The organism is Burkholderia anthinoferrum (assembly GCF_002925705.1).
In the GTDB taxonomy this organism is placed as follows: domain Bacteria; phylum Pseudomonadota; class Gammaproteobacteria; order Burkholderiales; family Burkholderiaceae; genus Burkholderia; species Burkholderia semiarida.
In genome coordinates this window covers 284984-342654 of sequence record NZ_LFZP01000051.1, presented here as the reverse complement: position 1 = coordinate 342654, position 57671 = coordinate 284984, and the positions used below count along the sequence as shown (strand labels likewise).

At 68.1% G+C, this 57671-nt stretch carries 44 protein-coding genes and 1 pseudogene (2 of these 45 running past the window's edge); 26 read left to right on the top strand and 19 right to left on the bottom strand.

Annotated features, from left to right (window positions below; genetic code table 11):
• Window positions 1-455 carry the start of a LysR family transcriptional regulator gene (locus tag C5F75_RS22010; RefSeq protein WP_059585023.1) on the bottom strand. It extends 514 nt beyond the left edge of the window, so the window shows 455 of its 969 coding nt (coding positions 1-455); the start codon lies at window positions 453-455; its stop codon lies off the left edge, out of view.
• Window positions 456-819: 364 nt separating this feature from the next.
• Between C5F75_RS22010 and C5F75_RS22005 the strand changes: the two genes are divergently transcribed.
• From C5F75_RS22005 to C5F75_RS21990, 4 genes are all read left to right on the top strand, one after another.
• The gene (locus C5F75_RS22005; RefSeq protein ID WP_060009364.1) at window positions 820-1995 is read left to right on the top strand and encodes an HPP family protein; all 1176 of its coding nucleotides are present in this window, start codon (window positions 820-822) and stop codon (window positions 1993-1995) included.
• A gap of 125 nt (window positions 1996-2120) precedes the next feature.
• Complete coding sequence (locus tag C5F75_RS22000; protein ID WP_059585021.1) at window positions 2121-2534, top strand: MarR family winged helix-turn-helix transcriptional regulator; 414 nt, start codon at window positions 2121-2123, stop codon at window positions 2532-2534.
• 14 nt (window positions 2535-2548) lie between these two features.
• Window positions 2549-4336 carry a chloride channel protein gene (locus C5F75_RS21995; RefSeq protein WP_060009361.1) on the top strand — a complete coding sequence of 596 codons (1788 nt, stop codon included), beginning with the start codon at window positions 2549-2551 and terminating at the stop codon, window positions 4334-4336.
• Between the two features lie 485 nt (window positions 4337-4821).
• On the top strand, window positions 4822-5154 hold the full coding sequence (locus tag C5F75_RS21990; protein ID WP_179231799.1) for a hypothetical protein: 333 nt from the start codon (window positions 4822-4824) through the stop codon (window positions 5152-5154).
• A gap of 90 nt (window positions 5155-5244) precedes the next feature.
• Here C5F75_RS21990 and ppnP read toward each other — a convergent pair whose 3' ends face one another.
• A complete protein-coding gene (gene ppnP / locus C5F75_RS21985; protein WP_040140021.1) occupies window positions 5245-5565 on the bottom strand; it encodes a pyrimidine/purine nucleoside phosphorylase in 321 nt (106 codons plus the stop codon).
• A 173-nt stretch (window positions 5566-5738) separates the two neighbouring features.
• Window positions 5739-6641: a LysR substrate-binding domain-containing protein gene (locus C5F75_RS21980; RefSeq protein ID WP_060009358.1), complete on the bottom strand. Its 903-nt coding sequence runs from the start codon at window positions 6639-6641 to the stop codon at window positions 5739-5741.
• Window positions 6642-6823: 182 nt separating this feature from the next.
• On the opposite strand from C5F75_RS21980, the gene C5F75_RS21975 reads away from it, so the two are divergent.
• The 3 genes and pseudogenes from C5F75_RS21975 to C5F75_RS21965 form a co-directional block, all read left to right on the top strand.
• Entirely contained in the window at window positions 6824-8008 is a 1185-nt protein-coding gene (locus tag C5F75_RS21975; protein WP_059585017.1) for a M20 aminoacylase family protein, read from the top strand.
• A 42-nt stretch (window positions 8009-8050) separates the two neighbouring features.
• Entirely contained in the window at window positions 8051-9379 is a 1329-nt protein-coding gene (locus tag C5F75_RS21970) for an MFS transporter (RefSeq protein WP_059585016.1), read from the top strand.
• Window positions 9380-9618: 239 nt separating this feature from the next.
• Window positions 9619-9744 (top strand): annotated as a pseudogene (locus C5F75_RS21965) (cysteine hydrolase); the annotation flags it as partial.
• Between the two features lie 225 nt (window positions 9745-9969).
• On the opposite strand, the gene C5F75_RS21960 reads toward C5F75_RS21965, so the two are convergent.
• The 5 genes from C5F75_RS21960 to C5F75_RS21940 form a co-directional block, all read right to left on the bottom strand.
• Window positions 9970-11076: a porin gene (locus C5F75_RS21960; protein WP_059639570.1), complete on the bottom strand. Its 1107-nt coding sequence runs from the start codon at window positions 11074-11076 to the stop codon at window positions 9970-9972.
• A 63-nt stretch (window positions 11077-11139) separates the two neighbouring features.
• The gene (locus C5F75_RS21955; RefSeq protein ID WP_060310849.1) at window positions 11140-11559 is read right to left on the bottom strand and encodes a DoxX family protein; all 420 of its coding nucleotides are present in this window, start codon (window positions 11557-11559) and stop codon (window positions 11140-11142) included.
• A 173-nt stretch (window positions 11560-11732) separates the two neighbouring features.
• Window positions 11733-13010, bottom strand: coding sequence for a cytochrome c (locus C5F75_RS21950; protein WP_059585013.1), 1278 nt, complete (start codon window positions 13008-13010; stop codon window positions 11733-11735).
• 2 nt (window positions 13011-13012) lie between these two features.
• The gene (locus C5F75_RS21945; protein ID WP_059585012.1) at window positions 13013-14632 is read right to left on the bottom strand and encodes a GMC family oxidoreductase; all 1620 of its coding nucleotides are present in this window, start codon (window positions 14630-14632) and stop codon (window positions 13013-13015) included.
• The gene (locus tag C5F75_RS21940) at window positions 14632-15135 is read right to left on the bottom strand and encodes a sugar dehydrogenase complex small subunit (RefSeq protein WP_059639572.1); all 504 of its coding nucleotides are present in this window, start codon (window positions 15133-15135) and stop codon (window positions 14632-14634) included. The genes C5F75_RS21945 and C5F75_RS21940 overlap by 1 nt, the downstream gene beginning before the upstream one ends.
• Window positions 15136-15445: 310 nt before the next feature.
• Here C5F75_RS21940 and C5F75_RS21930 point away from each other — a divergent pair, with 310 nt between their 5' ends.
• The 3 genes from C5F75_RS21930 to C5F75_RS21920 all read left to right on the top strand — a co-directional run bounded on the left by C5F75_RS21930 (window position 15446) and on the right by C5F75_RS21920 (window position 24560).
• Window positions 15446-21493: an alpha-2-macroglobulin family protein gene (locus C5F75_RS21930; protein WP_104012739.1), complete on the top strand. Its 6048-nt coding sequence runs from the start codon at window positions 15446-15448 to the stop codon at window positions 21491-21493.
• Between the two features lie 10 nt (window positions 21494-21503).
• Window positions 21504-23747, top strand: a complete 2244-nt coding sequence (gene pbpC, locus C5F75_RS21925; RefSeq protein ID WP_089465592.1) for a penicillin-binding protein 1C — start codon at window positions 21504-21506, stop codon at window positions 23745-23747.
• Window positions 23748-23870: 123 nt separating this feature from the next.
• A complete protein-coding gene (locus C5F75_RS21920; RefSeq protein ID WP_104012738.1) occupies window positions 23871-24560 on the top strand; it encodes a hypothetical protein in 690 nt (229 codons plus the stop codon).
• Window positions 24561-24589: 29 nt separating this feature from the next.
• On the opposite strand, the gene C5F75_RS21915 is transcribed toward C5F75_RS21920, so the two are convergent.
• Together C5F75_RS21915 and C5F75_RS21910 are read right to left on the bottom strand one after the other, a co-directional pair.
• A complete protein-coding gene (locus tag C5F75_RS21915) occupies window positions 24590-25111 on the bottom strand; it encodes a GNAT family N-acetyltransferase (protein ID WP_060009342.1) in 522 nt (173 codons plus the stop codon).
• A gap of 21 nt (window positions 25112-25132) precedes the next feature.
• Entirely contained in the window at window positions 25133-26380 is a 1248-nt protein-coding gene (locus C5F75_RS21910) for a multidrug effflux MFS transporter (protein ID WP_060009339.1), read from the bottom strand.
• A gap of 294 nt (window positions 26381-26674) precedes the next feature.
• On the opposite strand from C5F75_RS21910, the gene C5F75_RS21900 reads away from it, so the two are divergent.
• Window positions 26675-27217, top strand: coding sequence for a hypothetical protein (locus C5F75_RS21900; protein WP_060009336.1), 543 nt, complete (start codon window positions 26675-26677; stop codon window positions 27215-27217).
• A gap of 75 nt (window positions 27218-27292) precedes the next feature.
• On the opposite strand, the gene C5F75_RS21895 is transcribed toward C5F75_RS21900, so the two are convergent.
• A complete protein-coding gene (locus C5F75_RS21895; protein ID WP_059585004.1) occupies window positions 27293-28189 on the bottom strand; it encodes a glutamate/aspartate ABC transporter substrate-binding protein in 897 nt (298 codons plus the stop codon).
• Between the two features lie 418 nt (window positions 28190-28607).
• On the opposite strand from C5F75_RS21895, the gene C5F75_RS21890 reads away from it, so the two are divergent.
• Window positions 28608-30278 (top strand): S8 family peptidase, encoded by a 1671-nt coding sequence (locus C5F75_RS21890; RefSeq protein ID WP_059585003.1) that lies wholly within the window; start codon window positions 28608-28610, stop codon window positions 30276-30278.
• Window positions 30279-30993: 715 nt separating this feature from the next.
• On the top strand, window positions 30994-33759 hold the full coding sequence (gene mgtA / locus C5F75_RS21875) for a magnesium-translocating P-type ATPase (protein ID WP_059585002.1): 2766 nt from the start codon (window positions 30994-30996) through the stop codon (window positions 33757-33759).
• Between the two features lie 109 nt (window positions 33760-33868).
• Here the strand turns inward: mgtA and C5F75_RS21870 are convergent, their stop codons facing one another.
• Window positions 33869-34153, bottom strand: coding sequence for a transcriptional regulator (locus tag C5F75_RS21870; protein WP_089465790.1), 285 nt, complete (start codon window positions 34151-34153; stop codon window positions 33869-33871).
• A gap of 71 nt (window positions 34154-34224) precedes the next feature.
• Window positions 34225-35100, bottom strand: a complete 876-nt coding sequence (locus C5F75_RS21865; protein WP_059585000.1) for a LysR family transcriptional regulator — start codon at window positions 35098-35100, stop codon at window positions 34225-34227.
• 51 nt (window positions 35101-35151) lie between these two features.
• Here C5F75_RS21865 and C5F75_RS21860 point away from each other — a divergent pair, with 51 nt between their 5' ends.
• From C5F75_RS21860 to C5F75_RS21835, 6 genes are all read left to right on the top strand, one after another.
• Window positions 35152-35430, top strand: coding sequence for a hypothetical protein (locus C5F75_RS21860; protein WP_059584999.1), 279 nt, complete (start codon window positions 35152-35154; stop codon window positions 35428-35430).
• Between the two features lie 207 nt (window positions 35431-35637).
• Entirely contained in the window at window positions 35638-36720 is a 1083-nt protein-coding gene (locus tag C5F75_RS21855) for a serine hydrolase (RefSeq protein WP_059584998.1), read from the top strand.
• A gap of 44 nt (window positions 36721-36764) precedes the next feature.
• On the top strand, window positions 36765-36998 hold the full coding sequence (locus tag C5F75_RS21850; RefSeq protein ID WP_059584997.1) for a DUF7661 family protein: 234 nt from the start codon (window positions 36765-36767) through the stop codon (window positions 36996-36998).
• An 84-nt stretch (window positions 36999-37082) separates the two neighbouring features.
• A complete protein-coding gene (locus C5F75_RS21845; RefSeq protein ID WP_059584996.1) occupies window positions 37083-37526 on the top strand; it encodes a MarR family winged helix-turn-helix transcriptional regulator in 444 nt (147 codons plus the stop codon).
• A gap of 67 nt (window positions 37527-37593) precedes the next feature.
• Complete coding sequence (locus tag C5F75_RS21840; protein ID WP_059584995.1) at window positions 37594-38157, top strand: isochorismatase family protein; 564 nt, start codon at window positions 37594-37596, stop codon at window positions 38155-38157.
• On the top strand, window positions 38154-39614 hold the full coding sequence (locus tag C5F75_RS21835) for a DHA2 family efflux MFS transporter permease subunit (RefSeq protein ID WP_059584994.1): 1461 nt from the start codon (window positions 38154-38156) through the stop codon (window positions 39612-39614). The genes C5F75_RS21840 and C5F75_RS21835 overlap by 4 nt, the downstream gene beginning before the upstream one ends.
• A 31-nt stretch (window positions 39615-39645) precedes the next feature.
• Here C5F75_RS21835 and C5F75_RS21830 read toward each other — a convergent pair whose 3' ends face one another.
• Entirely contained in the window at window positions 39646-40245 is a 600-nt protein-coding gene (locus C5F75_RS21830) for a LysE family translocator (protein WP_059584993.1), read from the bottom strand.
• Between the two features lie 96 nt (window positions 40246-40341).
• On the opposite strand from C5F75_RS21830, the gene C5F75_RS21825 reads away from it, so the two are divergent.
• Window positions 40342-41217, top strand: coding sequence for a LysR substrate-binding domain-containing protein (locus C5F75_RS21825; RefSeq protein ID WP_059584992.1), 876 nt, complete (start codon window positions 40342-40344; stop codon window positions 41215-41217).
• Window positions 41218-41266: 49 nt separating this feature from the next.
• Here the strand turns inward: C5F75_RS21825 and C5F75_RS21820 are convergent, their stop codons facing one another.
• Complete coding sequence (locus C5F75_RS21820; protein ID WP_059584991.1) at window positions 41267-42985, bottom strand: SulP family inorganic anion transporter; 1719 nt, start codon at window positions 42983-42985, stop codon at window positions 41267-41269.
• A gap of 452 nt (window positions 42986-43437) precedes the next feature.
• Between C5F75_RS21820 and C5F75_RS21815 the strand changes: the two genes are divergently transcribed.
• Complete coding sequence (locus C5F75_RS21815) at window positions 43438-44679, top strand: mechanosensitive ion channel family protein (RefSeq protein WP_059584990.1); 1242 nt, start codon at window positions 43438-43440, stop codon at window positions 44677-44679.
• A gap of 36 nt (window positions 44680-44715) precedes the next feature.
• Here C5F75_RS21815 and C5F75_RS21810 read toward each other — a convergent pair whose 3' ends face one another.
• Window positions 44716-46137, bottom strand: a complete 1422-nt coding sequence (locus C5F75_RS21810) for an aminotransferase-like domain-containing protein (protein ID WP_059584989.1) — start codon at window positions 46135-46137, stop codon at window positions 44716-44718.
• Window positions 46138-46290: 153 nt separating this feature from the next.
• On the opposite strand from C5F75_RS21810, the gene C5F75_RS21800 reads away from it, so the two are divergent.
• A complete protein-coding gene (locus tag C5F75_RS21800) occupies window positions 46291-48615 on the top strand; it encodes an FdhF/YdeP family oxidoreductase (protein ID WP_059584988.1) in 2325 nt (774 codons plus the stop codon).
• Between the two features lie 109 nt (window positions 48616-48724).
• Here C5F75_RS21800 and C5F75_RS21795 read toward each other — a convergent pair whose 3' ends face one another.
• The gene (locus C5F75_RS21795; RefSeq protein WP_059609060.1) at window positions 48725-50773 is read right to left on the bottom strand and encodes an FUSC family protein; all 2049 of its coding nucleotides are present in this window, start codon (window positions 50771-50773) and stop codon (window positions 48725-48727) included.
• A gap of 155 nt (window positions 50774-50928) precedes the next feature.
• Between C5F75_RS21795 and C5F75_RS21790 the strand changes: the two genes are divergently transcribed.
• The 4 genes from C5F75_RS21790 (at window position 50929) to C5F75_RS21765 (ending at window position 56122) form a co-directional block, all read left to right on the top strand.
• Complete coding sequence (locus C5F75_RS21790) at window positions 50929-51831, top strand: LysR family transcriptional regulator (RefSeq protein ID WP_059584986.1); 903 nt, start codon at window positions 50929-50931, stop codon at window positions 51829-51831.
• 401 nt (window positions 51832-52232) lie between these two features.
• A complete protein-coding gene (locus tag C5F75_RS21780; protein ID WP_059584984.1) occupies window positions 52233-53792 on the top strand; it encodes a DHA2 family efflux MFS transporter permease subunit in 1560 nt (519 codons plus the stop codon).
• A 281-nt stretch (window positions 53793-54073) separates the two neighbouring features.
• Window positions 54074-54406 carry a hypothetical protein gene (locus C5F75_RS21770; protein WP_059584983.1) on the top strand — a complete coding sequence of 111 codons (333 nt, stop codon included), beginning with the start codon at window positions 54074-54076 and terminating at the stop codon, window positions 54404-54406.
• 126 nt (window positions 54407-54532) lie between these two features.
• Window positions 54533-56122 (top strand): ABC transporter substrate-binding protein, encoded by a 1590-nt coding sequence (locus C5F75_RS21765; RefSeq protein ID WP_059584982.1) that lies wholly within the window; start codon window positions 54533-54535, stop codon window positions 56120-56122.
• 111 nt (window positions 56123-56233) lie between these two features.
• Here C5F75_RS21765 and C5F75_RS21760 read toward each other — a convergent pair whose 3' ends face one another.
• Together C5F75_RS21760 and C5F75_RS21755 are read right to left on the bottom strand one after the other, a co-directional pair.
• On the bottom strand, window positions 56234-57541 hold the full coding sequence (locus tag C5F75_RS21760; protein ID WP_059584981.1) for an Nramp family divalent metal transporter: 1308 nt from the start codon (window positions 57539-57541) through the stop codon (window positions 56234-56236).
• 97 nt (window positions 57542-57638) lie between these two features.
• On the bottom strand, window positions 57639-57671 hold the 3' end of the coding sequence (locus C5F75_RS21755; RefSeq protein WP_059584980.1) for an oxalate decarboxylase family bicupin. 1224 nt of this gene lie beyond the right edge of the window; 33 of the gene's 1257 nt are visible here — the last part of the coding sequence; its start codon lies off the right edge, out of view — the gene reads right to left on this strand; the stop codon is at window positions 57639-57641.

Below are 57671 nucleotides of genomic sequence, written 5' to 3'. Positions count from 1 at the left end.
GAATCGGGCAACTGCGACGCCGTCACGATCGACACGTCGTAGCCCTCCTCGACCAGATTCGGCATCCGCTGCGCCAGCGTCAGCTCGACCGACACGTCGGGGTTGTCCTCCTGGTACCGGACGATCGACGACACGACATGACTCTTCCCGAGCCCCGTCATCGCATGAATGCGCATCTTGCCGCTCGGCCGCAGCAGTGCGTTGCGCGCCTCCGCGTTCGCGTAGTCGAGCTCCGCGAGGATCGATTTCGCGCGCTCGAAATAGCGCTCGCCGCTTTCGGTCAGGCCGAGATGGCGGGTCGTGCGATGCAGCAGGCGTGTCTGTACGTGGGCTTCGAGATTCGAGACCGCGCGCGACACCTGGGCGGTGGTCGCGTCGATTTCCTTCGCGACCGCGGTAAAACTGCCGGCTTCGACAACGCGCACGAACAGACGCATGTTTTCGAGCATGTCCATTGAATTGGCTTGGGGAGAGTCAGTGGGGAGACGTCGGCGGCGCTCGCGTCAGGTGGGTAACGGAACGCGAGCGCGAAGAGCCACGTCGAATCGAGCGCCGTGCCGGGGAGAAGGCGGGAGAGCGGGCATCGAGGACAGGGTTCTGGCATGACGGGGGAATCGAGTGCGCCGAATTGTACGCCGCTGCGGACAAATTTGCGCGGTTACGCGGGCACAAGCTCCCATCCGATGAAAGGTTTTTGCAAGATTCGTGCATCACGCGCGGCCAACGCGCCTGATGCGGCGCGACAATTTGTATCACAACGCGATATAATCCCGCGCTTGTCGCCGCGCCTCAACGTTGCCGTTTTTACCGCTTACCCCCATGTCGCCAGGCTCCTCCCCGTCGCGCCGCACGTTGCGGCAATGGCTGCACAGCTTCATTCCCCATCCGATGGCACTCGGCTGGCGCGAGCGCCTGCGCTCGTGCACCGGCGCGCTCGTGGGCATTGCGACGGTCGGCGTCACGATGCGGCTATTGCCCGGCGTGCCGGGCCTCGTGCCGCTGCTCGTCGCGCCGATGGGCGCGTCGGCCGTACTGCTGTTCGCGGTGCCGGCGAGCCCGCTCGCGCAGCCGTGGTCGATCATCGGCGGCAATCTCGTCGCGGCGACGGTCGGCGTCGCGTGCGCGCAATGGATCGCCGATCCGATCACGGCCGCCGCGGTCGCGATCGCCTGCGCGATCGGCGGGATGTTCGCGCTGCGCTGCGTGCACCCGCCGTCGGGCGCCGTCGCGCTCACGGCCGTGGTGGGCGGCCCCGCGATCCATGCGCTCGGCTTCGGCTTCGTCCTGCAGCCGATCGCGCTGCAGTCGGCGATCCTGCTGTCGGCCGCGCTCGTCTATCACGCGCTGACCGGGCACCGCTACCCGCACGGCGGCGTGCGCGCCGAAGCGAAACCGCAGGCCGGCGGCGCCGCGCCGACGCGCGGCGGCTTCACGCGCGGCGACCTCGACGCGGTGCTCAAGCGCCGCGGCGAATGGCTCGACGTCGATCCGGACGATCTCGAAACGCTGCTGCGCGAAACCGAAATGCAGGCTTATGCGCGCACGTTCGGCCAGTTGAAGTGCGCCGACCTGATGACGAAGAACGCGATCGAGGTCGCGCCGTCCACGTCGATCACGGCCGCGCTCGCGCTGCTCGACCGCCACCGCGTGAAGGCGCTGCCCGTGGTCGACGGCGAAGGCCGACTGACCGGCATCGTCACGCGCGCCGACCTCACGCGCCCGTTGCGCCGTTCGACCCCGCTGTGGCAACGCCTGTCCGCACGGTTGCCGCGATCGTTCGGCGGCCAGCCCGCGAGCGTCGCGTCCGTGATGACGCGCGACGTCGCGGCGGTGCCGGAAACGATGCCGATCACGGCGCTCGTGCCGCTGTTCACGCATTCGGGCCACCACCATATTCCGGTCGTCGATGCGTCGCGCCGGCTCGTCGGCATCATCACGCAGACGGATCTCGTCACGGGCCTTTATCGGCAGACCCAAATGCTCGAGGCCGCGTAGCGCACGCCCCGTCACTGTCCGCGGAACGTGAAACGTGAAATGCGCCCGTTCCGCCCGATTTCATCCATTTATATCACGTTATGATATATTTACCGCCACCGTAACCGAATGCCCGACCGCCCCCGATGAACGATACCCGACGCGCACTGACGAAAAGCGATTTCCAGCAACTGTCCGAGTTCCGCTACCAGATGCGCCGCTTCGAGCGCTTCTCCGAACGTGCCGCGCAAAGCGAAGGCGTGACGCCGCTGCAATACCTGCTGCTGCTGCACATCAAGGGCTATCCGCATCGCGAATGGGCGACCATCGGCGAACTCGCGGAACGCCTGCAGGCGCACCACCACGGCGTCGTGGCGCTGGTGACGCGCTGCGAAGCGCTCGGACTCGTGAAGCGCAAGCCGAGCGAAGCCGACCGCCGCCAGGTCGAAGTCCACCTCGAAGCGGCCGGCGAAACGCTGCTCGCCCGTCTCGCGGCCATGCATCGTGCCGAGTTGAAGTCGCTCAAGGGCACGTTTCAGGTCCCCCAAATCGATTACTGACCCCTGCCACTCCGATGAACGCACCGCACAAACGCGATTTCTCGACCAACGAACGCCTGCCCAGGATCGCGTTGCTTGCCGCCGGGATCGGCCTGCTCAGCACGCTTGCCGCGTTCGTGCTGTTGAGCCTGATCCACCTGTTCACGAACCTGTTCTTCTTCCAGCAACTGTCGTTCGCCGACCGTTCGCCCGCGAACAACACGCTCGGCGCATGGGTGATCGCGGTCCCGGTGATCGGCGGGCTGATCGTCGGGTTGATGGCGCGTTTCGGTTCGGAAAAGATCCGCGGCCACGGCATTCCCGAGGCGATCGAGGCGATCCTGTTCGGCAAGAGCCGGATGTCGCCGAAGGTCGCGATCCTCAAGCCGCTGTCGTCCGGCGTCGTGATCGGCAGCGGCGGCCCGTTCGGCGCCGAAGGCCCGATCATCATGACGGGCGGCGCGCTCGGCTCGCTGATCGCGCAATGCGTGCACGTGACCGCCGCCGAGCGCAAGACGCTGCTCGTCGCCGGTGCGGCCGCCGGCATGACGGCCGTGTTCGGCACGCCGGTGGCCGCCGTGCTGCTCGCGGTCGAACTGCTGCTGTTCGAATGGCGTCCGCGCAGTTTCCTGCCGGTCGCGCTCGCGTGCGCGGTGGCCGGTTTCGCCCGCGCGGTGTTCTTCGGCGTCGATCCGCTGTTTCCGCTGACGACGGCCGCGCCGACGCCCGTCGCGCTGCTGTCGTGCATCGTCGCGGGCGTGCTGTCGGGCCTGCTCGCGTGCGGCTTGTCGGCCGCGCTCTACCGCGTCGAAGATGCCTTCGCGAAGCTGCCCGTGCACTGGATGTGGTGGCCGGCGATCGGCGCGATCGCGATCGGCGTCGGCGGCTGGCTCGAGCCGCGCGCGCTCGGCGTCGGCTACGACGTGATCGGCGACCTGCTGCACCAGCACATCGCGCTGAAGATCGCGCTTGCACTGCTGATCGTGAAGGCCGTGATGTGGGTGATCGCGCTCGGCTCCGGTACGTCGGGCGGCGTGCTTGCCCCGCTGCTGATGCTCGGCGCCGGTCTCGGCACCGTGCTGTCGCCGCTACTGCCCGGTGGCGATCCCGCGCTGTGGCCGCTCGTATGCATGGCCGCGACGCTCGGTGCGACGCTCGGCGCCCCGCTCACCGCGATCGTCTTCGCCTTCGGCCTCACGCACGACACCAACGCGCTGCTGCCGCTGCTCGCGGCGACGCTCGTCGCGCACGGCTTCGCGACCATCGCGATGAAACGCTCGATCATGACGGAAAAGATCGCTCGCCGCGGCTACCACATCTATCGCGAATACGGTGTCGATCCGCTCGAGCGGCACGACATCGGCGAAGTGATGACGTCGGCCGACCGGCTCGTCGCGATCGACGGCGCGGCCACGCTCGATACCGTCGAAGCGCAATACTTCGGCGCGAAACAAACGCACCGTGCGTACCCGGTCGTGCAGCACGGCCGGCTGCTCGGCCTCGTCGATCGCGCGACGCTCGATGCACAGCGCGCGCAGGCCGGCGCCGACACGCCGATCTCGGCCGCGTTCGCCGAGCGCGCACCGGCCGTCGCGTTCGCGCACGAAACCTGCCGTGTCGTCGCGTCGCGCCTTGCGATGCTCGGCCTCGAACGCCTGCCGGTGGTCGCCGACGAGCAATCGCTGCGCATCACGGGCATCGTGTCGCGCAGCGACCTGATCAAGCCGGCGCTCCAGCACTTCGACGACGAACAGAAGCGCGAGCGCTTCCGCCCGGTCGTCCCGGCCAATCTGCGCGACGTCGGTTCGCGCAAGGCCGGCTGACATCACCCGCGTGCGCGGCGCTCTGCCGCGCGCATCGCTTCCTCGCCTCGCACTGCTCCACGATGCGGCGCGCCCGTGGCGCGCCGCATCGCCTCACTCCGTTGCTTTCGCCCGTTTAAAGTTGGTTAACAATCCGGCCGACGAAAGTTTGTCATCATCGTGCTCATGCGACGGGGCCATCCATCAGCCATTCCACTTCGTCATCCAATAAAGAGTCGCGGCGCGGCATGCGCACACATGCCGGCCGCCGCGGCCGTCACGTCACCACACCACGACCGGGCAGCGCGCCGACCGACGCATGACGTCGAGCCGTACACGACGCATGCCGCGCCGCAGCAACATGCGCAGCATTCGAGCCGCCGTTTGGCAAGCGCGTTAACAACTTGTTTCGGAATGACCGGAACCGTGCGTGCCCAACGCGATCTCACTTGCACGCAGCACTGCTGCGCATCCCACTCAATCAATCACGACTCGAGGGAGATAACGTGAACGTGAAATACTTACCGCTCATCGCATTGACCGTGGCAATTTCTGCTCATGCGGCCGAACCGGCCGTGCAGAACGTGGGACAAAGCCAGAAAGCAGCGCCGGACGTCTCGGCATGCATCGCCAAGACCTGGGCCGACAAGTCGCAACAACAGGTGATCTCGCAGAACGTGCTGGCCAACGGCCTCGCGACCGACGTGTACGCACCGGGCCAGCAGCCGCCGAACGGCGCCGCCGCGATGGTTCGTCCGTCGTGGAAGCCGGATGCGAAGACGTGGGTCGGCGTGCGCGGCGACGCAGCGGCCGCCGGCGACATCAGCGCCTGCCTGTAACGAAGGCTGGCGCACCGGATGGCCTTGCGCCATCCGCTTGCAACGGGCCCCGCTTCGGCGGGGCTTTTTCTTTGCCGCGCGAAAAGCGCGTTACAGGTAGCTGCACACGTAGTCGAGCGTCTCGATCACCTCGATGTCGAAGCGGCTCTTGCCCGGCACCGAGAACGATTCGCCGGCGCCGTAGGTCTGCCATTCGCTGCTGCCGTCGAGTTTCACGCGGCACTTGCCGGCCTGCACTTCCATCAATTCGGGCGCATCCGTGCCGAAGTTGAGCGCGCACGGCAGGATCACGCCGAGCGTCTTGCGCGTGCCGTCCGGGAAGAGCACGGTATGCGACACGCACTTGCCGTCGAAATAGACGTTCGCGCGCTTGACGACCGATACGTTGTCGAATTGGGTTGCACTGGTCATGTGATGCCTCTGATTGCTGGATGCCGGATGGCGATGGATTTGAAGGCCGGCCGGAGCGGCGGGCCGGCCGCTATGATACCGGCTCGCGCGACGGGCGCCGCAATGGTACGCGGCGAGCGCGTGCCGGACCCACGATCGTCAGGATCACTACGCGATCCGCGCGGGGCGCCCTTTCATCGCAGCCCCTTGCGCCGCGCGGAATCGCGCAGGCAATCGAGCAGCATCGCCGCGGCCGGCGTCAGCGGGCTGTCGCGGCGCGTGACGACCTGCACCGATACGCCCGGCAAGCGCTCGCGAATCGGCAGCACCGCGAGCTGGTCGCGCGCCCATTCGCCTTGCAGCAATTGTTCCGGCATCGATGCGATCAGGTCGCAACCCGTCATCAGGCTGTGCGCGAGACCGAAGCTCGGGCATTCGACGACACGCGCCGGCACCGGCAGCCCGTACGCGACGAACGAGTTGAACAGCACCTGCGTCGAGCTTTCCGGCGACGGATTCATCAGCCAGTCGGCCTCGACGAGATCGGCGAGCGACGTGGCCGACGCGAGCGGATGCCCTTTGCGCGCGACGATCAGCGAGCGGCTCGCATAGAGCTCCGTATGATCGAACTCGGCCGCCAGCAGTTCGGGCACGACGACCACCACCGCAAAATCGAGCGAACCGTCATGCAGGCGCGGCAGCGCGACACCGGGAAACCCTTCGATCAGGTTGACGCGCGCCACTGGAAAGCGGCGCCGGAACGCACGAAACGCGTCGGGCAGGATCGTGACCGCCGCCGCTGGCGTGATCGCCGCCGAGACGGAGCCCGTCATCGCCCCCTGCGCCTGCTCGATGTCGTCGCGGGCGCGCTGCATTTCGGCGACGATCAGTCGCGCGCGCACCTGCAACTGCTGGCCGAACGCGGTGAGCTGCACGCCGCGTGCGGTACGCACGACGAGCGATACGCCGAGCGCGATCTCCAGTTCCTTGACCGCCTTCGTCAGCGCGGCCGGCGACACGTTCAGGCGCCGCGCAGCCGCGCGAATGCTCCCTTCCTCGGCGGCGGTGACGAACGCTTTCAACTGATGGTATTTCATGGCGGCAACGCATGATCGGTGGAAACCCGGTGCATCGCGCGACGCGCGGGATCAGGGTATTCCCGAGCGGCAACCGACGGTGTGCACCAAAGCAATTTAGCAGCTTCTGGTACGCAAAAGAAATTTATATGCTTGGTCGTCATATGCGCGTCAAACGCCCCACCGGCCCCACAGGAGACACCATGCTGCAAGCCGTGAACCCCGTCATCCCCGGCATCGCCGCGATCGCCCCCGAGCTCGTCGAAGTACGTCGCCGCATCCACGCCCATCCCGAACTCGCATTCGAAGAGACGCTCACGAGCGACCTCGTCGCCGAACTGCTCAGCGGCTGGGGCTACGACGTGCATCGCGGCATCGGCAAGACGGGCGTGGTCGGCGTGCTGCGCGAAGGGCAAGGCACGCGCACGGTCGGCCTGCGCGCCGACATGGACGCGCTGCCGCTCGCGGAAACCACCGGCCTGCCGTACGCCAGCCGCCATGCGAACAAGATGCATGCATGCGGCCATGACGGCCATACCGCGATGCTGCTGTGCGCGGCGCGCCACCTCGCGGCCACGCGCCAGTTCTCCGGCACGCTGAACCTGATCTTCCAGCCGGCCGAGGAAAACTTCGGCGGCGCGAAGGCGATGATGGACGACGGCCTGTTCGACCGATTCCCGTGCGACGCGATTTTCGCGATCCACAACATGCCGGGCCGCGCGGCCGGTGACATGGCGTTCCGCACCGGCGCCGCGATGGCGTCGGCCGACCGCGTGACGATCACGCTGCGCGGCGTCGGCGGCCACGGCGCGATGCCGCATTTCGCGCGCGATCCGATGTCCGCCGCCGGCAGCATCATGGTCGCGCTGCAGACGATCGTCGCGCGCGAAGTCGATGCGCAGCATGCGGCCGTGATCACCGTCGGCAGCGTGCAGGCCGGCGAGACGTTCAACATCATTCCGGAAACCGTCGTGATGAAACTGTCGGTGCGCGCGCTGAACGCGGACGTGCGCGCCCTGCTCGCGCGCCGCATCGAAGCGCTTGCGAAAGGCCAGGCGGAGAGCTTCGGCGTCACCGCGGAAATCGACTATGACTACGGCTACCCGGTGCTCGTCAATCACGCGGAACCGACCGCGTTCGCGGCCGGCATCGCGCAACAGATGCTCGGCGCGGAGCGCGTCGAAACCGAAGCGGCGCCGCTGATGGGCAGCGAGGACTTCGCGTTCATGCTCGAGGCGCGCCCCGGCTGCTACGCGTTCATCGGCAACGGAATCGGCAGCAAGGGCGGCTGCATGGTGCACAACCCCGGCTACGACTTCAACGACGACATCCTCGCGATCGGCGCGAGTTACTGGGTTCGCGTCGCCGAAGCCTGGCTTGCGGCCTGAACGCCCTTCACCACGCAGTTTCGCGCCAACCGGGGGAACCCCATGGAAACGTCCGCCCTTCCGTTCGCCGGCACGCCGGTCGATGCCCGCGCCGCCGCGAGAAAACGCCGGCTGATCGCGGCCGCCGCCGTCGGCAACGCGCTCGAGTTCTACGACTTCACCGTCTACAGCTTCTTCGCGATCCTGATCGGCAAGCTGTTCTTTCCGGTGCATTCGTCGTTCGGGCAACTGATGCTCGCGGTCGCGAGCTTCGGTGTCGGCTTCGTCACGCGTCCGCTCGGCGGGCTCGTGATCGGCATGTATGCGGACCGCGCCGGCCGCAAGAAGGCGATGATCCTCACGCTGCTGCTGATGGCGCTCGGCACCGCGACGATCGCGGTCGCGCCGACCTTCGCGCAGATCGGCATCGCCGCGCCGCTACTGCTCGTGCTCGCCCGGTTGCTGCAGGGCTTCGCGTCGGGCGGCGAAGTCGGTGCGTCGACGACGTTGCTGCTCGAACAGGCGCCGCAGCATCGGCGCGGTTTCTATGCGTCGTTCCAGTTCTCGAGCCAGGGGCTCGCCGCACTCGCGGGCGCGCTCACCGGCGTCGCGCTGACGTCGACGCTGACGGCCGCGCAACTCGAAAGCTGGGGCTGGCGCGTGCCGTTCATCATCGGCACGCTGTTCGTGCCGCTCGGCTACTGGCTGCGCAAGACCGTCGAGGAAGTGCCTGCGGCCGCGCCTGCTGCTGCCGCGCATGCATCCGGGGAAAAGGTCGCGTCGCTACCGCTCGCCGACGTGCTGCGTCATCACGGCAAGGCCGTGTTCGCAGGCCTCGGCGTGACGATCGGCGGCACGTCGATCCACTACATCATCGTGTTCTACATGGCGATCTACGGCGTGCAGGTGCTGCACCTGCCGACGTGGCTGTCGATGACGGCAGGCTGCGTCGCCGGTGCGATCCTGATGCTCGTGACACCGATCGGCGGCCATCTGTCCGACGTGTACGGGCGCAACCGGATCGTATGGTGGACGCGCATCGTGCTGATGGCCGCGATCTACCCCGCGTTCATCGCACTGAATCGCTGGCCGGGCGCCGCGTCGCTGCTGTCGATCATCGCCGCGCTGTCGATCGTGCATGCGATCAACATCGGCGCGACGGGGGCGATGCTCGGCGAGTTGTTTCCGCGAGCGGTGCGGGCGACCGGCGGTGCGCTCGTGTATAGCGTGGGCGTCGCGATCTTCGGCGGCTTCGCGCAGTTCTTCGTCACGTGGCTGATCGCGGCGACCGGCAATCCGAATGCGCCGGCGTGGTATGCGATCGGGTGTGGTGTCTTCACGCTGCTCGCGATTCGCTGCATGGACGAGAAGGCGGGGAAGGCGCTCGATTGAGCGTTGGCCGGTGCGCGGCACGCGAAGCGTCATTGACCTTGCGCGCGCCCATCGGGCATCATCGACCAATGCACAACGCCACGATCATCCTTTCGACGACCACGCGCACGACCGCCTTCGGCGGGCCCGTGCGGCGAGTGCGCGCAAGATCGTAGCGTCACCGATTCCCACAGGCCCCGCCGGTTCCGGACGGGGTCTTTTCGTTTCTCCGTCTGCATCGGCCACTCAGGAGAAACGCCATGTCCGAAGCCCCTTCCCCGAAACGCGCGCTGCTCGTGATCGACATGCAGGTCGAGCTGTTTCATGGTCCCGATCGTCCGCATGACGGCGAACGCGTGCTGGCCAACATCAATCGGCTGATCAACGCACGTTATCGGTAGCACGATGCGTAACGCCAGCTATAAGACTCGCGGCGAAAAGATGAATGGGCGATGCCCGGCAGCCATATAACGGCCTGCGGCAGGCCCGGCGCACCTCGATCTGCGCGCCGGCGCTGATGTGCACGTCACAATGATCCGGCAACGCCGTAAACGCAAAAAGGCACGGAGCTTCATCGCCCATGCCTTTTTCCCCTACACGAACCACCTCACTCAGAACGTATGCATCATCCCCACATACGCGCCGGTCTGCGACTCGCCCGTCATCGGACTCGTCCCTGACGTCGCATCGCGCGGCGACGCAATCAGCGAAAAGTTCGAATTGCCGCCATTCCGCACATACGCGACCGTCCCATACAGGAACGTGCGTTTCGACAAGTTGTACGTGGTGCCGAGCACGTACATGATCGCGTGACCCGACGGATCGTGCGACGCATCGCCGCCGCCGTCGCCCACCTTCACGTAGTACCCGCCGCCCGTCACCGCCCATTGCGGCGTCGCCGTATACGTCGCACCGAGCCAGTAATGATCGGCACGATCGGCCACCCCCGCCGGGCTGTCCGGCGCCTGGTAGTGCGTATATGCCCCCTGGATCTTGAACTTCGACACCTTCACGTTCGCCCCGACGAAGTACTCGCGCGACGCGGTGAAGATGTTGCTGAACTTGCCGTTGTTGTCGCGCAGTTCGTCGTAGATGCCGCGCACGTCGAGCACCGGCGAGTGGTACGAGATCATGATCCCGTCCGAGCGGCCGAAATCGTCGGCCGCACCGTAGTTGAACCCGCGCGACTGGTTGCCGAACGCGTATTGCGCCTGCACGTCGAAGCCGCCGATCACCGGGCTGTGATATTCGATGTTGTTGCTGCTTTGCGGCCAGTTGCGACCGCGCACGAGCGACGCCGACGAAAACGCCTGCTGGACGAACGGATCGAATTCCCACACGCCGTCGCTGTCGATGAACAGGTTGCGGCCGGCCTGCAACTGGCCCCACGTGTCGCTCTTCAGCCCGACGTATGCGCGCCGTGACCACATGCGCCCGCCGCCCGTCTGGCCGTTCATCACCTGGAACGCGGTTTCCAGGTTGAAGACCGTCGACAGCCCGCCGCCGAGATCCTCGACGCCCTTCAGCCCGAACATGCTGGTGCCCCAGTCGCCGCTTTCCGCGCTCCAGCGCGTGCCGCTGCCGCCGTTCGGCTTCGCGATGTGGTTCAGGTATTCGACGCCGCCGTCGATCCGGCCGTACAGCGTGACGCTCGTCTGTGCAAACGCAACCGCCGGCGTGGCGGCCGCAAGCAGCCATGCAAGGTATTTGAGTCGCAAAATGATGCCCCCTCGAAGTCTCGACCGTCCGACGCGCGCCCCATGCACGCGCCTCGGGTCTGCTTAGCCGCGATCGATCGAAAAACGTCCGGGGCCGGCCGCGCAGAGCGCGAGCAAGCCGCCCGAGATCGCGATGTTCTTGTAGAAGTGAATCATGTTGTTGATCTGCTCGCCGCCCGTCATCGTCCAGTAGTGATGGCCGATGATGCCGGTGCCGATCGTATACAGCGCAAGCAGCAGCGCGAGCGCGCGCGTCTGGAAACCGACGAGGATCGCGATCCCGACGAACAGCTCCATCACGACGGAGATCGCCGCCGAGATGATCGGCGCCGGCGCGCCCTCGCTACCCATGAACGCGATCGTACCGGAGAAGTCGACAATCTTCTTCCAGCCGAACATCACGAACAGGATCACGAGCAGAATGCGGGACAGCAGCAGCAGCACATCGCGCTGGGACGCGAGAAACGGTTGATTCGGTGTCATGGTGTGATCAACGAAAACGATGCGCGCAGCCGCACGCACCGGATTGCCTGTGAACCGGAGCGGGCGGCCATCCGCGCCGCCCGCTCCGCTCTGCAACAACCGGCATCGGGACCCGCCCGATGTGCTGTGCTCCTCCTCTTTTATGTTGTCGCCCTGCTTCGTCGCGCGCCGCGTCAGCGCAGCTTCGCGACGTCCTGCTCGGTCACCTTCGCGGCCGGATTGCCGAACTGCCCGGTCAGGTAGTTCGTCAGCGCGGCGATCTGCGCATCCGACAGCTCGTGGCGGAACGCCGGCATCCCGACGTCCTCGCTACCGGCCTTGCGCTGCACGCCGTTCAGGATCACCTGCACGAGGTTGGTCGGATTCGACGCGCCGACCGTCGAGTTGTGGAACAGCGGCGGGTAGTAACCGTCCGGCGTGCCCTTGCCCTGCATCTGGTGACAGGTCGCGCAGTTGCCGAGATACAGCCGCGCCGGATCGATACCCGACGACGCGAGCGCGACGCCGCGCAGCTTCAGGCCGTCCTCGGCCGGCTTGCCCCACGACGAGCGCGACTGCTTCGCGTCGCCGCTGGCCACGGCCGGCACCGTACGAATGTACGTCGAGATCGCGCCGATGTCGGCTTCGGTCATCTTCGAGAAGCTGTGCTCGATCGCCTCCGCCATCGGGCCGGCTGCCTGCGCGAGGCCCGGCACGCTGCCGGTGCGCAGGTACTGGACGAGCTGCTGCTGCGTCCAGCCGCCGATCCCCGCGTTCGGGTCGGACGTGATGTTGTAGCCGTCCCAGCCCGCGAGCACCGAGCCCGACAGGAAGCTGCCGCCCGTTTCGTCGAGCGACTTCTCCTGCATCGCGATGCCGCGCGGCGTGTGGCACGTGCTGCAGTGCGCGAGGCCCTGCACGAGATACGCGCCGCGGTTCCACTCGGCGCTCTGCTCGGGCTTCGGCTGGTACACGCCGTCCTTCAGGAACAGCCAGTTCCAGATCTTCAGCGGCCAGCGCATGCTCAGCAGCGCGGGGATCTCGTTCTTCGGCGGCGCCTGCTTGACCGGTTCGACGCCGTGCATGAAGTACGCGTACAGCGCCCGCACGTCGTCGTCGTTGATCTTCGCGTACGACACGTACGGCATCGCCGGATACAGGTTGTCGCCGTTCTTCGACACGCCGTGACGCACCGCGCGCTCGAAATCGTCGAACGTCCAGTTGCCGATGCCCGTGTCGGGATCGGGCGTGATGTTGCTCGTATAGATCTTGCCGAGCATCGGCACCGGCATGCCGAGGCCGCCCGCGAACGGCTTGCCGCCTTTCGCGGTGTGGCAGGCCATGCAGTCGCCGGCGACCGCGAGGTATTCGCCGCGCTTGACCTGCGCCGGATCGGCCGAATCGGCCGCGCGTGCGAGGCCGGGCAACGCAAGGCAGCCGGCCAGGAGGAAGGTGAGAGTAGATTTCCGCACGGTCAGACTTCCTTCTTCAGCGTGTCCGACATCCGCAGCGCGAGCGCCGCGATCGTCAGCGTCACGTTCACCGTACCGACGGTCGGCATCGTCGAGCTGCTCGAGATGAACAGGTTCGGATGGTCGAACGTGCGGCAGTCCTTGTCGACGACCGAGTCGCGCGCATCCGCGCCCATGATCGTCGCGCCGGTGATGTGGTTGTTCGGCGCGAACTCGTCGTTGAAGACGACGTCGGTGCCGCCGAGCACCTTCGCGGCCGTCGCGTAGACCTCGCGCGTGTGCACGGCGCCGCGCTTCACGTAATCGTCGATCGCATACGTGATCTCGGGGCGCGGGATGCCGATCGCGTCGGTGGCCGTCTTGCTCGGCACGATGCGATTCTCGGGCTGCGGCAGGATTTCGTGGAAGCAGTCGAACTGCACGTAGCGCGCGGAACGGTCGCGGATCTGCGCGTCGAGTTCCTCGTGCTTCATCAGCTTGCCGGCCTTGAAGATCTTCTGCGTCTCCTGGTTGATGCGCGACATGTTCGACAGATGGATCTTCTTCGCGGCTTCGGTCGCGCGGAACGGGCCGTCGCGGAAACCGATCAGCGACGTCATCTCCTGCGGGCCGCGGCCCGGCCACAGCTTCTCGCTCGCGTAGAACGACACGCCGGTGCCGGGGTGGTCCATCAGGTTGCGGCCGACCATGTCGGAGCTGTTCGCGACGCCGTTCGGGAAATCGCGGTTCGCGGACATCAGCAGGATCTTCGGCGTCTCGATGCCGTTCGCGGCGAGTACGAAGTACTTGCCCTCGACGCGATGGTCGGCGCCCGTCTTGTCCTTGTAGATCGCGGCGACGATGCGCTTGTCCGGCCCGGTCTCGAGCTTGTAGACCACCGCGCTGTCGATCAGCTTCGCGCCGGCCTGCTCGGCCTTCTCGACGTGGACGATGCCGTTGTACATCGCGCCGATCGGGCAGATCGGCATGCAGTTGTTGTTCCCGCAACAAGTCGGCCGGCCGTCGTACGGGCGGCTGTTGCGCGCGACGGGCTCGGTCACCACGTGGAACTTCGGGTCGTAGCCGTTCAGCGCGCTCTTGATGGTCTGCTCGTTGAACGACAACGGCAGCGGCGGCATCGGGTACGCCTGCTTGCGCGGCGAGTACAAATCTTCCTCGGGGCCCGGGCCCCACACGCCGAGCTCTTCCTCGGCACGCTGATAGTAATGCTCGAGATCGTCGTACTGGATCGGCCAGTCGCGGCCGACGCCGTACACCGTCTTCATCTTGAAGTCGTTCGGGATGAAGCGCCACGCCGACGCGGCCCAGTGCCACGTCGTGCCGCCCACCGCGCGGATGTACTGCGAGTTGAACTTGTGCTCGCCCTTCAGGATCAGGTAGTCGTTCGGCGGGCCGTATTCCGGATGCGGGGCCCACGGGCTCGACGGGTACGGCGCCATGAAATCGGTCTTGTCGGGCTGGTTGCGAAAGCGCTCGACGATTTCCCAGCGCGGCATGCGCGGGCCGGCTTCCAGCAGGATCACGGACTTGCCCGCCATCGCGAGCTGGTGCGCGACGATCGCGCCGGCGACACCGGACCCGACGACGACGATGTCGGCCTTTTGCGTATCGGTATCGGCCATCAGGCTTGCCTCTCGATCGGTTTTTCGGCCCAGAAGCCGGGTTTGTTGGGGCAATACGAAGGGATCACGAGGGTATCGGACACCACGCTGAACATTAATGCTTCTTCGTAGGTAATCACGACGTCGTCGACGATGCCGAGATACCACGCGCCGAGAATCGTCAATGCGAGCGATTCCTGGTCGGGATTCAGCGAGCCGGATGCGAGCGCGCCGGCAAGTTGCGGCAGGCTGTCGGCCGTCTTGAACGAGCCCTTCTGCAAGGCCTGCAGATAGCGCTGACCGGTCACGCGGCTCAGCCCTTTCTTGCCGGTCAATGCTTCGGAAAGCGTCATGAACGTATCGAGCGGCGCGGTGCCGGGATCGTCGGCCAGGGCCCGCAACGCCAGCGAGCCGGTGAGGCCCGCCGCCGTCAGCGCCAGTGCGCCCTGCAGCCATTGACGCCGCGTGATGCCGGTTGCGGCTGCGTCGTCACGACGCGATTGGGGGGTGTTGTCGTTGTGCATGTTTCCTTCTCTCGAACACCGGATTCGGGAAAACCACGCTTGATATTTCTCAAACATTGGCGCGGACCTGAAATGTACGCGCACAAATCGAATCGAACAATCTTTTTATAGTTCATTAAATGTTCCGCAATCCGGCGTAATCGACATTTCGCTGCATTTTTGTGTCGTCGACGCGACAAATCTGCGGCACGCCTGCCCGTGTCGCGCGCCGACCACACACTGCCCCTGCACGCCGCGCTGCGCGCGCACGGCGGTCGGTTAGAATCCCGTGCAATCAAACAGAAAGCTTCCCTCCGAGGGCAATCGAGCGATGAAGCAACGCGACAAGCACAACAAAGAAACCGACCAGACCAACCACACGGCCCGCCTGCTCTGGCGCATCGGCGCCGTCGCGGCGCTCGGCGGCGCCACGGCGCTGTCGCTGCACGCGGGCGCGGCGCGCACGGTGAGCGTGTCGCCGCAAGGCACCGTCACCGAAGTCCGGCAGAGCGTCGTCAAGTTCGACGAACCGATGGTCGCCTTCGGCTCGGCCTCCGCGCCGAATCCGGCGCGCATGACCTGCAACGATTCGACGGCCGCGCGCGGCCAGGGCCACTGGCTCGACGACAAGACCTGGGTTTACGATTTCGAAAGCGACCTGCCGCCCGGCGTGCGCTGCTCGGTCGCGCTCAACGACACGCTGCGCTCGGTCGCCGGCAACGCGGTCAGCGGCCCGCGTCGCTTCACGTTCCAGACGGGCGGCCCGTTTCCGGTGTCGGTGCGCCCCGGCTCGCGCGAGATCGAGGAGCGGCAGGTCTTCGTGATGAAGCTGAACGGCCCGGCCGAGCCGCGCTCGGCGCTCGCGAACATCTGGTGCGAAGCGGCCGGCATCGGCAACCGCATTCCCGTCACGGCGGCCGACGACGAGACGCGCAACGCGCTGCTCGATCACTTCGGCTGGAAGAAGGAGGCGGCGCGCGTGCTGACGCTGTCGTGCTCGCAGGCGCTGCCGGCGAGCGCGAAGATGCAGCTCGTGTACGGCAAGGGCGTCGCGAGCCCGAGCGGCATCGCGAACGACACCGAACGGCGCTTCGATTTCACCGTGCGCGCACCGTTCGCCGCGAGCTTCTCGTGCGAACGCGAAAACGCGAAGGCGCCCTGCACGCCGCTGCGCCCGCTCACGCTGTCGTTCAACGCACCGATCTCGCGCAAGCAGGCCGAAGCGATCAAGCTGCGCGGCCCCGACGGCTCGCTGTCGCCCACCTTCGCGGCCGACGATCGCAGCGAGGAAGTGACGACCGTCACGTTCAACCCGCCGCTGCCCGCGCAGGCCGGCCTGACCGTCGAGCTGCCGTTCGGCCTGCACGACGTGACCGACCGGCCGCTGTCCAATGCCGACCTGTTCCCGCTCGCGACGCGCACCGCGCCGATGCCGCCGCTCGCCAAATTCTCGTCGGGCACCTTCGGGATCGTCGAGCGCTTCGCCGAACCCGATACGCCCGCGCTGGTGCCCGTCACGCTGCGCAACGTCGAGGCCGACCTGCATATCGCCGGCCTCAATGCGGGCGGCGCGCAATTCGCGAACCTGAAGGTCGAGAACGACACCGCGATCCGCCAATGGATGCGCACCGTCGATCGCTTCGACAACTGGTCGATGACGGCCGGCTCGATCGACGACCAGATTCCCGGCCTGCTGGAACGCAAGGGCCAACACCCGGTGTACGTGCCGCTCGAGGCCGGCGAAAAGCAGCCCGCGCCGAAGAACCGCCGCATCGACGTGCGCTCGCTGTCGCTGCTGACGGGCGAGCCCGGCGCGCAGGTGCTGACGCTGCCGAAGGCCGACCCGAAGACGCTGCGCCCGTTCGAGGTGGTCGGCGTGCCGATCGACAAGCCCGGCTTCTACGTGCTCGAACTCGCGTCGCCCGCGCTCGGCCGCTCGCTGCTCGCGAAGCCGTCGAGCATGTACGTGCGCACGACCGTGCTCGTCACGAACCTCGGCGTGCACCTGAAACAGGGCCGCGAGAACAACCTCGTGTGGGTCACGACGCTCGACAAGGGCAAGCCGGTGCCGAACGCGCAGATCCGCGTGTCGGACTGCAACGGCGACGAGATCGCGGCCGGCAAGACCGACGCGCAGGGCCTGCTGAAGATCGACGGGCCGTTCGAGCCTAAGCGCGCGTGCAACTCGTCGGAAACCTTCAACGACTATTTCGTATCGGCCCGCGTCGTCGATCCGAAGACGGGCCCCGACATGGCGTTCGTCAGCTCGGGCTGGAACCGCGGGATCGAATCGTGGCGCTTCAACGTGCCGACCGACACCGACAGCGCGCCGACCGTGCGCGCGCATACGGTGTTCGACCGCACGCTGCTGCGCGCCGGCGAAACCGTGTCGATGAAGCATTTCATCCGCACCGAGACGCTGCAGAGCCTCGCGTTCCCGTCGCAATACCCGACGCGCGTGACGATCCGCCATCTCGGCACGGGCCAGACCTACAAGCTGCCGCTCACATGGGCAGCCGACCACAGCGCGGACTCGCAGTTCACGCTGCCGGCGGCCGCGAAGCTCGGCGAATACGGCGTCGAGCTCGAAGGCGGCCCGGAAGATGCGCCGACGGCCACTTACTACAGCGGCAGCTTCCGCGTCGAGGCGTTCCGCCTGCCGGTGCTGAAAGGCTCGATCGGCGCGCGCGACACGCAGAAGAGCCCGCTCGTCGCCGTGAAGGAAGCGCCGCTCGCGGTGCAGATCGACTACGTGTCGGGCGGCGGCGCATCGAACCTGCCGGTGCAGGTGTCGGCGCTGATGAAGTGGGCATCGCCGCCGTTCGCCGATCGTTTCGAGGATTTCAGCTTCACGCCGTATCGTCCGGACACGAACGACGGCAACGCCGACGACGATGCGCAGGACGGCGACAACACGTCGTCGTCGGCATCGAGCAACGATCCCGACGCGACGAAACTGATCGCCGACAAGCTGCCGCTGACGCTCGACCGCAACGGTGCGGGCACGGTCACGCTCAAGGGCCTGCCCGACGTCGACGCACCGAAGCGCATCGCGCTGGAGGCGACGTTCGCCGACCCGAACGGCGAAGTGCAGACGATCCGCGGCGACACGATCCTGTGGCCGGCCGCGGTGGTGGCCGGCATCAAGGCCCGCCGCTGGGTGTCGGTCGGCCAGCGCGTGCCGGTGCAGGCGCTGGCGGTCGACCTGCAGGGCAAGCCGCGTGCGTCGGTGCCGATCGAGATCAAGGGCGTGGCTCGCATCACGACGTCGTCGCGCAAGCGCATGGTCGGCGGCTTCTATGCGTACGACAACAAGAGCGATACGCGCGACCTCGGCGTGCTGTGCTCGGGCAAGACCGACGACAAGGGCCGCATGGCCTGCGACGCGACGCTCGAGCAGGCCGGCAACGTGCAGCTGATCGCGGTCGCGAAGGACGGCGACGGCCGCACGTCGAATGCGTCGACGTCGGTATGGGTCACGCGCGAGGACGAACTCTGGTTCGGCGGCGACAACACCGACCGGATCGACGTGATCCCCGAGAAAACGTCGTACGAACCGGGCGAAACGGCCCGCTTCCAGGTGCGCATGCCGTTCCGCTACGCAACCGCGCTCGTCGCGGTGGAGCGCGGCGGCGTGATGGAAACGCACATCGTCGAGCTGAATGGCAAGAACCCGACCGTCGACCTGAAGGTCGGCGAATCGTGGGGGCCGAACGTCTACGTATCGGTGCTCGCGCTGCGCGGGCGGATTCGCGAGGTGCCGTGGTACTCGTTTTTCACGTGGGGCTGGAAGGCGCCGGTCGAATGGGCGCGCGCGTTCTGGCGCGAAGGCCGGCACCATGAGGCGCCGACCGCGTTCGTCGACCTGTCGAAGCCCGCGTTCCGCTACGGGCTCGGCGAGATCAAGGTCGGCACCGGCGTGCATCGCCTCGGCGTGACCGTGACGACCGACGCGACGCGCTACACGGTACGCGGCAAGGCGCAAGCGCACGTGAAGGTCACGCTGCCGAACGGCCAGCCCGCACCGGCCGGCACGCAGATCGCCATCGCGGCCGTCGACGAGGCGCTGCTCGAACTGATGCCGAACAACAGCTGGGACCTGCTCGATGCGATGCTGCGCCGGCGCGCATACGGCGTCGAGACGGCCACCGCGCAGATGGAAATCGTCGGCCGCCGCCACTTCGGCCGCAAGGCCGTGCCGGCCGGCGGCGGGGGCGGCAGCGCGCCGACCCGCGAGCTGTTCGACACGCTGCTGCTGTGGAACCCACGCGTGACGCTGGATGCCAACGGCAGCGCAACCGTCGAGGTGCCGCTGAACGACGCGCTCACGCGCTTCCGGATCGTCGCGATCGCGGCGGTCGGCCCCGACCGTTTCGGCACGGGCAGCACGTCGATCCGCAGCACGCAGGATCTGCAACTGATCTCCGGCCTGCCGCCGCTCGTGCGCGAAGGCGACGCGTTCCGCGCGCAGGTCACGCTGCGCAACACGACCGACCGCGCGATGCAGGTCGTCGTGACGCCGCGCGTGACGGGCCTCGACGTCGCGCCGCAGACCGTGTCGCTGGCGGCGAATGCGGCGACCGAGGTCGCGTGGACGGTCACCGTGCCCGAGCAGGCGCTCGATGCGGCCGGTGCGCTGAACTGGCGCATCGAGGCGGCCGAGCAAGGCGGCAAGCGCGCGTCCGATGCACTGGCTGTCGCGCAGAAGGTGGTGCCCGCGCTGCCGGTCACGGTGCAGCAGGCGACGCTCGCACAGGTCGACGGCACGTTGACGGTGCCCGTCGCGGCCCCGGCCGGCGCGGTCGGCAACGCGCAAGGCATACCGCGCGGCGGCATCGCCGTATCGCTGCAGTCGAAGCTCGCCGACGGCCTGCCCGGCGTGCGGCGCTGGTTCGAGCGCTATCCGTACCGCTGCCTCGAACAGCAGACGTCGCGCGCGATCGGGCTGCGCGACCCCGCGCAATGGCAGGCGCTGATCGCACGCATGCCCGTCTACCTCGACAGCGACGGCCTGGCGAGCTACTTCCCGCCGTCGTCCGACGATTCGCACCACGGCAGCCCGACGCTGTCGTCGTACCTGCTCGTGGTGTCCGACGAAGCCAGCCGCCTCGATCCGCGCTTCGCGCTGCCGGAAGACCTGCGCACGCAGCTCGAGGCCGGGCTCGCGCGCTTCGTCGACGGCCGCATCGAGCGCAACGCGTGGGCGCCGCGCCAGGATCGCGACCTGCGCAAGCTCGCCGCGATCGAGGCGCTGTCGCGCTACGGCGCCGCACAGGGCCGCATGCTCGGTTCGATCGAGATCGCGCCGAACCAGTGGCCGACGTCGGCGGTGATCGACTATCACGCGATCCTGACGCGCGTGAAGGACATCCCGCAACGCGACGAGAAACGCGCGCAGGTCGACCAGATCCTGCGGGCGCGTCTCACGTACCAGGGCACGCAGCTCGTGTTCTCGACCGCGCGCGACGACGACCTGTGGTGGCTGATGACCAGCAACGAGACCAATGCCGCGCGTCTCGCGCTGGAATTCGCGGGCGACCCGGCATGGAAGGATGAAATGCCGCGCGTGACCGCCGGCCTGCTCGCGCTGCAACGTCAGGGCGCATGGCAGACGACGACGTCGAACGCGCTCGGCCTGCTCGCGGTCGAGCGCTTCTCGCGTACCTACGAGAGCACGCCGGTCACCGGCGCGACGAAGGTGGCGCTCGGCGGCGACGCGCGCTCGATCTCGTGGTCGCAGCCGGCATCGGCCGCGCCCGCCGATACGCCCGCGTCGGCCACGCCCGCGACCCGCGCGGCCGCCGCGCGCAGCGTGCTGATGCCGTGGCCGCGTGCGTCGCAGGGGCCGGCCACGCTGTCGGTCACGCAGGACGGCACCGGCCGCCCGTGGGCGACCGTCGAGAGCCTCGCGGCCGTGCCGCTGCGCGCGCCGTTCGCGGCCGGCTACCGGATCACGAAGACCGTCACGCCCGTGTCGCCGGCCGTCAACGGCGTGCTGACGCGCGGCGACGTCGTGCGCGTGCATCTCGACATCGATGCGCAGAGCGACATGACGTGGGTCGCCGTCAACGATCCGATCCCGGCCGGCGCGACGATCCTCGGGTCGGGCCTCGGCCGCGATTCCGAAGCCGCGACACAGGGCGAGAAGACGCCCGACGGCGCATGGCCGACGTTCATCGAGCGCGACTTCGACGGCTACCGCGCGTATTACGACTATTTGCCGAAGGGCAAATTCTCGGTCGAGTACACGCTGCGGCTGAACAACGTCGGCACGTTCGGGCTGCCGCCGACACGTGTCGAGGCACTGTATGCGCCGTCCGTGTACGGCCTGTGGCCGAACCCGCCGATGACCGTGAAGCCGGCCGACGCGGGCAAGTAACGAGACCGCGATGATCGATCTGGCTTTGCCGCGGCCGGCGCGTTTCGCCGGCCGCGTATTCGTCGCCGTCGTGCTGGCCGCCCCGCTCGTCGCGCATGCGCTGCCCGGCTACGACGACGTGCGCCGCAACTGGCGCAGCTCCGACTGGGTGCTGCTCGCGCGCGACGGCACGCCGCTGCAGCGCACGCGCGTCGACCTCACCGAGCGGCGCGGCGACTGGGTATCGCTCGCCGACGTATCGCCCGCGTTCCGCGAGGCGATCGTCGTGTCCGAGGACAAGCGCTTCTACGAACACAGCGGCGTCGACTGGCGCGGCATTGCCGGCGCCGCGTGGGGCAACCTGTGGAACGAGCGCACGCGCGGCGCGTCGACCGTCACGATGCAGCTCGCGGGGCTGCTCGGCGATTCGCCGCGCCGCTCGGGCCAGCGCTCGCTGCCGCAGAAGGCCACGCAGGCCGTGAACGCGCTGTGGCTCGAACGCAGTTGGCGCAAGGACCAGATCCTCGAGGCCTACCTGAATCTGGTGCCGTTCCGCGGCGAGACCATCGGGCTCGGCGCGCTGTCGCAGGTGCTGTTCGGCAAGGCGCCGTCGGGCCTCGACGCGCGCGAGGCCGCGATCGCCGCCGCACTCGTGCGTGCGCCCAATGCGGCGCCGGCGAAGCTCGCCGAGCGCGCATGCCGGATCCTGCGCGACATGCAGGCCGGGCAGGCATGCGCGTCGCTCGACGGCTACGTGCAGCTCGTCACCGCACGCTCGGCCAATGCCGTACGCGACGAGGGCGCCGCCCTCGCCCCGCACTTCGCACGGCGCATCGCGGCCGAGGTCAGGCCGGCGGCCGGCGCGCAGGTCCGCACGACGCTCGACGCGCCGTTGCAGCGCTTCGCGCGCGACACGCTGATGCGCGCGCTGACCGAACTGAACGCACCCGCGCACCGGCGCAACGTGCAGGACGGCGCGGTCGTCGTGATCGACAACGCGACCGGCGAGATCCGCGCGTGGGTCGGCTCGTCGGGGGCGCTGTCGAGCGCGCGCGACGTCGATGCCGTGCTCGCGCCGCGCCAGGCCGGCTCAACGCTCAAGCCGTTCCTCTACGCGCAGGCGATCGATGAAAAGAGGTTGACGGCCGCGTCGCTGCTCGACGATGCGCCGATCAACCTCGCCGCCGGCGGCGGCCTGTACATTCCGCAGAACTACGACAAGGATTTCAAGGGCTGGGTGAGCGTGCGCAGCGCGCTCGGCGGCTCGCTGAACGTGCCGGCCGTGCGCGCGCTGGTGCTCGTCACGCCGCACCGCTTCGCGCGCACGCTGACCGCGCTTGGCCTGCCGCTCGCGCAGGAAGGCGATTACTACGGCTTCAGCCTCGCGCTCGGCAGTGCGGACGTCACGCTGCTGTCGCTGACCAACGCCTACCGCGCGCTCGCGAACGGCGGAGTCGCGCGCAAGGTCGTCGACCTGCCGGCCACGGCACCCGCGCCGGCATCCGGCGCATCGGCGCCTGCGCGGCCGGACGCCGGTACGCGCGTGTTCAGCGAGGCGGCCAGCTTCGTCGTGACCGACATCCTGTCCGACAACAACGCGCGCGTGCGCACGTTCGGCTTCGACAATCCGCTCGCGACGCGCTTCTTCTCGGCGGTCAAGACCGGCACGAGCAAGGACATGCGCGACAACTGGACGATCGGTTTTACGTCGCGCTATACGGTCGGCGTGTGGGTCGGCAATGCGGACGGCTCGCCGATGTGGGACGTGTCGGGCGTCACGGGCGCGTCGCCCGTGTGGTCGGCCGTCGTCGGCTACCTGCACCGCGACCTGCCGAGCCGTGCGCCGCGTGCGCCGGCCGGCGTCGAGACGCGCCGGATCGCGTTCGAGCGCGACATCGAGCCGGCCCGCAACGAATGGTTCGTCGCGGGCACGGCGGTCGACACGATCCGGCTCGCGGCGCCCGCCACGCCGGGCAAGGACGGTGCGCGTGCGCCGCTGACGATCGGCGCGCCGACCGACGGCACGATCTTCGCGATCGATCCGGACATTCCGCCGAAGAACCAGCGGATCTGGTTCGAACGCTCGGCCGGGCGCGCGACGAAGTTCGCGTGGCGGCTCGACGACAAGGTGATCGGGCACGCCGACCGCGTCGCGTGGCTGCCGTGGCCCGGCAGGCACCGGCTCGAACTCGTCGATGCGCGCGGCAACGTCGCCGATGCGATCGGCTTCGAGGTACGCGGCGCGTTCGCGAAGCCGGCCGCGCGCAAGCCGTGAGGCGGCGGGCCGGTCTTGCTGGCCGGCTGCATTCGCTTTTACGCCGGTTCAGGACATAGAATTACAGTAGCGCCGCATTCCCGATGCGCACCGGTTGCCTCATTCTCTCGATCGCCCGCGACCATGAACCTTCGCCTTACGCGCTTCACCCGCCCCGCGCTGGGCGCATTGTGCGTCGCAACATTCGCCGCCCTCCAGGCCTGCAACGGTGAAGCCTGCTTCGGCGTCGACGCGTGCTTCAACGACAACACGCAAACCGTCTCGCTGTCAGGCACGGCCGCGACGGGCGACGCGCTCGCGAGCGCGCAGGTGGCGGTCAATTGCGCGGCGGGGTCGGCCACGACGCTGACGGACGGCGGCGGCAACTACCGGGTGACGCTCAACGCCGCGCTGCCATGCGTCATCACCGTGGCGTCGGGCGGCGCGAGCCTGCATTCGCTCGCCTACGCGGGCGGCACCTTCGATACGACGCCCGAGACCGAGCTGATGCTCGTCTATCTCGCGGCGCAACTCGGGACGAACACGGCCGGGCTGATCGGCAATTTCCAGGGCACCCTGCGCTACCAGCGGGCGATGAACAGCCCGGACACCGTGCAGGCCGCGCAATCGGCCGTGGTGACGAACCTGCAGCAACGCTATGCGGTCACGCTGGCCGCACCGGCGTTCCTGACCACGTCGTTCGTGGTCGGGCAACCGGGCGTCGACAGCGATCTCGTCGCGCTGGCCAAGGCTGGGGCGATCGATTCGAACGGACTGCCGGATCCGGTTGCGGTGTCGCTGTTGCAGCAGGCCGGCGCCGCGCATCCGTTGTAAGGAACACGAGACGGGGCAGGAATCGACCGTCAGGCGTTCGCTTCGCGCGCGTCGTCGGCCAGCAGCGCCCAACGCTCGTGGTCGCGCCATTCGCCGCCGATGCGCAGGTAGCGCGGCGAAAATCCCTCTTGCCTGAACCCGAGCCGTCGGACCAGCGCAATCGATGCATGGTTGCCGGGCTGGATATTCGCTTCGAGCCGGTGCAGCCCGAGCTCGCGGAACGCGACGTCGACCGCCGCGTGCACCGCGTCCGTCATCAGCCCCTTGCGGCTGAGATTGGCCATCCCGTAGTACCCGAGATAAGCGCTTTGAAACACCCCGCCGACGATCTCGTTGAGATTCACCACGCCGACCACCGCGCCCGACGCCCGTTCGCGCGCGACCAATCCGACGTTCGGCCCCGTCAGGCAGCGGGCGAACCATTGATCGAACCCGGTCTGGTCGATGAACGAATCGACCCACGGCAAATGGTGACTCCGGCTCGCGCGGTTGGCGGCGATGAGGTCGGCGGCGTCGGACCGGGCGACGCGATTCAGCAGGATCCGGTTCATCAGTCGATCGCGAGCCGGCGCTTACGCCGCCTCGCCACTCCCGCACACGACCGGCGCCGCCTGCTGCCGCGACAGATGGCGCAGCAGCTTCGTCACCATCCACACGACGATGAACGACAACGCGACGAAGAACACCGCGAGCGGCGTCAGCACGTGAATCGACACGAAACCGGCCAGGCCCATCATCGCGGACGACACGAGCAGCAGCGCGCAGCCGAGAATCGCGCTCGTCAGGCCGGCGATATGCGGAAACAGCGAATTGCCCTTGGCCATCAGCGTCGGATACATCGCGCCCGCGCAGAAACCCATCACGAGCACCGGCGTCGCGAGCGTCCACACGCGCAGGCCGACGCTCAGCGCCAGCACCAGCATCGCGATCGACGCGCCCGCCATCACGCGCGCGCCGATGCGCAGCCGCTGCTCGGCGCTCGGCAGCCCGCGGCCGTGGATCCGGTTCGACAGGCCGCCGAGGAAATACATGAGGCCGATGCCGAGCGCGAGGTAGCCGAAGAAGGTCGGCGGCTTGTGCAGCGTGGTCTGCACCATGAACGGCCCGACGATGTTGAACACCAGCAGGATGCTGTAGCACAGCCCCTGTGCGAGGAAGCAGCTCTGGAACACGGGGCTCGCCAGCACCTTGCCGGTGTTCGCCATCAGCGTGCGCGGCTCGAGACGCACCGGCTTCGGCAAGGTTTCGCGGTAGCGCCACAGCAGCGCCCACATCGCCAGCGAGTAGACCAGCAGGAACACGAGGCACGCGCGCCAGCCGAACCATTCCTGCAGGTGCGCGCCGATCACCGGCGCGATGATCGGCGCCAGCCCCCATGCGATCGACATGTACGTGAACGCATGCATCAACGCCTGACCGGAGAACGAATCGGTGATGATCGCCTTCGCCAGCAGGTTGGTGGTCGCGATCCCGAAGCCCTGCAGGCAGCGCGCGAGCACGAACGTCTCCAGGTTCGGCGCGCCGAGCGACAGCAGGCAGCCGATCGTGTAGATCACGAGCCCGAACGCGAGCACGCGCTTGCGTCCGTACGCATCGGCGATCGGTCCGAAGATCAGCTGGCCGAGCGCGTAAGCGGCCATGTAGCCGGACACGCTCGACTGGATCGCCTGCGGCGTGGTCGCGAACGAACGTGCCATGTCGGGCAGCGCGGGCACGTAGATGTCGATCGCGAGTTGGCCGGCGGACGCGAACAGGCAGATCAGGAACAGCAGGAAGCGCGGCGAATTCGACTCGCGCGCCGGAGTGAGCGTGGCGTTCATGACTGGGAAGGAGGTCGGGCAGCAGTGCCGCGACGTCAATGTTCGGATGGCGAACATGCGTGCGGGGGTGGCGAATTCCGTATTGTGCCTGTTGTTGCACCGGGCGACAGGATTCCCCCTGGCGCGGGCGAGGTTGAATGCCGATCGCGGCACGTCCCGACATGCGCCGATCGGGCCGGCGGGCGGCGATTTTAATGTTGATTTAAGCCGACGGCCGCATTGTTTCGGGTGGCTCACTCCGTGAGCCGTACGTCATTGTTGATTCGATCAGTCTCGTTCGATGGAGATACGAAGATGCGATTCCGTTCGTATATGGCGGCGGGCGCGCTGGCGCTGGTGCCCGTGTTCGCGCTGGCCGGGCAAGCCGGCGCGGCGGCCGCCGCCCAACCGATGTTCGTCAATGTCAACGGGCAGGCCGTGCCCGTGAAGGCCGAAACGCGGGTCGTCCAGACGGCCGTCGGCCCGATGAAGGTCAGCACGTGGAGCTGGCACAGCCCGCAAGGCGGCGCGAGCTTCGAGATGCAGACGGCGTCGTCGGGCGGCATGCCGCCCGCCGCGGCGTTGCGGCAAATCCAGGCCGCGCAGTACCGGATGCAGGCGGCGCAAGCGCAGATGGTCGCGATGCAGCAGCAGATGATGGCGCTCCAGCACATCGCGCTCGCCAACGCGTTCGCGATGCCGATGCCGCAGCCCGTCGGGTTCGCGATACCGGCGTGGGCCGCTCCTCAACCGGTGCTCGTCATCGTCCCGGCGCAGCCGCCGATGCCGTCGGCGGCCCCGGCAACGCCGGCCGCTCCCGTCGCACCGGCCGCACGCGGCCCGGAAATCAAGGCCTGACGCGATTCGCGCCACTCGGCGCGCCGCGCCCGAACCGCCGGCACGTGCCGGCGGTTTTTCTTTGAGACGGCCGGATCAATACTGCGCCTGATCCGTCGGATTCTTGAACAGCTGCTTCATCTCCGGCGACAGCGGATAGTTGAGGCTCACGCCCTTCGGCGGAATCGGCCGCATGAACCACTGATCGTAGAGCTTCTCGGCCGCGCCTGAAGTCTGCATCTTCGCGATCACGCCGTCGACGACGCGCTTGAACGCCGGATCGTCCCTGCGCATCATGCATGCGTAGTTTTCGTGAACGAGCGGCGTGCCCGCGACCGTATACGCGCCCGGGTTGCGGTCCTTCGCGATCTCGCCGTACAGCAGCGGCTCGTCCATCACGAACGCCACCGCGCGGCCCGTCGTGACGTTCATGAACGCTTCGGCATGATCCTTCGCGCTGATGATCGTCATGTTCATCGCCTTCTCTTCGTTCAGCTTGCGCAGCAGGCGCTCGTCCGACGTGCCGGCCGTCGTCGCGACCGTCTTGCCGGCCAGGTCCGCGAAGTCCTTCACGCCCGAATCCTTGCGCGTGCTGAAGCGAATGCCGTACAGAAAGATGCTGTTCGAGAACGCGGCCTGCTTTTGCCGCTCGAGCGTGTTCGTCGTCGACCCGCATTCGAAGTCGATCGTCCCGTTCTGCAGCAGCGGAATGCGGTTCTGCGACGTGATCGGGATTTCCTTCACCGCGAGGTTCGGCAGGTTCAGATCCGTCTTCAACTGGTCGATGATGCGCGACGCGATGTCCCGCGAGTAGCCGATGTTCTTCTGCTGATTGTCCGAATACGAGAACGGCACCGACGACTCGCGAATGCCCAGCGACACGACGCCCGTGTCCTTGATCTTCTTCAGCGTACCGGTAAGGGCCTGCGCGTGCGCGGCGCCGGCCAGCGCACAGGCCAGCGCGACAGCCAGCCAACGGAAGCGGTGATCCATGCTTTTCTCCTGAAGAAACCTTGATCGAATCGCGATCCTACGCCCGACAAAATTCGTCCCACATCGGGGAAAGCGTCAAGCGGCCCCCGTCGCGCGCATCACCGTGAGGCATCGTTTCCGCGACGCGCAAAAGCGCCTGCGGCGCACGTTTCGCCGGGCCCACTGCCTGCAATCTTGCACCCCATGAACAGGTCGCCCGTTCCAAACGCGCGTTCATGCTGCAAGACAGCATCGCAACCGTTTGCGTGTCGCGCCTTTTTCGCACAAAACGTACTCAAGAAGCCGCCTCATCAGCCGTTACCCAATGCATGGCGCGTCGCAGCAGCGCTGCGTGCGCCCGACAAGAACAAGGTCCGGTTTATGCCGGACCAGGCACCACCGCCGGCACGACGGTTATCTACGAGGATCGACTTTCAACATGAAAGCCAAACGCTTCAATTTCGCGCTGGCCCGTTCGGCCCATGCGCGCATGCTCGCCGGTATGCTGTCCGCCGCCGCGCTCCTGCCCCTCGCCGGTTGCGGCGGAGGCGGCGGCGGCGGCAGCGACCCGTCTCCGTCCAACGCGTCACCTGCACCGGCGCCCGCGCCGACGCCCGCTCCCACGCCCGCACCCGCGCCCACCCCGACCACTCCGCCGGCGTCGTCCGGCGGCAATGCGTGCTCGTCGCAGCAGGCCGCCGTGCAGATGGCCGCGCAGACGGCGCCGGTCGAGCCGCCGGTCGATCACCTCATCGTCAAGCTGAAAACGCTGACGGCCACGCGGGCGATGGCGGCCGTCGACGACGGTTCGAGACTCGACGCGGTGATCCAGCGCGCGATGACGCGCTGGACGGCGCCGGTGACCGGCAGCGCACGCGCGTACGCGAGCACCATCGCGCAAACGCCGGTGAACGTTCAGGTCGAGCGAACGATCTCGAACGGCGCGGCCGTGCTGTCGCTCGGCCAGCGCATGGCCGCCACCGATGCCGCCGCGCTCGCAGAGGCGTTCGCGGCCGACAGCGACGTCGACTACGCGGAACCGGATCACCCGATGCAGATCCGCGACACGCCGAGCGACCCGCTCTACAACCAGCAGTGGTACCTGTCCGATCCGACCGCCGGCATCAACCTGCCGCCCGCATGGAACGTGACCAAGGGTTCGCCGACCGTCGTCACGGCCGTGCTCGATACCGGCTACCGGCCGCACGGCGACCTCGTCGGCAATCTGATACAGCAAGGCTACAACTTCATCAGCAACATCAACACCAGCAACAACGGCTCGAGGCGCGGCCCGGACGCAACCGATCCGGGCGACTGGGTCACGCAGCAGGAACTCGACGACGTCAACGGCCCGTTCTATCACTGCGCGAGCCAGCCGAGCAACAGCAGCTGGCACGGCACGCGCGTGATGGGCGTGATCGGCGCGACCGCCAACAACGGCACCGGCGTCGCCGGCGTGTCGTGGCTCGGCCAGATCCTGCCGGTGCGCGTACTCGGCAAGTGCGGCGGCGTGACGAGCGACATCGCCGACGGCATGCGCTGGGCAGCCGGCATTCCGGTGTCCGGCGTTCCGACGAACCCGCGCCCGGCGAAGATCATCAACCTGAGCCTCGGCGGGGTCGGCGCGTGCAGCACGACGTTCCAGCGGGCGATCGACGACGTGACCGCGAAAGGCGTGACCGTGATCGTCGCGGCCGGCAACGACGGCCTGTCGACCGGGCTCGACCAGCCCGCGAACTGCCGCGGCGTGATCACCGTCGGCGCGACCGACGCGACGGGCCGACGCGCATCGTTCAGCAACTTCGGCGCCGACGTCGCGCTGAGCGCACCGGGCGTCAACATCCTGTCGACGTCGAACGCCGGCACGACGACGCCGGGCTCGGACACCTATGGCCCCGCGACCGGCACCAGCCTCGCGACGCCGCAGGTGACGGGAGTTGCCGCGCTGATGCTGTCGGTGAACGGCAACCTCACGCCCGCGCAGATCATGCAGAAGCTGCAAGGCGGCACGCGCGCGGCGAAGCTCTCGGCCGGCACGTCGTGCACCGCGATGCCGGCAGGCTCGGGCATCCTCGATGCAGCGGCCGCCGTCGCGACCGCGAACCAGTAACCGGCATCTCGTTCGACGCGGCCGCGCGCATGCCGACAAGGTGTGCGCGCGGCTGTTTCATTGCGGGTTGTCGGGCGCGACCGCGAACATGCACCCACGCGATCAAGCATCTCGAAATAACGCCCGACAAAAGGGTTGACGCTTCGCACGGCGAGCCATTACCATCGCCCCCGTCTAGTTACATGGAGTGTTCTGTGAACACCGATGCGAGTTGTAGTTGGTGCATGACCAACTTGACTGCTGCCTGAGGAAAACGCGCAGAGCCTCGTCTTCTGCCGCATCCCGGGAAGCAGGATGCGGCGCCCTTCCGGCCTGACTACCGGCCCGATCTCCCGCCGAATTTTCGATGTTGTCGAATGCACGCGACGCGCCGTCGCGCGTGTGCGTTCGTGCTGCGCGCGGCGCCAGCCGCGTGCGCCCTCCGTTCGCGTGCCGTCCGGCCGCGCGCCTCGTTGCGCGCGCCGCTGCCGATCGCCCGTGCCGACCATTCGCAACCGACAGGAGTGCAGATGAACTCAGACGACAGTAGTCGATTACCGCTCGCCGGTGCGACGCCGCGCATCGACACGCCGTGCGCCGCGCGCGCGCCGGCGAGCGTTCCCGCCTTTACCGATCCACAGCCGATCGCGCCTGACGCGACGCGGCGGGGAGCGTTCGTGCGTCGATAACGTCACGGCCGCTCCCCGCCCGCCGCCTCGTGCGCAAGGAGCGACTCATGACGACACGACACAACACCTCGCACAACAAACAGCGCGGCTTCATCAAGGCCGGCGCCGGCCAGCAGAACGAACCGCGCATCATGCGCGCCGCGCGGGAAGCGGCCCGCCCGCTCGAAGACACGCTGAAGTCGCTGCGCACCAGCACGCGCGGCCTCACCTACGACCAGGCCGCCGACCGCCTGCAGCATGACGGCCCGAACGAAATCGCGCACGACAAGCCGCCGCACTGGACCCGCCAGTTGCTGCTCTCGTTCCACAACCCGTTCGTCTACGTGCTGCTGGTGCTGGCCGCCATCAGCTTCTTTACCGACGTCTACTTCGCGGCGCCCGACGATCGCGATTACGTCGGCATGACGATCCTGCTGACGATGGTCACGATCAGCGCGCTGCTGCGCTTCGTGCAGGAATTCCGTTCGCTGCGCGCGGCCGAGAAGCTCAAGGCGATGGTCCGTACGACGGCCACCGTGCAGCGCGCGGTGACCGACACGGCCGAGCCGTCACGCCGCGAAGTGCCGATGCGCGAGGTCGTCGTCGGCGACATCGTGCATCTGTCCGCCGGCGACATGATCCCCGCCGACGTGCGCCTGCTCGCGTCGCGCGACCTGTTCATCAGCCAGGCCGTGCTGACCGGCGAGGCGCTGCCGGTCGAGAAGTACGACACGCTCGGCGCGGTGGCCGGCAAATCCGCGGGCGCGCCCGCGGCCGGCGCGGCCAACGACGCACCGGCGTCGCTGCTCGATCTCGAGAACGTCTGCTTCATGGGCACCAACGTCGTCAGCGGCACGGCGACGGCCGTCGTCGTCGCGACCGGCGAGGACACGTACTTCGGCTCGCTCGCGCGCAACGTCGTGAGCCACAAGCGCATCGAGACGAGCTTCGACCGCGGGGTGACGAGCGTGAGCTGGCTGCTGATCAAGTTCATGTTCGTGATGGTGCCGATCGTGTTCATGATCAACGGCCTGACCAAGGGCGACTGGCTGAGTGCCCTCACGTTCGCGCTCGCGGTGGCCGTGGGCCTCACGCCCGAGATGCTGCCGATGATCGTCAGCGCGAACCTGGCGCGCGGCGCGGTCGCGATGGCGCGCCGCAAGGTCGTCGTCAAGCGGCTGAACTCGGTGCAGAACTTCGGCGCGATGGACGTACTCTGTACCGACAAGACCGGCACGCTCACGCAGGACAAGATCATCCTCGAACACCACCTCGACCTGTCCGGTCACAAGAACGAGGACATCCTGCGGCTCGGCTGGCTGAACAGCTTCCACCAGAGCGGCCAGAAGAACCTGATCGACATCGCGGTCGTCGCGCGCGCCGACGAGATCGGCGAACGCGTGAAGCCGCAGGGTTACAAGAAGATCGACGAACTGCCGTTCGATTTCGTGCGGCGCCGCCTGTCGGTCGTCGTCGAGGACACGCGCGGCACGCACCTGCTGATCTGCAAGGGCGCGGTCGAGGAAATGCTGGCGGTCTCCACGCACGTGCAGGACGAAGACGGCGTGCGCCCGCTCGACTTCGTGGCCCGCAAGCGATTGCTCGAACAAGCCACCGCGTACAACGAGGACGGCTTCCGCGTGCTCGTGCTTGCGACGCGCACGATCCCGCGCGGCGACGAACGCGCGCAATACCGCACCGCCGACGAACGTGATCTCGTCGTGCGCGGCTTCCTGACCTTCCTCGATCCGCCGAAGGAATCGGCCGCGCCGGCGCTCGCCGCGCTGCGCGAGAACGGCGTCGCGGTGAAGGTGCTGACGGGCGACAACGCGACCGTCACGATGAAGGTGTGCCGCCAGGTTGGCCTTGCCCCGGGCAAGCCGATGCTCGGTACGGAAATCGACGCGCTCGACGATGCGACGCTCGCGCAGGCGGTCGAACGCACGACCGTGTTCGCGAAGCTCACGCCGCTGCAGAAGGCGCGCATCGTCAAAGCGCTGCAGGCGAACGGCCACACGGTCGGCTTCCTCGGCGACGGCATCAACGATGCGCCCGCGCTGCGCGACGCGGACGTCGGCATCTCGGTCGACAGCGGCGCCGACATCGCGAAGGAAACCGCCGACATCATCCTGCTCGAAAAGAGCCTGATGGTGCTGGAGGAAGGCGTGATCAAGGGCCGCGAGACGTTCGGCAACATCCTGAAGTACCTGAACATGACGGCCAGCTCGAACTTCGGCAACGTGTTCTCGGTGCTCGTCGCCAGCGCGTTCCTGCCGTGGGAGCCGATGCTCGCGACGCAACTGCTCGTGCTGAACCTGATCTACGACACGTCGCAGATGCTGCTGCCGTGGGACAGGATGGACCCCGAGTTCCTGAAGAAGCCGCGCAAGTGGGAAGCCGGCAACATCGGCCGCTTCATGCTGTGGGTCGGGCCCACGTCGTCGGTGTTCGACATCACGACGTACGTCCTGATGTGGACCGTGTTCGGTGCGGGCGCGCTGTATCACCTGAACGGCGGTTCGGGCGGCCAGATCGTGATGAATTCGGGCTGGTTCATCGAGAGTCTCGTGTCGCAGACGCTCGTCGTGCATCTGCTGCGCACGCAGAAGATCCCGTTCCTGCAAAGCACGGCGTCGCTGCCGGTGCTGCTGTCGACCTTCACCGCGATCGCGATCGGCTGCTGGCTGCCGTTCTCGCCGTTCGCGGAGGCGATCGGCTTCATGCACCTGCCGGGCACCTACTGGCTGTGGCTCGCCGCGACGATGGTCGGCTACATCGTGCTCGCGCAGATCGTCAAGACGATCTACGTGCGCCGCTACAAGCAGTGGTTCTGATGTCGCACCGATGACGGCGTGCCGGCCCGTGCACTACCCGCGCGGGCCGCACGACCGGACCTGCCGTCGTTCGGTGACGAACGGGCCGCCTCAGCGGCCCGTTTTTCATTCATTGGGCGTCGTTCGCGCCGAACAGTTGCGCGCACACCGCGCGCCCTTCGTCGGTCAGCGCCGCGCTGCCGGTACCGTCCTCGTTCAACGTCGTCGCGCTCAGGCCTGCTGCGTCCAACTGCGTGAGCACGCGCCGCAGCGTGCTCATCGGCAGTTGCGTGCGCTTCGCGATCTTCGGCAGCGACCACGTCTTGCCGGCCGGATCGCTCGCGGCTTCGTTCAGCGTCGCGAGCGTGGCGACGAGTGCGGGATCGAGCGGGAATTCGTCGGATTCTGAAGTCATCGGTTCGGGTTCGTCGGCCGGCGTCGGGCCGGCATGCATGGAGAAAACGATCGCGGACACTATACGCCGCGTCACGCGCCCTTGAGCGCCGCGCGCATGAACGACACGAAACGCGCGGTGACGGGATCGTCGCGCTCGGACCGCCATGCGAGCCCCACGCGCCACTTCGCGTCCCGGCCGTCGAGCGGCAGCACCGTCGCGTCGCGCAACAGATACCGCGCGCTCGACGGGATGAACGCGACGCCAACGCCGGCCGCGACCGACGTCAGCACCGACTGCACGTCTTCCGCCTGCTGCATCACGTGCGGCACGAAGCGGCGCTCGACGCACCACCGGTCGATCTGCGCGGCCAGCCCCGGGCCGCGCGCACGCTGCAGCGCGATGAAGCCGATTTCATTGAGCACGTCGAGGTTGGCCGGCACGCGCTTGAAGCCGAGATGCGGCGGCACCGCGAGCGCGAGCGCCTCGTCGGTCACCTTGAACGACGACAAGCCTTCGTCGGAAGGCAGGCGCAGGAAACCGGCGTCGAGCTTGCCGGCGCGCAGCCGGCGCGTCTGTTCGGACGACGACAGGTCGCTCAGCGTCACCGCGATACCCGGATTGCAGCGACGGAATTCGGCGATCAGCTTCGGCACGAGCGTCAGCACCGACAGGCAGATGCCGAGCCGCAAATGCCCGCGCTGCCCGCTCGTCGCTTCCCGCGCACGCGCCAGGATTTCGTCGGCATCGCGCACGAGCGCCTGCGCGTCGGGCAGGAAGCGTTCGCCGAACGGCGTGAGTTCCGCGCCATGCCGGCCGCGCTCGAACAGCTTGCCGCCGAGGCTCGCCTCGAGTGCGCCGATCTGCTTGCTGAGCGCGGGCTGGCTCATGTGCAGTGCATCGGCCGCACGGCTGAAATGGCACAGCTCGGTGACCGTCAGGAACGTGCGCAGCAGTTTCAGTTCCATTCTTTCGTGGAATCATAACGATTGAAATATTCATTTTACCGATCGAACGCAATGGCGTTCAATACGGACATGCCCTTCCCGGAACCCACTTTCATGTCCGTCGATCAAGCTGCCGACTGCGTAGCCGAGCCACCATGCGATGTCGCGGACGCAAACGCATGCGTCGTCGCCGCCGATACGCGCGCACCGAAACGCCGTACCGAACGCACCGACGGGCGCAGCCGCCGCTTTCGCTTCGGCGATGCGCTGGACGACACGCCGCCGCGCGCGGTGACGGGTTCGATCGCGGTCAGTTTCGCGGTCGTATCGCGGCGAAACTGGCCGCGCTGACCCGCACATCTGCTCGCCTTCTGTTCGCGTCCTGTCCCACGCGCACCGCTGCCCGACAATTCGAAAACGATCGGAATCCTCCCGTATCGCGCGTCATTGCGCGTCATCGAATCGTCATCGCTCCGCGATCGACCGTATAATTTCCCGCACCCGCCGACCGCCCATGCATCCGCGCAGCTGCATCGCGCGTGAAAAGGAGACTTTCGCTTGACCGGCCTCATCGCGCGCGTGCCTCGCGCCCGGATCACCCTGATCCTCGCCCTGTCGTTCCTGCTGCTGGCATTCGCCACGAATGCGTCCGCGCAGCGCGTGCAGCCGCATCGCACCGCCCATGCGCAGCCGCATGCACACACGAAGGTCGTCAAGAAGCAACCCCATCGCAAGAAAAAGGCCGTCAAGCATCGCCGCTCGCGCGTGACGCATCAGGCGGCCAAACGCCACGCGGCACCCGCGCCGCAGCAGCGGCGCGCGAAACGCACGACTGCCGTGCGGCCGCGTCCGCCCGCGAAACCGAAATTGCTCGCCAGCTGCGGCTACACCCCGCGCGCGGTCGGGACGCTGCATTCCCGCGCGGCCTACGTGCTCGACGTCGATTCCGGCACGCCGCTGCTGGCCCGCCACGCACGCACCGTGCGGCCGATCGCGTCGATCTCGAAACTGATGACGGCGGTCGTCGCGCGCGACGCCGATCGGCCGCTGAACGGCGTGCTGCGCGTGACCGCACGCGACCGCGACACGATCAAGTTCACCGGTTCGCGCCTGCAGGTCGGCTCGGAACTGTCGCGCCGCGAGATGTTCCATATCGCGCTGATGTCGTCGGAGAACCGCGCGGCCGCCGCGCTGAGCCGCGACTACCCGGGCGGCCGCGCGGCGTTCGTCAACGCGATGAACCGGAAAGCGCGCAAGCTTGGCATGCGGCATACGCATTTTCGCGAACCCACCGGCCTGTCTCCGCACAACGTGTCGACGGCGGAAGACCTCGCGCGGCTCGTCGGCGCGGCCGCGCGGGATCCGCTGATCCGCTATTTCTCGACCGATCTGTCGACCACCGTGCGCCCCGGCGACGGCGAACTCGTGTACGTGAATTCCGACCCGCTCGTGCGCTACCGCCGCCTGCCGATCCGGCTGCAGAAAACCGGCTTCATCAACGAATCGGGGCACGGGGTCGTGATGCGCATGCGCGTGAAAGGCCGCCGCGAAACGGTCGTGCTGCTCGGCGCACCGACGCGTGCCGGCGTTTCGAGCGACGCAATCAAAATCCATCGCTGGCTGTCCTGTTCGATCCAGTAAACGCGTACGGGCAGCCGGCGCGTTCACGCCACGGGAGCGACGCCATGCAGCACGAATACCGCTTCAACGCATTCGGCCGGCTGCTCGCCGTCGTGCGCACGGACGGCCGCTGGGCCGTATTCGATCTCGGCGTCGAAGGCAAACGGCGCCCGGCCAATCTGCAGATTCCATCCGCGCTCGCCGCGGACGAACTCGGCCAGTACCTCGGCGATCTGCTGCACGAAAACGCGACCCCGCGATACAGCGAAGTCGTACGGGTCGTGCATCGGCGCATGTAATCGCGTGCTGACGGTGTCGCCAGCCGGCGATCAATTCGACAGCTAAACTTGCAAGTTTAGCTGTCGTGTCCTAAGATTCGCCGCATGAACCCGCCACGCAAACCCGGCGTTACCGCCGAAACCGTCGCCGCCGACCTGACCCTCGCGGTCGGCCAGCTCATCCGCCGGCTGCGCTCCGAGGTCGATTCCGGAGGGCTCGGCATGTCGCAGACGAGCGCGCTCGCGCGGCTCGATCGGCACGGGCCGATGACGACCGCCGATCTCGCGCGCGCCGAAGCGATGAAGCCGCAGTCGATGAAGGCGATCCTCGCGAGCCTCGAGGAAGACGCGCTCGTCGAGCGCGAGCCGCATCCGACCGACGGACGCCAGATCCTGTTCAAACTCACCGCGGCCGGCCTCGACGCGCGGCGCAAGCGCAATGCCGCGAAACACAGGTGGCTCGGCGCGGCGATCGAACAACTCGATCCGCAAGACATCGACACGCTCGCCGCGGCCATCCCGCTGATCCGCCGCATCGGCGAGCAATGAACCCGGCCGGTGCGCCGCGCGGCATGCGCGCGCCCGGCTTTCTTCGCCCTTTCCCCGGAGCCCCATCATGAGCGCAACCCGTCTCGACACGAACACGGCGCTGGTCGTCATCGACCTGCAGAAAGGCATCGTCGCCCTCCCCACCGCGCACCCGGTCGCACCGGTGATCGCGCACGCCCGCGAACTGCTCGACGCATTCCGCAGCCGTGGCCTGCCGGTCGTGCTGGTCAACGTCGCGGGCGGCGCGCCGGGCCGCACCGAGCAACCGCCGCGCACGGCGCAACTTCCCGCCGACTGGACCGAACTCGTACCCGAACTGAACCGCCAGCCAGGCGACCACGTGGTGACGAAGCACACCTGGGGCGCCTTCACCGGCACCGGTCTCGACGCGCATCTGAAGGCAGCCGGCGTCACGCAGATCGTGCTGGCCGGCGTCGCGACGAGCATCGGCGTCGAATCGACCGCGCGGCAGGCGCATGAACTCGGCTATCACGTGACGCTCGCCGTCGACGCGATGACCGACCTCAATGCCGACGCGCACGTCAACAGCGTCGAGCGGTTGTTCCCGCGCCTCGGCGAGACGGGCGCGACGCAGGACATCGTCGCGCTGCTCGACCGGCGCGGCGCGTGAGCGCCCCACGCATCCGGCCGGCACCGGACCGCGCGCCCGGCCGGCTCGATCCGTCGATCTGGAAAGTCAGCGCGGTCGCGACGCTCGGTTCGCTGCTGTCGCAGCTCGATGCGACGATCGTCAACGTGTCGCTGTCGAGCCTCGCGACCGACCTGCATGCGAGCCTGTCGACGATCCAGTGGGTGACGAGCGGCTACCTGCTCGCGCTGACGCTGGTGCTGCCGCTGAGCGGCTGGCTCGTCGATCGCATCGGCGCGAAGGCGCTGTACCTGTGGTGCTTCTCGGCGTTCACGCTGACGTCGGCGCTGTGCGGGCTCGCGTGGTCCGCGCCGTCGCTGATCGCGTTTCGCGTGCTGCAAGGCGTCAGCGGCGGCTTGCTCGCGCCGATGGCGCAGATGATGATCGCGCGCGTCGCCGGCCAGCAGATGGCGCGCGTGATCGGCTACGCGGCGGTGCCGGTGCTGCTCGCGCCGATCCTCGGCCCGGTCGTGGCCGGCGCGATCCTGCAACACACGTCGTGGCGCTGGCTGTTTCTGGTGAACCTGCCCGTCGGCGCGCTCGCGCTCGCGCTGGCGGTACGGTTCCTGCCCGGCGACCGGGACGATGCGCCGCGGCGCGAACTCGACTGGATCGGCCTCGCGTTGCTGTCGCCGGGCCTCGTGTTGTTCCTGTACGGCGTCGAGCGGATCGGCGCGATGACCGGCATCGCGGCGGTCGCAGGCTCGGCGCTCCTGCTCGTCGCGTTCGTGCGCTTCGAGCGCCGCCGGGGCGAGCGTGCGCTGATCGATCTCGCGCTGTTTCGCTCGCGCGTGTTCGGCGCGGCGGCCGGCACGCAGTTCCTGTCGAACGGTGCGTTGTACGCCGGCCAGATGCTGATCCCCGTGTTCCTGATCCAGGCCTGTGGGCGCTCGCCGGGCGAGATGGGCTGGCTGCTCGCGCCGCTCGGGCTCGGCATGCTCGTCACCTATCCGTCGATGGGCGCGCTGACGAGCCGGTTCGGCGTACGCCGGCTCGCCGCCGGCGGTGCCTTGCTCGCACTCGCCGCCACGCTGCCGTTCGTGTTCCTCGCGCTGACCGGCTACGATCCGCTCGTGCTCGTACCGGCGCTGTTTCTGCGCGGCATGGGCCAGAGTGCGATCGGCGCACCGTCGATCGCCGCCGCGTATGCGTCGGTCGAGCGCCGCAACCTGCCGATGGCAACCACGTCGCTCAATATCGTGCAGCGGCTCGGCGGCCCGACGTTCACGACGCTATGCACGCTGTTTCTCGCGTGGCGGCTGCAGGCCGAATCGGTCGCGGCGGGCGGCACGCAGGGCGTCGCGTATGCGTGGGCGTTCGGCCTGCTGTGCGCGCTGCATGCGGCGAGCTTCGTGACGACGCTGCGGCTGCCGTTGCGCTCGGCCGGTGCAGGCGCCGGCGACCGACGGGCCGGCAACGCACCGGCCGGTTCGCGCTGAACACGGGCCGCGCCGCGTGCGCGGCCTTCCGCTACGGCAGCCACATCGGCACGATCGACGCCGCGAGCAGCACGCCGAGCCCCGCATTCAGGCAACGCCACTGCCGCTCCGTGCGCAACACGCGCGCGAACAGCAGCCCGGCGAAACACCACAGCGACAGCGACGCCATCGCGGCCACGCCGAATGCAAAGCCGAGCAGCACGCCGAGCCGTGCCGGCCCCGACGCGAGCGCCGCGAACGACGCGGCCGCGCCGAGCGTCATCGCCCAGCCTTTCGGGTTGTGCCACAGCATCCACACGCCGCTGACGAACCCCTGCGGCCGGTGCACGTCGACATCGAGCCGCGGCTTGCCGCCACGTCCGATGCGCACGGCGAGCCACATCAGGTACGCCGAACCGGCCGCCCTCATCGCGAGCTGCAACGCGGGCAGCGCGAGCAGCACGCTGCCGAGGCCGGCCGCGGCCGCCGCCGCCATCGACGCCAGGCCCGCGGCGATGCCCGCCATCAGCGGCAGCGAACGCCGATAACCGAAATGCGCGCCCGATGCGGTCGCGAGCGTCGTCGCGCCGCCCGGCGTCACGGTGGAGACGATCACGAACAGCACCAGCGGCAGATAGTCGTGAAGCGGCACGAAGGCTCCCGGTTGTCGTTATTGAAGCCCCGTTTTTACCTGTGATTCCGGCATTACGACAGCGAAAGCTTTTTATGCCTTGCATTAGCATTCATAATGCGACGCATGGCACGCAATCTCGACCTCGCGCTGCTGCGCGCATTCGTCTCGGTGGCCGATCATCGCAGCATGACGGCGGCCGGCCACGCGCTGCACCTGACGCAGGGCGCGATCAGCCAGCAGGTCGCGCGGCTCGAAATGCTGTCGGGCCCGCTGTTCGTCCGCGAGCATCGCAATCTGCTGCTGACGGCCGCCGGCGAGCGGCTGCTCGAACAGGCGCGCCGGCTGCTCGCCGTCCACGATGCGCTGCTCGCCGACCTGAGCGCCGGTGCGGTGGAAGGCGCGGTGCGTCTCGGTGCGCCGCAGGACCTGGTCGGCACCTGTCTCGCGCCGATCCTGAGAAGCTATGCCCACGCGCATCCGCAGGTCGCGCTCACGCTCGTGTGCGCGGCATCGCCGGAGCTGCGGCGCGGGCTCACGCACGGTGACCTCGACGTCGCACTGATCGAGGCGCCGGTCGGATCGTCGCGCGGCGAGTGCATCGCCGTCGACCGGCTGGTGTGGGTCGGCGCGAAAGGCGGCACCGCGCACCGGCACTCGCCGCTGCCGGTATCGATGGTCGCGCAGACCTGCGCATTCCGCCCGACGGTGCTCGATGCACTGCGCGGCTGCGATCGCCCGTGGCGCACCGTGTTCGAGAACGGCAGCTTCGATGCCACGGCCGCGACCGTGCGCGCCGATCTGGCCGTGACCGTCTGGCTCGCGTCCACCGTGCCGCCCGATCTCGACATCCTGCCGGCCGGCAGCGGCCTGCCCGCCCTGCCGAATTTCTCGATCAACCTGCACGTGCCGCGCGGCCAGCACACACCGGCCGCGACGGAACTGGCCCGCTGCCTGCGCAACGGTTTCGCACGCCTGCGCGCGCTCGCGTAGCGCCGCGGCGCCAGGGCCTGTCCATGCCAATGACAGGCTTGCGCAGGCCCTACACCGTGCCCGGCTCCTGCGACGCGGGCGTCGTGCCCGCCGCCTCCAGCGCCTGATGCAGCGTGGCAAAGATGCACGACGCGCCGACCACGTCGGTGATCCCGTGACGATCCATGTCAGCGCGCAGATAGCGGCTCACGCGCCCGAACAGCACGCCGACGCCGCGCGCATGCAGCGCCCGGACGAGATCGATCAAGGTCCGCGCGGCCGAATAGTCGATATCGGTGATCGCGCCCGCATCGACGACGAACCAGCGCGGCGGCACCGGCGCCGCGTCGACGAGCGCGGTCACTTCGGCAGCGAACAAGTGATCGTTCGCGAAGAACAGGTCGGAGCCGAACCGGTAGACGATCAGCCCGGGCGCCGTCATCGCGCCGCGCCGTGCGGGCACCGGCTGCCACCGCCCGTTGCCGGCGACGGGTTCGAGCACCATCGTGTGCGGCTGGTAGCTGTGACGCACGTGCCGCATCAGCGACAACGCGACGGCCAGCAGGATGCCCTGCTCGACGCCGACCGTCACGACGGCCGCGGCCGTGATCAGCGCGAGCGTGAATTCGCCGGGACTTTCCTGGCGGATCGCCTCGAGGCTGCGCACGTTGATCAGCCCGAGCGCGATCGTAAAGACGATGCCCGCCAGCACCGCGTGCGGCAGGTACTGCAGCGTCGGGCTGAAGAACAGCAGCACGACGGCGACGACCGCGGCGAACGCGAGATGCCCGATCTGGCTGCGCACGCCCGCGCCGTCGGCCATCGCCGTCTGCGTCGGGCTGCCGTTGACGACGAACGCACCGCCGAGCGCCGCCGCCGCGTTCGCGGCCGCGAGCCCGAGGATGTCGGCATTGGTGTCGACGGCCTCGCCATACTGCTGCGCGAACGCGCGCGCGGCGGCCGCGCTCTGCGCGATGATCATCACGAAGCACGAAGCGGCGACCGGCACGAGATCGAGGCACTGTTGCCATGTGACGGACGGCCAGCGCAGCGGCGGCAGCCCGCCCGCCACGGGCCCGAGCACCGCGATGCCGTGCGCGGCGAAGCCGAACGCGGCGCTCGCGGCGATGCTGCCGGCGACCGCGATCATCGGCATCGGCACGCGCGGCAGGAACCGCTTGCACGCGAGAATCGCAGCGACGACGAGCGCCGCGAGCGCGAGCGTCGGCCGGTGCGCGTGAACGAGGTGCGTGACGACGTAGTGGAGTTGCGCGAGGCTGCGCGACGCCGGGTACGGCACGGACAGGCCGAGCATGTCGCCGAGCATCGCGATCGACACCTGCACGCCGACGCCGGCGAGGAAGCCGACCAGGACCGTGCGCGACAGGAAATCGGCGAGGAAGCCGAGCTTGAAGATGCGCGCGAGCAGCAGCATCGCGGCGGTCAGCAACGCGACCATGCCGGCCAGCGCCGCATAGTCGGCGCTGCCGGCCGGCGCCATCGACGACAGCCGGCTCGCGAAAATCGTCGCGGTCGCGGAATCGGCGGCGACCACGAGATGGCGCGACGCGCCGAAGCACGCGAACGCAACGAGCGGCAGGAACACCGTATAGAGCCCCGTGACGGCCGGCATGCCGGCGATGCGCGCGTAGCCGAGCACCTGCGGGATGTCCATCGACGCGAGCGACATGCCCGCGAAGATGTCGCGGATGGCGCCCCCGCGACGGACCGGGAGGATGCCTTTCAGCAGCCGCACGCGCGACGGACGGCTTTCGTTGGAATCTTGCATGCGTGAAATGCGTCAGGTCGAAGTGACGGGAGCCACGAACGGGTGCGCGACGGTGTTGCCTGTCGCTCACCGTCGCCGGACGGACTGCGCGCCAATGCGAACGGCATGCCGGCAGCGCCTGCGACGTTCGCATGATTGCATGGATCGCCCATCGAGCGCATCGACGCGCGAAGGCCTGCGTCATGACGTCCAGCCGATCGCCCTCCTGCGTCCGCCATGCCGGGCAAGCGGCTCGCACGTCAGCGTGCGGTGATGCGGATTGCCTCTTCCTTCACGTCGATGCAGAGGATACCTGTGCAATGGTGAGCCGATACGGGAGCCGCTCGACATGTATTTGCGATACGCATCCGGAACCCGATGGCACAATCACGGTCCCTTTCATATGCCCTTCACCGGGCGCGCGCCGCGTCGCGGCGCCGATTCAACGCACAAGAAGGACCCAGCCTGCCCCTATGCCCCTGAACGAATCCTGGTTGACGCCGCTCGTCGGCATCGTCGTCCTGCTCGCCGCCGCCGGTGCAATCACCGCCGTCGTCCATTTCCTGCTGTTTCGCGTGGTCGCGCGGCTCGCGCGGCTGTCCGCCACGCGCGTCGACGACGCGCTGTTCGAATTCGGTGCCTTCAAATGGTTGAACCGCATCGTCCCGTTCGTCGTGATCAAGCTCGGGCTCGGCGCGGTGCCCGGCGTTCCCGGCTTCGTCGTGCAGGTCGTCGACAAGGTGCTGTTCGCGTTGATCGTGTTCCTCGTGACGATGACCATCAGCGCGACGCTGTCCGCACTCGAACATACGCACCGCACGTCCCGACGCGACCAGCCGCGGCTGTCGCTGAAAGGCGCGATGCAGCTCGTCAAGCTCGTGATGTTCATCACGGCCGCGCTCGTCGTGATCGGCGACGCGACCGGCAAGCAGATCGGCCTGCTGCTGTCCGGCATCGGCGCGATGTCCGCGGTGCTGATGCTGATCTTCAAGGACACGCTGCTCGGCCTCGTCGCCGGCGTGCAACTGTCGTCGAACGACATGCTGCGGATCGGCGACTGGATCACGATGCCGTCGGCCGGCGCGGACGGCACGGTCATCGACATCACGCTGAACACCGTCAAGGTCGCGAACTTCGATCACACGATCATCACGGTGCCGACCTGGAAACTGATCACCGAGAGCTACCAGAACTGGCGCGGGATGACCGAAGCGGGCGGTCGCCGCATCAAGCGCGCGTTGTTCGTCGATGCGACGAGCGTGCGCTTTCTCACGAACGACGAGATCGAACGGCTCGAACGCCTGACGCTGCTGAAGGACTATCTGGCGGACAAGGTCGATGCGATCGAGCAATGGAACGGCACGCTCGGCGCGGCCGGCGAGTGCCCGGCGAACCGCCGCCAGCTGACGAATCTCGGCACGTTCCGCGCATACGTCGCGAACTACCTGAAGGGCCATCCGCGCATCCGCCGCGACATGATGAACATGGCGCGACAGTTGCCGCTCACGGCCGAAGGCATCCCGCTCGAGCTGTACTGCTTCACCGATACGACGACATGGGTCGACTACGAGACCATCCAGGCCGACCTGTTCGACCACCTGATCGCGGTGCTGCCCGAGTTCGGGCTGCGCGTGTATCAGCATCCGTCGGGCTTCGACATGCGGCAGATGGTCGACGCCGCGCAAGCCGGGCCGCACACGCGGCGCGCGGCCTGATACCGGCCGCGGCGGCCGGCCGCCGCGCGGCAACGCTCAGCGCGCCGCGCACTCCGACGCGAGCCGCCCCAGCACCTTCAGCGCGTCCTCGATCTGCCGCGACCACGGGTAGCTGTAGTTGAGCCGGATGAAGTGCCGGTAATCGGTGCCGGCCGAGAACATGTGCCCGGGCCCGACCGTGATCCGCTGCGCGAGCGCGAGCGTGTACAGCTTCATTGCATCGACCCGCGGCGGCAGCTCGACCCACAGCACGTACCCGCCCTGCGGCTGCGACAGCCGCGTGCCTTCGGGGAAGAAACGCCGCACCATCGCGCTCATCAGGCTTGCCTGCTGCGCATACTGCTTGCGCATGCGCCGTAGATGAAAATCGTAGCCGTCGTGTTTCAGGTACTCGGCGATCGCGAGCTGCTCGATCGCGGGCGTCGCGAGCGTGTTCAGGAATTTCAGCTTCTCGACCTGGTCGCGGTAACGGCCCGGCATCGCCCAGCCGATCCGGTAGCGCGGCGACAGGCTCTTCGTGAACGACGCGCAATGCAGCACGAGCCCGTCGCGATCGAACGACTTCAGCGCGCTCGGCGCCGTGTCGCCGAAGTGCAGCTCGTGATAGACGTCGCTCTCGATCGCCGGCACGTCGTGCTTCGCGAGCAGCTCGACGAGCGCGCGCTTGCGCGCATCGGGCATCTGGAAGCCGAGCGGATTCTGGAAATTGGGCATCACCATGCATGCGGCGATGCGCTCGCGCGCGAGGACCCGCTCCAGCGCGTCGAGATCGATGCCGTCGCCCGGGTGCGTCGCGACTTCCAGCGCGCGCATGCCCATCCGCTCGATCGCGTGCAGCATCGCGTAGAACGTCGGCGACTCCACCGCGATCGTGTCGCCCGGCTTCGCGACCGCCTGCAGGCACAGGTTGATCGCCTCGGTCGCGCCGATCGTCATCACGATCTCGCCCGGCTCGACCGCGACCCCGCGCTCCGCATAGCGCCGCGCGATCTGGCGAATCAGTTCCTGGTTGCCCGGCGGCAGATCGTCGATCACGCCCCAGCGCGTGCGGCGCCGCCCGATCGCCTGCGCATAGCGCGCGAGGCGCTGCACCGGAAATTGCGACGCGTCGGGGTACGGCGAGCCGAGCGGCACCGCGTCGTCGCGCGCGATCGAGCGCAGCGTCGACAGCACGAGCCGGCTCACGTCCACGGCCGACGGCTCGGCGGCCGGCGCGGAAACATGCAGCTCGGCCTCGGCCGGCGCCGCCGTGCGCGCCCGTACGAAATAGCCCGACTGCGGCCGGCTCTCGATCAGGCCGCGGCTTTCCAGCACGAGGTACGCGCGCAGCACGGTCGTGACGCTGAGCTGCTGCTGCCGGCTCGCGTGCCGCACCGACGGAATCCGCTCGCCGGGCCGGTACACGCCCCGCTCGATCTGCGCCTGGAGATCGTCGGCCAGTTGTTCGTAACGCTTCACGCGCCTCCCTTTCAACTTCCCTTCAGCAACACAGTTGCGATCCGCACGGGATGAATGGCCGAAACTGTACTCTTTTTTGAAGTGAACAGGTGTACACACAGCCGCACGGGCGCCGCGCGTACTCTGCACGCATCGACCCCGACACCCGGCATCATGAAAAAGAAATCTGCCACCGCGCGCATCGAACCGTACACCCACCCGGCCGCCGGCTGGGGCGCGCTGAAAGCCGTCACGATCAACCTGATCAAGGAAAAGGTCGCCGGCGGCAACTACCGTACGCTGCTGCGCCAGAACCAGCCGGACGGCTTCGACTGCCCGGGCTGTGCGTGGCCGGACCGCCAGCACGCATCGACGTTCGAATTCTGCGAGAACGGCGTGAAGGCCGTGGCCGCGGAAGCGACGAGCAAGCGCGTGACGCCCGAATTCTTCGCCGCGCACACGGTGACCGAACTGCTCGAACAGTCGGATTTCGAGCTGGAGCAGCACGGCCGGCTCACCGACCCGATGGTGTACGACGCGCGGACCGATCGCTACGTGCCGATCGCGTGGGACGATGCGTTCGCGCTGATCGCGCGCCATCTGCGCGCGCTGCCCGACCCGAACCAGGCCGCGTTCTACACGTCCGGCCGCGCAAGCAACGAAGCCGCGTTCCTCTATCAATTGTTCGTGCGGCTGTACGGCACGAACAACTTCCCCGACTGCTCGAACATGTGCCACGAGGCGACGAGCCGCGGGCTGCCGGCGTCGGTCGGCGTCGGCAAGGGCACGGTCACGCTCGACGATTTCGAGCATGCGGACATGCTGCTGATCTTCGGCCAGAACCCCGCGACCAATCACCCGCGGATGATGGGCGAGCTGCGCGAGTGCGCGAAGCGCGGCGCGACGATCGTGTCGATCAACCCGCTGAAGGAGCGCGGCCTCGAACGCTTCGCCGATCCGCAAAGCCCGCTCGAGATGCTGACGATGTCGGGCACGAAGATCGCGTCGACGTTCATCCAGCCGACGATCGGCGGCGATTTCGCGCTGATCAAGGGGATGGCCAAGCGCGTGCTCGAACTCGACGACGCCGCGCGCGCCGCCGGGGCGCCGCGCGTCGTCGACACCGCGTTCATCGGCGAGCACACGGCGGGCTTCGACGCGTTCGCCGACGATCTGCGCGCCGAAAGCTGGGCCGCGCTGACCGCCGAAAGCGGCGTGCCGTACGAGCAGATCGATGCGCTCGCGCAGCGCTACGCGCGCAGCGAACGCGTGATCGCGACGTGGGGGATGGGCATCACGCAGCACAAGCATTCGGTCGCGACGGTGCAGATGCTGACCAACCTGATGCTGATGCGCGGCAACATCGGCCGCCCCGGCGCCGGCCTGTGCCCGGTGCGCGGCCACTCGAACGTGCAGGGCAACCGCACGGTCGGCATCGAGGAAAAACCGTCGCAGGCGTTCCTCGACCGGCTCGGCCACGTGTTCGGTTTCGAACCGCCGCGCCATCACGGCTACGACGTCGTCGAAACGATCGAAGGCATGCTCGACGGCCGCGTGAAGGTGCTGATCGGCCTCGGCGGCAACTTCGCGATGGCGACGCCCGACACGCCGCGCACGTGGGAAGGCATGCGCCGCTGCGAACTGTCCGTGCACATCACGACCAAGCTGAACCGCAGCCATCTGATCCACGGCCGCGACGCGCTGATCCTGCCGACGCTCGGCCGCACCGAGATCGACCTGCAGGACAACGTCGCGCAGGGCGTGACGGTCGAGGATTCGATGAGCATGGTCCACGTGTCGTACGGGATGAACAAGCCGGCGTCGCCGAACCTGATGTCGGAGCCCGCGATCGTCGCGCACATGGCGCACGCGCTGTTCGGCAGCGACAAGATCGACTGGCTCGCGTACAAGGACGACTACGCGAAGATCCGCGACGCGATCGAGGCGACGCTCGACGGCTTCTACGACTACAACACGCGCATCGCGCGGCCGGGCGGCTTCCACCTGCGCGTGGCGTCGCGCGACCGCGAATGGCTGACGCCGACGGGCAAGGCGAACTTCATCGCGCATGCACTGCCGACCGACACGCCGATCCAGCGCGCCCGCGCGCTGCACGGCAAGCGGCTGATGACGCTGATGACGACGCGCTCGCACGATCAATACAACACGACCGTCTACGGGCTCGACGACCGCTACCGCGGCGTGTTCGGCCAGCGCCGCGTGGTGTTCGTCAACCGCGACGATCTCGCGATGCTGGGCCTTGCGGCCGGCGACTGGGTCGACATGGAAACCGTGTGGCACGACGGCATCGAGCGCCGCGCGAACGGCTTCCTGCTCGTCGAGTACGACATCCCGCGCGGCTGCATCGGCGCGTACTACCCGGAAACCAACCCGCTCGTGCCGCTCGACAGCGTCGGCGACGTGTGCAACACGCCGACGTCGAAGTCGCTGCCCGTGCTGCTGCATCGCGCGGCCGCGCCGGCCTCGATCGCCGCCTGACGGAGCGCGGCGAAGATCGTTCGTCCGCGCGCGCACCGGCTGCGGAGGCTGCCTGCCCCGAACCGCGAGCCGCTGCCGGCGGAGGCGACGCCCGACCCGCCCTGCCGCGTCACCTGACCCACCCCGCCCAATCGCGACGGCCACGCAGGAAGCCGCCATGCTCGGCGGCCGCGTCCGCGATCCGATGCAGCAGGACCACGCCGCTCAGCAACGCATGCGCGGCGTCGCCGTCGCGCGCGGCCACGCGACGCCGCAACACGCGGGCCGCTGCGGCGCACGTGTGTTCGAGCCGCGCGAAATCCGCCTGAACGATGCGCCCCCGCACCACCGCTGCCGCACGGCGCACGGCCGGTTCGTGCGTGGCCAGTTCGGCGAGCGACAGCAGGCTGTCGCCGAGTCCCCAGATCGCGAGCAGATCGCGCATGTCGCGCTCGATCAGCGTCTGCGGCAGGCTGCCCGCGAAGCCGAGCTCGCGCGCGAGACGGTCGGCCGTGCGGCTCAACCATGCACTCGCGGGCCACGCACGCGGATCGCGCGCGATCCCGGCCAGATCGCGGCGCACCGCGCGATGCAGGCGGCGCCGGCTGGTGCCGGGATCGCCGGGAAACACCAGCGCGAAGATCAGCGCGCCGAACGCGATACCGAGCAGCGTCGCGAGCGCGCTGTTCAGGAACGCGGTATCGCCGATGCGCGTCGTGTTGTCCGGCGACGTGAAATTCCAGAAGAAGATCGAGAACGCGCTGCCCATCGCCGCCGTGCGCGGATGGCGCATCGCGATCCCGGTGCCGATCAGGAATACGCCGAGGATGTAGGCGAGCATCTCGAAGCCCGACACCGCAGGCAGCAGCGCGAAGTTGCAGACGACGCCCGCGACCGCCGCGCATGCGGTGCCTTTCAGGAAACCGACGATCGCCCGCACCGAATTGGGACGTGTCGAGAACAGTGCGCTCACCACGGCCGTGATCGTGACGAACCCGCCCCCCGCCGGCCACGCGGTGAAGATCCAGATCGCCGACGCCGCCAGCACCGCGATGAACGCACGAACGCCGTTGTGGCACGCGAGCACCGGATCGCGGTGGAACGCATAGCGCACGCGTGCGGGCGGCGGCACCGGACGGTCGAGCAATGCCTGGCTCGCGAATGCGCGGCCGAAACCGCCGAGCAGCGCCGACAGCCGGTCGAGCGTGAGCAGGCGCGACGTGTCCGTGCCGGCCGGCACGGCCGCTTCGACACGCAACGCGTCGTCCACGCGCGCGCGTAGCGCCACTATCTCGTGCCCCGAGTCGCCCGACACGGCGACCCGGTCGAGCACGCTTGCCGCCTCGTCGACGAGCGGTTCCGGCGCGTCGCCGCTGCGCGCCGCATGCTCGCGGATCGCCTGCCCGGCGGCCTGCGCGGCGAGCACGCCCAGCGCCGCCACGCGCAGATGGCCGATCATGTTACGCACGGGCGGTGCGCCAGCCGCCGCATATTCGGCTGCCGTATCGAGTTCGAGCGCGTCCGCGAACAGCCGGTGGACGGCCGCGTCGTTCGGCTCGCGGCGCAGCGCGCCCGCGCCGACCGCCGCCGCGCGGTCGAGATAGCGCGCGAGCCGCGTGCGGACCTCCTTCAGCGGCGCGCCCGGCGCGAAGACCGTTTCAAACAGCGCACCGCACAGAATGCCGACCACCACGTACAGAAACCGCGCGACCGCGATGTCGAACGCATGCAGCGGCGCGGATACCGCGTCCATCGCGACGATCGCGGCCGTATAGCCCGCGAGCACCGCCGCATACGCACGAAAATTCCGCTGGAACGTCGCGATGCCCGCGCACAGGCCGATCCACGCGGCGAGCGCGGGCAGGAACAATTGCGGCGTCTGCGCGAATGCGCTGGTCAGCGCGAGCGCCACGGCCGCACCGATCGCGGTGCCGAGAATCCGGTACTGGCTCTTCGACAGCCCCATCCCGCGGCTGCCCTGCGCGACGATCCACACGGTCGACGCGGCCCAGATCGGGTCGTCGAGATTCATGCGGAACGCGATATGGAGCGCGAGCAACGACGCGGCGGTATTGCGCAATGCGAAGCCGAGCGCGCCCGGCGGCAAGGTGGGCCACGCATCGCGCAGCGCGGCGCGGATGGCCGCAATCGGCGGCAGGCCGGGGACGGAAAATTTCATGCGTCGAGCATACGATCGTGCGGCACGCGCCACTACCGGGGAAAACGGAATGCGGTATTGCAGTGCACGGAATAATCGGGACAACTGACATGAAAATGCAGAGGCAGGACCGACAACGGTAAGATGCGCGCAGGCTGAACACGTAACAAATTTGTATGGACCTCGATAGCATCCGAATATTCTTGCGCGTAGTGGAGCGCGGCAGCTTCACCGCCGCGTCCGTGGAACTCGACATGCCGCTCAGTCGCGTGAGCCGCAAGGTCAAGCACCTCGAGGACGATCTCGGCGTGCAACTGCTGTACCGGACCACACGCCGCGTGTCGGTCACCGAAGCCGGGCGCGATTACTACGAGCGCTGCCTGCGCGCCGAGGACATCCTGCTCGACGCGGACCGCCAGGTCCGCACGCTTCGCACCGACCCCGAAGGCACGCTGCGCGTGCTGGTGCCCTATGCGATCGGCCTGTTCCAGCTCGAACCGGCGCTCGCCGAATTCCGCCGGCGCTACCCGCTCGTGCAACTGGTGCTGATCTACGACAACAGTCCACTCGACCTCGTCGAGCATGGCTTCGACGTCGCGCTGCGCGCGGGTCTGCTGAACGATTCGGGTTACGTCGCGCGCTCGCTCGGCTGGTCGCATGCGAAGCTCGCCGCGAGCCCCGCCTACCTGGATCGCACCGGGCGGCCGAGCACGCCGAACGATCTCGCGCAACACGACATCCTGTTCGTCGGCCGCGATGCGCCGGGCCTGACGCTGCGGCTCAGCAACTCCAACGGCGATCGGGCCGACGTCCCGGTGCAACCCGTGCTGATCTCGAACGAATCGGTGACGGTGTTGCGCCAGGCCACGAGCGGCGGCGGCATTGCGCTGATCTCCACGCATTTCACCGCACGGAAGCTCGCGAGGAACGAGCTCGAGATCGTGCTGCCCGACTGGCATCGCACCAACGACGTCGAGTTGCACGCGCTCTACCCGCGCCGCGCGACGCTCGACAGCAAGGTGCGTGCGTTCGTCGAGTTTCTGACGGAACTGTTCGCCACCTGGCGAACCGCGCCGTAACCGGCCTCGCACGGCCGGCAATCGATGCACGTCGACTACATTATTGCGACGCAGGAAAGGAATTAATGAGCGCGCAGGCGTTGATCGTCGTTCTCCGCATGGTTAGCCTGTGACGATGAAAAACGACCACACACGCGACGGCAGCCACGTGCCCGCTGCCCGCCGACGCATCACGCGCGTCGCACCCTCCTGACCGGCGATAGTCCGCCCCGCGAAGCCGGCCCCGGCTTCGCCATTCCGATCACCGATCGAACCGTACGCCGCACGCGACGGCGCCGCTCGCCCGACCGCCGGGCGGCGTCCGTCCGTCGGTTTCGCGCTTCGCCGCGCGCCTGCCCGTCGCGTGCATGCGCGGCGGACGGCGCGCGCCGTATGGCCTTCATCCATCACGCAGGAACCCCATGTCATCTCCGTCACCCCAGGCACCGCTGTCGGGCGGCAAGCTCGCGATCGGCACGATCGCGGTATCGCTCGCCATGTTCATGAACGTGCTCGATTCGTCGATCGCGAACGTCGCGATCCCGACGATCTCGGGCGACCTCGGCGTGTCCGTCGATGAAGGCACGTGGGTGATCACGATCTTCGCGGCCGCGAACGCGGTATCGATTCCGCTGACCGGCTGGCTCACGCAACGCTTCGGCCAGGTACGCCTGTTCGTCGCGTCGATCCTGCTGTTCGTGTTCGCGTCGTGGCTGTGCGGGATCGCGCCGAACCTGCCGACGCTGCTCGCCGCGCGGATCCTGCAAGGCGCGGTGGCGGGGCCGCTCGCGCCGCTGTCGCAGGCGCTGCTGCTCGGCGCATGGCCGCGGCAGAAGTCGTCGACCGCGCTCGCGCTGTGGTCGATGACGGCCCTCGTCGGCCCGATCGCCGGGCCGTCGCTCGGCGGCTGGATCACCTACGACTACAACTGGTCGTGGATCTTCTACATCAACATCCCGGTCGGCTTCTTCGCGGCGGCCGTCACGTGGTTCGTGTTCCGCGATCGCGAATCGGCCACGCGCCGCCTGCCGATCGATACGGTCGGCCTGCTCCTGCTCGTGCTGTGGGTCGCGTCGCTGCAGATCATGCTCGACAAGGGCAAGGATCTCGACTGGTTCAATTCACCCGTCGTCGTCGCGCTGGGCATCGTCGCGCTGATCGGCTTCGCGTTCTTCCTCGTGTGGGAGCTGAACGAGGCCAACCCGATCGTCGACCTGCGGCTCTTCACGCAGCGCAACTTCGCGGGCGGCACGATCGCGATCTCCGTCGCGTACGGGATGTTCTTCGGCACGCTCGTGCTGCTGCCGCAATGGATGCAGGGCTATCTCGGCTACCGGGCAGTCGATTCGGGGCTCGCCACCGCGCCGCTCGGGCTGTTCGCGATCCTGCTCACGCCGGTCATGGGGCGTCTGCTGCCGCGCACCGATCCGCGCTATATCGCGACGCTCGCGTTCGTCGGCTTCGCGGTCGTGTTCATGATGCGCACGACGTTCTACACCGACGTGTCGCGCTGGGATCTGGTGCTGCCGACGCTGCTGCAAGGCATTCCGATGGCGATGTTCTTCGTGCCGCTGACGTCGATCATCCTGTCCGGGCTGCCGCCGGAGAAGATTCCGGCCGCGGCCGGCCTGTCGAATTTCGGCCGCACGTTCTGCGGCGCGGTGGGGACGTCGCTGATCAGCAATGCGTGGAACGACCGCACGATCCTGCATCACGTGCGGCTCACCGAACAGGCGAGCGTCACCAATCCGGTCTTCACGCAGCAGCTCGACACGACCCGTTCCCTGCTGCACCTGAGCCCCGATTCGGCGCTCGCGTTCTTCAATGCATCGGTCGATTCGCAGGCGGCCGTGATGGGATTGAACGACATCTTCTACGTGTCGGCGATCATCTTCATCGCGATCATCCCGCTGATCTGGATCACGAAACCGGTGCGCTCGGGCGGCGGCGATGCCGATGCGGCGGCGGCCGGCGCGCATTGATCGGCATTCGTTGCGCGGGACGCAGCGCCGGCGTCGCGCGGACGGCGGAACTCGCCTGTCAGGGCGGCACCATCGGCAGGCGCCCATGCGGCAGCGAGCCCGTGTTGTATCGAATCGTTTCAACGCGCCAACGGCGTCGGATGCCGCGGGTATACTCCGTCGTCAGCCGCCTGCCGTCTCGTCGTCCGTCAAAAGCGGCCCGATTCCGGGCGGTTTCGTCGCGAAGCTTCGCGTTTCGCCCCCCGCGCCCCAGCCTCGACACGAGACACCCGACGCCGACCATGAAACGATTCCTGCTGCTCCTTCCCGCCGCGCTGCTCGCCGCCTGCGGTTCCTCGCCCTCGTCCGACTCGGCCGGCTCGGGCGCCGCGCCGATGATCTACGTGTCGTCGCAACGTCCGGCCTACGCGGTCGCGAACTGCCTCGACAGCCGCCTGTCGGGCACCGAGCAATCGCAGCACAACGGCGTGACCGACATCGCCGTCGGCTCGAATTCCTACTTCGTCACGCTGACGCCGTCGGGCAGCGGCTCGGTGATCAAGGTCGTGCGTGGCTCCGGCAACGAGCCGGCCGAGGAAGCGATGCGCTTCGCGATCGCGCGCTGCGCGATCTGACGCCCCCGGCGCCGGGCGCCCGCCCGGCCCGCCGCTGTGCGCCGCCCGGCGCGCGTGCCGAATATTTTCATCCGGGTGCCCGTCGATGAGAGAATCGCACCACGATTCCCTTTCGATGGAGCCCGCATGAAGCACCTGCTGTCCCGGCTGTTCGTCAGCGCCGCGCTCGTCGCGCTTGTTCCGGCGCTGCCGGCGCAGGCGGCCACGCCGCCCGGCATCTTCGTCGTCGCCACGCAGCTCGGCGAATTCACGACCATCGACCCGAGCGGGATCTACGAGCTGGTGCCGTCCGAATACGTCGCGAACACCTACGAGCGGCTGGTGCGCGTCGACCTGAAGGACCCGACGCGCTTCGACGGACAGATCGCGCAATCGTGGACGGTCGGCGCCGACGGCGTGACCTACACGTTCAAGCTGCGCCCCGGCCTCACGTTCCATTCCGGCAACCCGGTCACCGCCGACGACGTCGCGTGGTCGCTGCAGCGCACCATCCTGCTCGACAAGGGGCCGGCCGGCGTGCTCGCCGATCTCGGCCTCACGAAGGCGAACGTGACGCAGAAGGTGCGCGTGGTCGATCCGCAAACCGTCGCGCTCGAAACCGACCGCAAGTACGCGCCGAGCTTCGTGCTCAACGTGCTGAGCGCGTGCCCGGCATCGGTCTTCGACAAGAAGCTGCTGCTGTCGCACCAGCAAGGCAACGATCTCGGCAGCGGCTGGCTGCGCACCAACGACGCGGGCTCGGGCCCGTACCAGCTCGTCAAGTGGACGCCGAACGAGACCATCGTGCTGCAGCGTTTCGACAAATACCGCACGCCGTACCCGATGAAGCGCGTGGTGCTGCGCCACGTGCCCGAAGCCTCCGCGCAACGGCTGCTGCTGGAGAACGGCGACGCCGACGCCGCGCGCAACCTGAGCCCCGACAGCCTCGCCGCGCTGTCGAAGGCCGGCAAGATCAAGGTCGCGTCGTGGCCGGTGTCCGCCCTGCTGTACCTGAGCCTGAACACGAAGAACCCGAACCTCGCGAAGCCCGACGTGCAGCAGGCGATGAAGTGGCTCGTCGATTACGACGGCATCCAGCGCAATATCGTCAGCACGACGTACAAGGTGCATCAGACCTTCCTGCCCGAAGGCTTCCTGGGCACGCTGAACGCGCGGCCGTACAAGCAGGACGTCGCGAAGGCGAAGGCGCTGCTCGCGAAGGCCGGCTTGCCGAACGGTTTCGACGTGACGATGGACATGCCGAACGACTATCCGTACCTCGAGATCGCGCAGGCGCTGCAGGCGAACTTCGCGCAGGCGGGCATCCGCGTGAAGCTGATCCCGGGCGACGCGAAGCAGGCGATCGGCAAGTACCGCGCGCGCCAGCACGACATCTTCATCGGCGAATGGTCGCCCGACTACATGGACCCGAACAGCAACGCGCGCGGCTTCGCGTGGAATCCGGACAACTCGGACCAGTCGCCGACCAAGATGCTCGCATGGCGCAACGGCTGGGACATTCCGCAACTGACGAAGGACACCGAGGCCGCGCTCGTCGAGCCGTCGCCCGCGAAGCGCGCGCAGCGTTACGAGGCGCTGCAGAAGGCCGTGCTCGCGAACTCGCCGTTCATCATCATGTTCGAGAAGGTCGTGCAGGTCGCCACGCGCCCCGGCGCGACCGGGCCGGAAATCGGGCCGATCAACGACCTCGTGTCGTACCGCACGCTCGCGAAGTAATCGCGGCCGCCCGCGCTGGCCGCGACGCGCGTCGGCGGCCGGCAGTGCCACGCGATCCGGCGGCCGCGCGGGGCGCCGGACATGCGGCAGCAGGCGGCCGCCCGCACCCGTTCAATTGAATGCCGCCCACACCAGGTATGCATTCAGCCCGACGATCACGACCGTCGCCGCGCCGGCGACGATCCGCAGCGGCATCCGCATCGCGTAAGCGCCCATCACGTCCGTGCGCGCCGACAGCAGCAGCAGCGCGATCATCGGCATCGGCAGCACGAAGCTCAACACGACCTGGCTCGCCACCATCGCGCGCGTGACGTCGCAGCCCAATGCCACCACCACGAACGCGGGCGCGATCGTCACCGCGCGCCGCACCCAGATCGACATGCGGCGGTGGATGAAGCCCTGCATCACGACCTGCCCCGCCATCGTGCCGACCACCGAGCTCGACACGCCCGACGTCAGCAACGCGACGAGAAACAGCGCGCCGGCCGCCGGCCCGAACACCGGGATCAGCGTGTGATAGGCGTCGCCGATGTCGGTCATGCCCGGCGCGGCCGCATGAAACGCGGACGACGCCATCATCACCATCGCGAGATTCACGAACCCGGCGAGCCCGAGCGCGACCACGACCTCGCGGTTCGAGAAACGCACGAGCCGCCGCCGCTCGGCGTCGTCGCGCGGCGCGGTGCGATCCTGCGTGAGGCCCGAATGCAGATACAGCGTGTGCGGCATAATCGTCGCGCCGATGATGCCGACCGCGATCGTCAGCGCCGCATGATCCGGAATCTGCGGGACCACCAGATGGAACGCGGCCGCATGCCAGTCCTGCGGCGCGATCAGCAGTTCGCCGAGATAGCACGCGCCGATCACGCCGACCAATGCCGCGATCGCCGCCTCCAGCGGCCGGAAGCCGCGTTTTTCGAGCGCGAGGATCGCGCAGGTCGCGAACGCGGTCGCGATCATCCCCGCGAACAGCGACAGGTGGCACAACAACCCGAACGCGAGCGCGCCGCCGAGGAATTCGGCGAGATCGGTCGCCATCGCGGCGATCTCCGACGCCACCCACATGCCCCACACGACCGGCGCGGGGAAGCGGTCGCGGCACAGCTCGGCGAGATTGCGGCCGGTCACGATGCCGAGCTTCGCCGACATCGCCTGGAACAGCATCGCGATCGCGTTCGCGGCCAGCACGACCCACAGCAGCCGGTAGCCGTACGCGGCGCCGGCCTGGATGTTGGTCGCGAAGTTGCCGGGATCCATGTAGCCGATCGATGCGATCACGGCCGGGCCGACGAACGGCAGCAACGCGGCGACGCCGGTGCGGCGCCCTTCCAGCGCGGCACGCGCCGCGCCGTCGGTCTGCTCGGTGGACAGTCCCGGCAGCGCAAAGCCGCCGGCAGGTTTGCTCGGGACGGGAATCATGGCAAGTATTCCGTTCTAATGAGGACGGCTGATTCAGGGATCGCGCCCCGCCACAACCAGCATGCCGCGTGCCGGCCATGGCAGGACGCCGGCGGCGTCACAGCGGCACGACGTCGGGACGGTTGCGCGG

Excerpts from the sequence above, each read along its gene's own strand:
- C5F75_RS22005 (WP_060009364.1), top strand. The coding sequence starts at position 820 with ATGTCGCCAGGCTCCTCCCCGTCGCGCCGCACGTTGCGGCAATGGCTG.
- C5F75_RS22000 (WP_059585021.1), top strand. The coding sequence starts at position 2,121 with ATGAACGATACCCGACGCGCACTGACGAAAAGCGATTTCCAGCAACTG.
- C5F75_RS21995 (WP_060009361.1), top strand. The coding sequence starts at position 2,549 with ATGAACGCACCGCACAAACGCGATTTCTCGACCAACGAACGCCTGCCC.
- ppnP (WP_040140021.1), bottom strand. The coding sequence starts at position 5,565 with ATGACCAGTGCAACCCAATTCGACAACGTATCGGTCGTCAAGCGCGCG.
- C5F75_RS21980 (WP_060009358.1), bottom strand. The coding sequence starts at position 6,641 with ATGAAATACCATCAGTTGAAAGCGTTCGTCACCGCCGCCGAGGAAGGG.
- C5F75_RS21975 (WP_059585017.1), top strand. The coding sequence starts at position 6,824 with ATGCTGCAAGCCGTGAACCCCGTCATCCCCGGCATCGCCGCGATCGCC.
- C5F75_RS21970 (WP_059585016.1), top strand. The coding sequence starts at position 8,051 with ATGGAAACGTCCGCCCTTCCGTTCGCCGGCACGCCGGTCGATGCCCGC.
- C5F75_RS21955 (WP_060310849.1), bottom strand. The coding sequence starts at position 11,559 with ATGACACCGAATCAACCGTTTCTCGCGTCCCAGCGCGATGTGCTGCTG.
- C5F75_RS21945 (WP_059585012.1), bottom strand. The coding sequence starts at position 14,632 with ATGGCCGATACCGATACGCAAAAGGCCGACATCGTCGTCGTCGGGTCC.
- C5F75_RS21940 (WP_059639572.1), bottom strand. The coding sequence starts at position 15,135 with ATGCACAACGACAACACCCCCCAATCGCGTCGTGACGACGCAGCCGCA.
- C5F75_RS21930 (WP_104012739.1), top strand. The coding sequence starts at position 15,446 with ATGAAGCAACGCGACAAGCACAACAAAGAAACCGACCAGACCAACCAC.
- pbpC (WP_089465592.1), top strand. The coding sequence starts at position 21,504 with ATGATCGATCTGGCTTTGCCGCGGCCGGCGCGTTTCGCCGGCCGCGTA.
- C5F75_RS21920 (WP_104012738.1), top strand. The coding sequence starts at position 23,871 with ATGAACCTTCGCCTTACGCGCTTCACCCGCCCCGCGCTGGGCGCATTG.
- C5F75_RS21915 (WP_060009342.1), bottom strand. The coding sequence starts at position 25,111 with ATGAACCGGATCCTGCTGAATCGCGTCGCCCGGTCCGACGCCGCCGAC.
- C5F75_RS21910 (WP_060009339.1), bottom strand. The coding sequence starts at position 26,380 with ATGAACGCCACGCTCACTCCGGCGCGCGAGTCGAATTCGCCGCGCTTC.
- C5F75_RS21900 (WP_060009336.1), top strand. The coding sequence starts at position 26,675 with ATGCGATTCCGTTCGTATATGGCGGCGGGCGCGCTGGCGCTGGTGCCC.
- C5F75_RS21895 (WP_059585004.1), bottom strand. The coding sequence starts at position 28,189 with ATGGATCACCGCTTCCGTTGGCTGGCTGTCGCGCTGGCCTGTGCGCTG.
- C5F75_RS21890 (WP_059585003.1), top strand. The coding sequence starts at position 28,608 with ATGAAAGCCAAACGCTTCAATTTCGCGCTGGCCCGTTCGGCCCATGCG.
- mgtA (WP_059585002.1), top strand. The coding sequence starts at position 30,994 with ATGACGACACGACACAACACCTCGCACAACAAACAGCGCGGCTTCATC.
- C5F75_RS21870 (WP_089465790.1), bottom strand. The coding sequence starts at position 34,153 with ATGACTTCAGAATCCGACGAATTCCCGCTCGATCCCGCACTCGTCGCC.
- C5F75_RS21865 (WP_059585000.1), bottom strand. The coding sequence starts at position 35,100 with ATGGAACTGAAACTGCTGCGCACGTTCCTGACGGTCACCGAGCTGTGC.
- C5F75_RS21860 (WP_059584999.1), top strand. The coding sequence starts at position 35,152 with ATGGCGTTCAATACGGACATGCCCTTCCCGGAACCCACTTTCATGTCC.
- C5F75_RS21850 (WP_059584997.1), top strand. The coding sequence starts at position 36,765 with ATGCAGCACGAATACCGCTTCAACGCATTCGGCCGGCTGCTCGCCGTC.
- C5F75_RS21845 (WP_059584996.1), top strand. The coding sequence starts at position 37,083 with ATGAACCCGCCACGCAAACCCGGCGTTACCGCCGAAACCGTCGCCGCC.
- C5F75_RS21840 (WP_059584995.1), top strand. The coding sequence starts at position 37,594 with ATGAGCGCAACCCGTCTCGACACGAACACGGCGCTGGTCGTCATCGAC.
- C5F75_RS21825 (WP_059584992.1), top strand. The coding sequence starts at position 40,342 with ATGCGACGCATGGCACGCAATCTCGACCTCGCGCTGCTGCGCGCATTC.
- C5F75_RS21820 (WP_059584991.1), bottom strand. The coding sequence starts at position 42,985 with ATGCAAGATTCCAACGAAAGCCGTCCGTCGCGCGTGCGGCTGCTGAAA.
- C5F75_RS21815 (WP_059584990.1), top strand. The coding sequence starts at position 43,438 with ATGCCCCTGAACGAATCCTGGTTGACGCCGCTCGTCGGCATCGTCGTC.
- C5F75_RS21800 (WP_059584988.1), top strand. The coding sequence starts at position 46,291 with ATGAAAAAGAAATCTGCCACCGCGCGCATCGAACCGTACACCCACCCG.
- C5F75_RS21795 (WP_059609060.1), bottom strand. The coding sequence starts at position 50,773 with ATGAAATTTTCCGTCCCCGGCCTGCCGCCGATTGCGGCCATCCGCGCC.
- C5F75_RS21790 (WP_059584986.1), top strand. The coding sequence starts at position 50,929 with ATGGACCTCGATAGCATCCGAATATTCTTGCGCGTAGTGGAGCGCGGC.
- C5F75_RS21780 (WP_059584984.1), top strand. The coding sequence starts at position 52,233 with ATGTCATCTCCGTCACCCCAGGCACCGCTGTCGGGCGGCAAGCTCGCG.
- C5F75_RS21770 (WP_059584983.1), top strand. The coding sequence starts at position 54,074 with ATGAAACGATTCCTGCTGCTCCTTCCCGCCGCGCTGCTCGCCGCCTGC.
- C5F75_RS21765 (WP_059584982.1), top strand. The coding sequence starts at position 54,533 with ATGAAGCACCTGCTGTCCCGGCTGTTCGTCAGCGCCGCGCTCGTCGCG.
- C5F75_RS21760 (WP_059584981.1), bottom strand. The coding sequence starts at position 57,541 with ATGATTCCCGTCCCGAGCAAACCTGCCGGCGGCTTTGCGCTGCCGGGA.